47 protein-coding genes (1 of these 47 running past the window's edge) are annotated in these 57,671 nt (G+C 65.3%); 29 read left to right on the top strand and 18 right to left on the bottom strand.

Annotated features, from left to right (window positions below):
• Positions 1 to 349: 349 nt before the first annotated feature.
• Positions 350 to 550, bottom strand: coding sequence for a sulfur carrier protein ThiS (gene thiS / locus ACEWQ0_RS11220; protein WP_476485375.1), 201 nt, complete (start codon positions 548 to 550; stop codon positions 350 to 352).
• Positions 528 to 1,421 (bottom strand): EamA/DMT transporter family protein, encoded by an 894-nt coding sequence (locus ACEWQ0_RS11225; RefSeq protein ID WP_476482773.1) that lies wholly within the window; start codon positions 1,419 to 1,421, stop codon positions 528 to 530. The genes thiS and ACEWQ0_RS11225 overlap by 23 nt, the downstream gene beginning before the upstream one ends.
• Before the next feature lie 157 nt (positions 1,422 to 1,578).
• On the opposite strand from ACEWQ0_RS11225, the gene ACEWQ0_RS11230 reads away from it, so the two are divergent.
• The 4 genes from ACEWQ0_RS11230 (at position 1,579) to ACEWQ0_RS11245 (ending at position 6,687) form a co-directional block, all read left to right on the top strand.
• The gene (locus ACEWQ0_RS11230; protein WP_476482774.1) at positions 1,579 to 2,148 is read left to right on the top strand and encodes a DsbA family protein; all 570 of its coding nucleotides are present in this window, start codon (positions 1,579 to 1,581) and stop codon (positions 2,146 to 2,148) included.
• Between the two features lie 70 nt (positions 2,149 to 2,218).
• Entirely contained in the window at positions 2,219 to 3,829 is a 1,611-nt protein-coding gene (locus tag ACEWQ0_RS11235; RefSeq protein ID WP_476485376.1) for an FAD-dependent oxidoreductase, read from the top strand.
• Between the two features lie 4 nt (positions 3,830 to 3,833).
• On the top strand, positions 3,834 to 5,009 hold the full coding sequence (locus ACEWQ0_RS11240; protein WP_476485377.1) for an L-lactate dehydrogenase: 1,176 nt from the start codon (positions 3,834 to 3,836) through the stop codon (positions 5,007 to 5,009).
• A gap of 16 nt (positions 5,010 to 5,025) precedes the next feature.
• Positions 5,026 to 6,687, top strand: coding sequence for an acetolactate synthase large subunit (locus ACEWQ0_RS11245; protein ID WP_476485378.1), 1,662 nt, complete (start codon positions 5,026 to 5,028; stop codon positions 6,685 to 6,687).
• A gap of 7 nt (positions 6,688 to 6,694) precedes the next feature.
• Here ACEWQ0_RS11245 and ACEWQ0_RS11250 read toward each other — a convergent pair whose 3' ends face one another.
• Entirely contained in the window at positions 6,695 to 7,939 is a 1,245-nt protein-coding gene (locus ACEWQ0_RS11250) for a serine hydrolase domain-containing protein (RefSeq protein ID WP_476485379.1), read from the bottom strand.
• A gap of 61 nt (positions 7,940 to 8,000) precedes the next feature.
• Positions 8,001 to 9,221, bottom strand: coding sequence for an RNA-guided endonuclease InsQ/TnpB family protein (locus ACEWQ0_RS11255; RefSeq protein ID WP_476485380.1), 1,221 nt, complete (start codon positions 9,219 to 9,221; stop codon positions 8,001 to 8,003).
• Between the two features lie 191 nt (positions 9,222 to 9,412).
• Here ACEWQ0_RS11255 and ACEWQ0_RS11260 point away from each other — a divergent pair, with 191 nt between their 5' ends.
• Positions 9,413 to 10,768, top strand: coding sequence for an MFS transporter (locus tag ACEWQ0_RS11260; RefSeq protein WP_476485381.1), 1,356 nt, complete (start codon positions 9,413 to 9,415; stop codon positions 10,766 to 10,768).
• A gap of 159 nt (positions 10,769 to 10,927) precedes the next feature.
• Positions 10,928 to 12,592 (top strand): BCCT family transporter, encoded by a 1,665-nt coding sequence (locus ACEWQ0_RS11265; protein ID WP_476485382.1) that lies wholly within the window; start codon positions 10,928 to 10,930, stop codon positions 12,590 to 12,592.
• 526 nt (positions 12,593 to 13,118) lie between these two features.
• Here ACEWQ0_RS11265 and ACEWQ0_RS11270 read toward each other — a convergent pair.
• Together ACEWQ0_RS11270 and ACEWQ0_RS11275 are read right to left on the bottom strand one after the other, a co-directional pair.
• Positions 13,119 to 13,310: a hypothetical protein gene (locus ACEWQ0_RS11270; RefSeq protein ID WP_476485383.1), complete on the bottom strand. Its 192-nt coding sequence runs from the start codon at positions 13,308 to 13,310 to the stop codon at positions 13,119 to 13,121.
• Positions 13,311 to 13,336: 26 nt separating this feature from the next.
• Positions 13,337 to 13,708, bottom strand: coding sequence for a hypothetical protein (locus ACEWQ0_RS11275; protein WP_476485384.1), 372 nt, complete (start codon positions 13,706 to 13,708; stop codon positions 13,337 to 13,339).
• A 274-nt stretch (positions 13,709 to 13,982) separates the two neighbouring features.
• Between ACEWQ0_RS11275 and ACEWQ0_RS11280 the strand changes: the two genes are divergently transcribed.
• The 7 genes from ACEWQ0_RS11280 (at position 13,983) to ACEWQ0_RS11310 (ending at position 24,738) form a co-directional block, all read left to right on the top strand.
• On the top strand, positions 13,983 to 15,167 hold the full coding sequence (locus ACEWQ0_RS11280) for a CaiB/BaiF CoA transferase family protein (protein ID WP_476485385.1): 1,185 nt from the start codon (positions 13,983 to 13,985) through the stop codon (positions 15,165 to 15,167).
• Between the two features lie 258 nt (positions 15,168 to 15,425).
• Positions 15,426 to 16,187, top strand: coding sequence for a class I SAM-dependent methyltransferase (locus tag ACEWQ0_RS11285; protein WP_476485386.1), 762 nt, complete (start codon positions 15,426 to 15,428; stop codon positions 16,185 to 16,187).
• Positions 16,188 to 16,280: 93 nt separating this feature from the next.
• Complete coding sequence (locus ACEWQ0_RS11290; protein ID WP_476485387.1) at positions 16,281 to 17,789, top strand: YifB family Mg chelatase-like AAA ATPase; 1,509 nt, start codon at positions 16,281 to 16,283, stop codon at positions 17,787 to 17,789.
• Positions 17,790 to 17,850: 61 nt separating this feature from the next.
• Positions 17,851 to 19,767, top strand: coding sequence for an autotransporter assembly complex protein TamA (locus ACEWQ0_RS11295; RefSeq protein WP_476485388.1), 1,917 nt, complete (start codon positions 17,851 to 17,853; stop codon positions 19,765 to 19,767).
• Positions 19,764 to 23,597, top strand: coding sequence for a translocation/assembly module TamB domain-containing protein (locus ACEWQ0_RS11300; RefSeq protein ID WP_476485389.1), 3,834 nt, complete (start codon positions 19,764 to 19,766; stop codon positions 23,595 to 23,597). Before ACEWQ0_RS11295 ends, ACEWQ0_RS11300 begins: the two co-directional genes overlap by 4 nt.
• Positions 23,598 to 23,640: 43 nt before the next feature.
• Positions 23,641 to 24,108, top strand: coding sequence for a PaaI family thioesterase (locus ACEWQ0_RS11305; protein ID WP_476482788.1), 468 nt, complete (start codon positions 23,641 to 23,643; stop codon positions 24,106 to 24,108).
• Between the two features lie 144 nt (positions 24,109 to 24,252).
• Complete coding sequence (locus ACEWQ0_RS11310) at positions 24,253 to 24,738, top strand: hypothetical protein (protein WP_476485390.1); 486 nt, start codon at positions 24,253 to 24,255, stop codon at positions 24,736 to 24,738.
• Positions 24,739 to 24,814: 76 nt separating this feature from the next.
• On the opposite strand, the gene cspE is transcribed toward ACEWQ0_RS11310, so the two are convergent.
• The 3 genes from cspE to ACEWQ0_RS11325 form a co-directional block, all read right to left on the bottom strand.
• Entirely contained in the window at positions 24,815 to 25,018 is a 204-nt protein-coding gene (gene cspE, locus ACEWQ0_RS11315; protein ID WP_476482790.1) for a transcription antiterminator/RNA stability regulator CspE, read from the bottom strand.
• 190 nt (positions 25,019 to 25,208) lie between these two features.
• A complete protein-coding gene (locus ACEWQ0_RS11320) occupies positions 25,209 to 26,603 on the bottom strand; it encodes a GTPase/DUF3482 domain-containing protein (RefSeq protein ID WP_476482791.1) in 1,395 nt (464 codons plus the stop codon).
• Positions 26,600 to 28,051, bottom strand: coding sequence for a DUF2868 domain-containing protein (locus tag ACEWQ0_RS11325; protein WP_476485391.1), 1,452 nt, complete (start codon positions 28,049 to 28,051; stop codon positions 26,600 to 26,602). Before ACEWQ0_RS11325 ends, ACEWQ0_RS11320 begins: the two co-directional genes overlap by 4 nt.
• A 171-nt stretch (positions 28,052 to 28,222) precedes the next feature.
• Between ACEWQ0_RS11325 and ccoN the strand changes: the two genes are divergently transcribed.
• The 11 genes from ccoN to ACEWQ0_RS11380 all read left to right on the top strand — a co-directional run bounded on the left by ccoN (position 28,223) and on the right by ACEWQ0_RS11380 (position 38,023).
• Entirely contained in the window at positions 28,223 to 29,650 is a 1,428-nt protein-coding gene (ccoN, locus tag ACEWQ0_RS11330) for a cytochrome-c oxidase, cbb3-type subunit I (RefSeq protein ID WP_476482793.1), read from the top strand.
• A 20-nt stretch (positions 29,651 to 29,670) separates the two neighbouring features.
• Entirely contained in the window at positions 29,671 to 30,324 is a 654-nt protein-coding gene (gene ccoO, locus ACEWQ0_RS11335; protein WP_476485392.1) for a cytochrome-c oxidase, cbb3-type subunit II, read from the top strand.
• Positions 30,321 to 30,509: a cbb3-type cytochrome oxidase subunit 3 gene (locus ACEWQ0_RS11340; protein WP_476482795.1), complete on the top strand. Its 189-nt coding sequence runs from the start codon at positions 30,321 to 30,323 to the stop codon at positions 30,507 to 30,509. Before ccoO ends, ACEWQ0_RS11340 begins: the two co-directional genes overlap by 4 nt.
• Complete coding sequence (gene ccoP / locus ACEWQ0_RS11345) at positions 30,506 to 31,420, top strand: cytochrome-c oxidase, cbb3-type subunit III (protein WP_476482796.1); 915 nt, start codon at positions 30,506 to 30,508, stop codon at positions 31,418 to 31,420. The genes ACEWQ0_RS11340 and ccoP overlap by 4 nt, the downstream gene beginning before the upstream one ends.
• Positions 31,407 to 31,691, top strand: a complete 285-nt coding sequence (locus ACEWQ0_RS11350; RefSeq protein WP_476482797.1) for a hypothetical protein — start codon at positions 31,407 to 31,409, stop codon at positions 31,689 to 31,691. The genes ccoP and ACEWQ0_RS11350 overlap by 14 nt, the downstream gene beginning before the upstream one ends.
• Positions 31,688 to 33,082, top strand: coding sequence for a cytochrome c oxidase accessory protein CcoG (ccoG, locus tag ACEWQ0_RS11355; protein ID WP_476485393.1), 1,395 nt, complete (start codon positions 31,688 to 31,690; stop codon positions 33,080 to 33,082). The genes ACEWQ0_RS11350 and ccoG overlap by 4 nt, the downstream gene beginning before the upstream one ends.
• A gap of 4 nt (positions 33,083 to 33,086) precedes the next feature.
• Positions 33,087 to 33,605 carry a FixH family protein gene (locus ACEWQ0_RS11360; RefSeq protein WP_476482799.1) on the top strand — a complete coding sequence of 173 codons (519 nt, stop codon included), beginning with the start codon at positions 33,087 to 33,089 and terminating at the stop codon, positions 33,603 to 33,605.
• Positions 33,602 to 36,073 carry a heavy metal translocating P-type ATPase gene (locus ACEWQ0_RS11365; protein WP_476482800.1) on the top strand — a complete coding sequence of 824 codons (2,472 nt, stop codon included), beginning with the start codon at positions 33,602 to 33,604 and terminating at the stop codon, positions 36,071 to 36,073. Before ACEWQ0_RS11360 ends, ACEWQ0_RS11365 begins: the two co-directional genes overlap by 4 nt.
• A 26-nt stretch (positions 36,074 to 36,099) precedes the next feature.
• Complete coding sequence (ccoS, locus tag ACEWQ0_RS11370; protein WP_476485394.1) at positions 36,100 to 36,336, top strand: cbb3-type cytochrome oxidase assembly protein CcoS; 237 nt, start codon at positions 36,100 to 36,102, stop codon at positions 36,334 to 36,336.
• 272 nt (positions 36,337 to 36,608) lie between these two features.
• Positions 36,609 to 37,163 (top strand): hypothetical protein, encoded by a 555-nt coding sequence (locus tag ACEWQ0_RS11375; RefSeq protein WP_476485395.1) that lies wholly within the window; start codon positions 36,609 to 36,611, stop codon positions 37,161 to 37,163.
• Between the two features lie 149 nt (positions 37,164 to 37,312).
• Positions 37,313 to 38,023, top strand: a complete 711-nt coding sequence (locus ACEWQ0_RS11380; protein WP_476482803.1) for a sulfite exporter TauE/SafE family protein — start codon at positions 37,313 to 37,315, stop codon at positions 38,021 to 38,023.
• A gap of 109 nt (positions 38,024 to 38,132) precedes the next feature.
• Here the strand turns inward: ACEWQ0_RS11380 and ACEWQ0_RS11385 are convergent, their stop codons facing one another.
• Positions 38,133 to 40,610, bottom strand: a complete 2,478-nt coding sequence (locus ACEWQ0_RS11385) for a prolyl oligopeptidase family serine peptidase (RefSeq protein WP_476485396.1) — start codon at positions 40,608 to 40,610, stop codon at positions 38,133 to 38,135.
• Positions 40,611 to 40,766: 156 nt separating this feature from the next.
• Here ACEWQ0_RS11385 and hemN point away from each other — a divergent pair, with 156 nt between their 5' ends.
• The gene (gene hemN, locus ACEWQ0_RS11390; protein WP_476485397.1) at positions 40,767 to 42,161 is read left to right on the top strand and encodes an oxygen-independent coproporphyrinogen III oxidase; all 1,395 of its coding nucleotides are present in this window, start codon (positions 40,767 to 40,769) and stop codon (positions 42,159 to 42,161) included.
• Positions 42,162 to 42,213: 52 nt separating this feature from the next.
• Here the strand turns inward: hemN and ACEWQ0_RS11395 are convergent, their stop codons facing one another.
• Entirely contained in the window at positions 42,214 to 44,757 is a 2,544-nt protein-coding gene (locus tag ACEWQ0_RS11395) for a M14 family zinc carboxypeptidase (RefSeq protein ID WP_476482806.1), read from the bottom strand.
• A 345-nt stretch (positions 44,758 to 45,102) separates the two neighbouring features.
• On the opposite strand from ACEWQ0_RS11395, the gene glnA reads away from it, so the two are divergent.
• The 3 genes from glnA (at position 45,103) to ACEWQ0_RS11410 (ending at position 48,721) form a co-directional block, all read left to right on the top strand.
• Positions 45,103 to 46,512 (top strand): type I glutamate--ammonia ligase, encoded by a 1,410-nt coding sequence (gene glnA / locus ACEWQ0_RS11400; protein WP_476485398.1) that lies wholly within the window; start codon positions 45,103 to 45,105, stop codon positions 46,510 to 46,512.
• Positions 46,513 to 46,627: 115 nt separating this feature from the next.
• Complete coding sequence (locus ACEWQ0_RS11405; protein ID WP_476485399.1) at positions 46,628 to 48,139, top strand: methyl-accepting chemotaxis protein; 1,512 nt, start codon at positions 46,628 to 46,630, stop codon at positions 48,137 to 48,139.
• A 75-nt stretch (positions 48,140 to 48,214) separates the two neighbouring features.
• Positions 48,215 to 48,721: a DUF4124 domain-containing protein gene (locus ACEWQ0_RS11410; RefSeq protein WP_476482809.1), complete on the top strand. Its 507-nt coding sequence runs from the start codon at positions 48,215 to 48,217 to the stop codon at positions 48,719 to 48,721.
• A gap of 66 nt (positions 48,722 to 48,787) precedes the next feature.
• Here the strand turns inward: ACEWQ0_RS11410 and dtd are convergent, their stop codons facing one another.
• Together dtd and ACEWQ0_RS11420 are read right to left on the bottom strand one after the other, a co-directional pair.
• A complete protein-coding gene (gene dtd / locus ACEWQ0_RS11415; RefSeq protein WP_476482810.1) occupies positions 48,788 to 49,228 on the bottom strand; it encodes a D-aminoacyl-tRNA deacylase in 441 nt (146 codons plus the stop codon).
• 13 nt (positions 49,229 to 49,241) lie between these two features.
• Positions 49,242 to 49,790 carry a hypothetical protein gene (locus tag ACEWQ0_RS11420; RefSeq protein ID WP_476485400.1) on the bottom strand — a complete coding sequence of 183 codons (549 nt, stop codon included), beginning with the start codon at positions 49,788 to 49,790 and terminating at the stop codon, positions 49,242 to 49,244.
• A gap of 215 nt (positions 49,791 to 50,005) precedes the next feature.
• Between ACEWQ0_RS11420 and ACEWQ0_RS11425 the strand changes: the two genes are divergently transcribed.
• Positions 50,006 to 50,908, top strand: a complete 903-nt coding sequence (locus ACEWQ0_RS11425; RefSeq protein WP_476482812.1) for a lysophospholipid acyltransferase family protein — start codon at positions 50,006 to 50,008, stop codon at positions 50,906 to 50,908.
• Positions 50,909 to 50,946: 38 nt separating this feature from the next.
• Here ACEWQ0_RS11425 and ACEWQ0_RS11430 read toward each other — a convergent pair whose 3' ends face one another.
• From ACEWQ0_RS11430 to ACEWQ0_RS11450, 5 genes are all read right to left on the bottom strand, one after another.
• Positions 50,947 to 51,270: a hypothetical protein gene (locus ACEWQ0_RS11430; protein ID WP_476485401.1), complete on the bottom strand. Its 324-nt coding sequence runs from the start codon at positions 51,268 to 51,270 to the stop codon at positions 50,947 to 50,949.
• A gap of 202 nt (positions 51,271 to 51,472) precedes the next feature.
• Positions 51,473 to 52,927 carry a TrkH family potassium uptake protein gene (locus tag ACEWQ0_RS11435; protein ID WP_476485402.1) on the bottom strand — a complete coding sequence of 485 codons (1,455 nt, stop codon included), beginning with the start codon at positions 52,925 to 52,927 and terminating at the stop codon, positions 51,473 to 51,475.
• Positions 52,928 to 52,935: 8 nt separating this feature from the next.
• Positions 52,936 to 54,312 carry a Trk system potassium transporter TrkA gene (trkA, locus tag ACEWQ0_RS11440; RefSeq protein ID WP_476485403.1) on the bottom strand — a complete coding sequence of 459 codons (1,377 nt, stop codon included), beginning with the start codon at positions 54,310 to 54,312 and terminating at the stop codon, positions 52,936 to 52,938.
• 6 nt (positions 54,313 to 54,318) lie between these two features.
• Complete coding sequence (locus ACEWQ0_RS11445; RefSeq protein ID WP_476485404.1) at positions 54,319 to 55,665, bottom strand: sigma-54-dependent transcriptional regulator; 1,347 nt, start codon at positions 55,663 to 55,665, stop codon at positions 54,319 to 54,321.
• Between the two features lie 54 nt (positions 55,666 to 55,719).
• Positions 55,720 to 57,671, bottom strand: the 3' portion of a protein-coding gene (locus ACEWQ0_RS11450; protein ID WP_476485405.1) for a sensor histidine kinase. It continues 184 nt past the right edge of the window; only the last 1,952 of its 2,136 coding nucleotides appear in the window; its start codon lies beyond the right edge, outside the window — the gene reads right to left on this strand; it ends in the stop codon at positions 55,720 to 55,722.

The raw sequence follows: 57,671 nt of genomic DNA on the forward strand, positions 1-57,671 counted from the left end.
TGGTTAGCTGGTTAGCTGGTTAGCTGGTTAGCTGGTTAGCTGGTTAGCTGGTTAGCTGGTTAGCTGGTTAGCTGGTTAGCTGGTTAGCTGGTTAGCTGGTTAGCTGGTTAGCTGGTTAGCTGGTTAGCTGGTTAGCAATGATCATGATGCTCGGATCACATAAAGCAACAGCAAAAGGGCTTATCCCGGCGCACCTAGCCAACTAGCCAACTAGCCAACTAGCCAACTAGCCAACTAGCCAACTAGCCAACTAGCCAACTAGCCAACTAGCCAACTAGCCAACTAGCCAACTAGCCAACTAGCCAGCCACGCTCGCCAGCGCGGGGCCGCCTTTTCAAGCGCCCATGGATCAAGCGCCCGAGTCGCTCTCCCCGATCTCGACTTGGTCGCCGTCGTTGATCGTCACTTCGGCGAACAGGGAAGCGGGCACCGGTTCATCATTGCGCACAACGCGCACCGCATGCTCGTCATGGCCCAGCTCCTCGAGCACTCCGCTGACCGTCAGGTTGTCGGAAAACGTCCGGATTTCACCGTTCAGATGCACTTCCATGGCCCCCATTGTACGCACTTGCCCTTTCGGTAGTGGGCCGGGACAGCCATACCGCCAGAACAATCACCAGCCCACCCACAAGCAGCCGCAGCCAGTCGATATCACGGTCCCAGAAAACGAAATTCACCAGGATGCCGGTCGGAATGAGCATGTTGTTCATTGCCGCCAGCTGGCCCGTATTGACCCGCTTGGCGCCCAGGTTCCAGCCCAGATAGCCCAGGGCGGAAGCACCCGCGCCCAGCCACAGCAGAACCCCCCACTGGATGCTCGTGGTCGGCCACCGGGAATGGTCGGCAAACAGCAGCACGGCCAGCCCGACAACCACGGCCGCCCCGGCAAAGAACAGCCCGAAAGCCTGTATCTGCGACACCGTATCGCCGAGCTGCAGACGCCTGTAGGCCACCTGACCGGCGGCAAAACACAGGTTGGCCCCCTGCACCAGACCGAAGCCCGCCAGAAAGTCGGGGCTTATCTCACCGAAGCGAATGATCCCGGCTCCACCCACGGCCAGCGCTGCGGCCAGCCAGAAACGACCGGGCAGATGACGCCGCCCCCGCAGCAGCTCGTCGATCAAGGTCACGTACAGCGGCGTGAAGATGGTGAACAGCAGCAGCTCCGGCACCCTCAGATAGCCATAGGCGTGAAAAAGAAACAGGTACATGACGCCGATCTGCAGCGCGCCGATGACCATCAGCGACACGCCGGCCCGCCATCCCGGCCGCGCCCGTATCAGCAGCGGAGCAAAAACCGCCAGCGCCAGAATCACGCGCAGGAAAACCGAAATGAAATCATCGACCTCTCCGGCGAGATAAACACCAATCAGGGAGAAACTGAAAGCCCACAGCAGGGTGACGATCCACAACAAAGGCATGACAAGGCACCCGTCTACTTAATAAATGCCTTGGGAGTTTACAGGATGGCCTGCGCCGCTGCAGGCTGCATTCACCCCGCCGGCGGCCATGCGCTCCGGCGATGCCCGGTTTATGCCACACTGGAAATGAATTCAACATGCTGCCGGAGGCCGAATCATGAGTGATAATGACGGCTACGCCGCGCCACTGCACTTCGGACGCGGGCCAACGATCTTCGAGGTTTTCGTCGAGCCGACCTGCCCGTTCTCGACCAAGGCCATGGGCAAGCTCGAGCCCCTGCTCGCCGCCGTCGGTGAGGATCGGGTCACCGTCAAGCTGCGGCTGCAGTCCCAGCCCTGGCACCTGTGGTCTGGAGTGGTGACCCGCTGCGTGATCGCCGCATCGACCCTGCCCGACGGCCGCGACCGGGCCTGGGACGTGCTCAAGGCGGTGGCCCAACACCGCGAGGAATTCGTTTTCGAAAACCACGCCACCGGCCCCAACCGCACAACCACGCCGGATGAAATCATCGAGCGCATCGAGGGCTACAGCGGCTTCGCCCTGGCGGCCGCCTTCGACAATCCCAAGCTCGATACCATCACCAAATGGCACAGCAAATACGCGCGCCAGAACGGCATTCACGTCTCGCCGACGTTCATGGTCAACGGGCTCATCGACCCGGACCTGGGCAGCGGCGACGAAGTGGACCAGTGGGCCGAGGCCATCCGCGGCGCCCCCGTGCGCTGATTGCCCGGGCCAAGGCCTGCCGGCACAGGGGGGACCAGCGACCAGTGCATCGATCAAGGGGAAGTCGCCGATGGCGGCGCTGAAATCCGACGTCGCGGTCATCGGCGGCGGTCTGGCCGGTATCGTCACCGCGCTCGAGTGTCTGCGCGCTGGCCGGCGGGTGATCCTGATCGACCGTCATCGCCCCGAGCATTTCGGCGGGCTGGCGCTGTGGGCCTTCGGCGGCATGGCGCTCATCGGCACGCCGCTGCAAGCGCGCCAGAAGATTCCCGACACCCCCGAGCGCGCCTTGGCCGACTGGCTGCGCTTCGGCGAGCTCGACCCCGACGACGAGCTGGCCTGCCGCTGGGCGCGCCATTACGTCGAGCACTCCCGCGTTCAGGTTCACGACTGGCTGCTCGCCCACGGCGTCAAGTTCATGCCGGCGGTCAACTGGGTCGAGCGCGGCCGCCACGGCGACGGCAACAGCCTGCCGCGCTATCACATCGTGTGGGGCACCGCCCGCCACCTGGTGCGGCAAATGTGCGCCGCGCTCCACGAGGCCGGCCGGAACGACCGCCTGCAGCTGCTGCACGAACATCGCGTCAGCGCGCTCGACCACGCCGGCGGAACGATTCGCGGCGCTCTCGCCATCGACGAGACCAGCGGAAAAGAAGTGCAGATTGCCGCGCCGGTCGTGGTGCTGGCCACCGGCGGCATCAACGGCAGCCTCGAGCAGGTTCGCGCCCACTGGCCGGCCGACCGGCCGCAACCAAAACACCTGCTCAACGGCGCCCACCCCTTCTCCGACGGCGCCCTGCAGCGCTGGGCGGCCGACAATGTAGACGGCCAGATCGTGCGCGCCGGTGAGATGTGGAACTACGCCGCCGGCATTCCCCACCCGCAGCCGCTGTTCGAAGGCCACGGCCTGTCGCTGATTCCGTGCAAGTCCGCGCTCTGGCTCGACCACCGCGGCGAACGCATCGGGCCCGAACCGCTGGTCACCGGCTTCGACACCCACTGGCTGTGTCAACGCGTGGCCGAACAGGAACAACCCTGGAGCTGGCAGCTCATGAACCGGCGTATCGCCATGAAGGAGTTCGCCATCTCCGGCGCCGAGCACAACCAGCGCATCCGCGACCGCCAGTTTCTGCGTTTCACGAAAGACCTGCTGCTGGGCAGCGCTGCGCTGATCGAGCAGATGCAGCGCGAAAGCCCGCATTTTCTGGTCGACGACACGCTCGCCGGCCTGGCCGAAAAGATGAACGCACTGACCGGCACGCGCGCTATCGACCCGGCTGTCCTCAAGGCCACCGCCGACGCCTTCGACGCCAACTTTGCAGCCGGCGGCAGGCTCGAGAACGACGACCAGATCCGCCGCATCCGCCACGCCCGCCAGTGGGGCCCCGACCGGCTTCGAACCTGCAAGCCCGCGCCGCTACAGGACAAGGCCGCCGGCCCGTTCATTGCCGTCCACACCCAGCTGATCACGCGCAAGAGCCTGGGCGGGCTGCGTACCGATCTGTCCAGCCGGGTGCTCGGCCGCAATGACCAGCCCGTCGCCGGCCTTTACTGCGTCGGCGAGGCGGCCGGTTTCGGCGGCGGCGGGGCCTGCGGCAAGCGCTCGCTGGAAGGGACCTTCCTGCCCGGCTGCATCTTGACCGCCCGCGCCGCCGCGCGCGCCATCGACGAGGGAGGCTGACACCATGCCGATGTCCCGACATCCGGCATTTCCGGTCACGGCCGAGGATTATCGACGGCTGGCGAAAAAGCGCCTGCCGCGCTTCCTGTTCGACTACCTCGACGGCGGCGCTGGCGAAGAGAAGACGGCGGCCGCCAATCTCGCCGGCCTCGACGCCCTCCGTCTGCGCCAGCGCGTATTGGTCGACGTCGACGGCCTCGACACCACAACAACCTTGTTCGGCCAGCCCTGGCGGATGCCGCTGGCCCTGGCCCCGGCCGGGCTGGCCGGCATGATGGCCCGGCGCGGCGAGGTCCAGGCCGCGCGCGCGGCAGAAACCGCGGGCGTGCCCATGACCGCCTCGACCGTCGGCATCTGCTCGCTTGATGAACTGCAGGCCGCGGTGGAAAAGCCGGTCTGGTTCCAGCTCTACATGCTGCGCGATCGCGGCGCGGTCGAAGCCCTGCTGGAAAATGCCCGTCAGGCCGGCTGCAAGACCCTGGTCTTTACCGTCGACCTGCCGCTGCCGGGCATGCGCTACCGCGACGCCCGCAACGGCCTGGGCCTGCCCGGCGCACGGGCAAAGCGGGTACGCGCCGCCCAGGCGCTCGCCCGCCCGCGCTGGCTGTGGGACGTGGCCGTTCGCGGCCGCCCGCACACCTTCGGCTGCCTCACCGACCAGGTGCCCGATGCCCGCGATCTCGACGCCTTCAAGGCCTGGGTCGATGGCCAGTTCGACCCGGGCGTGACCTGGGACGACATCGCCTGGCTGCGCGAGCGATGGGACGGCACGCTGATCCTCAAGGGCATCATGGAGGTCGATGACGCGCGCCGCGCGGTCGAGGCCGGGGCCGACGGCATCGTCGTGTCCAACCACGGCGGCCGCCAGCTCGACTCGGCGGCCGCCACCGCCGACAAGCTGCCGGCGATTGCCGCGGCGGCGGGCGAAGACACCACCGTGTTGGTCGACGGCGGCATCCGCAGCGGTGTCGACATCTTCAAGGCCCTGGCCCTGGGCGCGCACGGCGCTCTCATCGGCCGGGCGTGGATGTGGGCGCTGGCGGCGCAGGGACAGCGCGGCGTGGAAAATCTGCTCGCGACACTCCAGCATGAACTCATGCTGACCATGACGCTCACCGGCACGAACAGCGTGAGCGAAATCGGCCGGCAGCAGCTCGACCGCCTGCCGGAAAACAATTGACCTGCAAGGAAGATCCATGACCAACGGTGCACAAGCCCTGATCCGGACCCTGGCCGATGCCGGCGTCGAAGTCTGCTTCTCCAACCCCGGCACCAGCGAAATGCATTTTGTCGCCGCGCTCGACAGCGAGCCGCGCATGCGCGCCGTGCTTGCCCTGTTCGAGGGCGTGGCCACCGGCGCGGCCGACGGCTACGCCCGCATGAGCGGCAAGCCGGCCGCCACCCTGCTGCATCTGGGCTCGGGCCTGGGCAACGGTCTGGCCAATCTGCACAACGCGCGCAAAGGCAAGACGCCGGTGGTCAACATCGTCGGCGATCACGCCACCTGGCACACCCAGTACGACGCCCAGCTCCAGTCCGATATCGAAACGGTGGCTCGCAACGTCTCGCCGGAATTCGTGCGCACATCGAAAACTACCGCCGAGCTGTGCAGCGACGCCGTCGACGCCATTGCCGCGGCCAAGGGCCCGCCCGGGCGGGTTGCCACGCTGATCCTGCCGGCCGACGTGTCCTGGGGCGAAGGCGGGCAGCCGAGCCCGCCGCCGAGCAAGCCCGAAGTGCAGGCCGCCGATGATGCAACCGTCGAGGCCATCGCCGATCTGGTAAAAAGCGGCAAGCGCTGCGCCATCCTGCTGGGCGGACGGGCCCTGCGCGAAGGCCCGATCATGGACGCCGCGCGCGTGGCCAGAAAGCACGGCGTGCAGCTGTTCGCCGAATGCTTTCCCACGCGCATGGAGCGCGGCGCCGGCCTGCCGCCGATCGACCGCATCGCCTATCTGGGCGAGCTGGTCGGCGTGCAGCTCGGCGAGGTCGAGCAACTGATCCTGGTCGATGCCAAATCGCCGGTGTCTTTCTTCGCCTATCCCGGCAAGCCCAGCGACCTGGTGCCCGAGGGCTGCAGCGTGCACACCCTGGCCGCGCCCGAGCAGGACGCCGCCGCCAGCCTGCGAAAACTGGCCCGCGCGCTCGAAGCCGAAAACGAGGAACCCGAGCTGCAGCCGCTGGCGCGCCCCGGGCGCCCGCGCGGCAAGCTGACCGCGCCGAAGGTGTGCAAGGCCGTAGGCGAGCTCATGCCCGAGGGCGCCATCATCGTCGACGAGGCCATTACCTCCGGGCTGATGCTGTCGGCCATGACGGCCGGCGCGCCGCGCCACGACCTTTTGGCGCTGACCGGCGGGGCAATCGGCCAGGGCCTGCCCAGCGCCACCGGCGCGGCCATCGCCTGCCCCGAGCGACCCGTGATTGCGCTCATCGGCGAAGGCACGGCCATGTACACCATCCAGGCGCTGTGGACCATGGCGCGCGAGGGGCTGGACGTGACCGTCATCATCTTCAACAACGCCGCCTATTCGGTGCTCAACATGGAGCTGCAGCGCGTGGGCAGCGATACCGCCGGCGGCCCCAAGGCGCGCTCGCAGCTCGAGCTGACGGGTGCGGATCTGAACTTCGTCCACCTGGCCGAAGGCATGGGCGTGCCGGGACAGCGCGCGAAGACGTCCGAGGAATTCTGTCAGGCCCTGGAACATGCCCTGGCCGAGCCCGGACCGCACCTGATAGAAGCCATCGTGCCCGAGTCCCTGGGCGGCACCAAGCGCCGGATTCTCCCCTGGCTGCTGCGCTCGCTGCCCAACCTGTCGCCGAGAATGCAGCGGGCACTGAAAAAGAAGATCGCGCCTTAGCGGGCTACTAATCATCCTGCCACTCATCGACGAACACGGCAGCGTGTTCGTCGACTGATCGCTTGACGGCCTGGACAAAGCGGCGGCGTTCGGCGACCAGCGCATCGCTTCCGGCCTCCGGCCAGGCAGCGATCTGGGCGATGACCAGCTGGCGCGCGGGGTCAATATGCACCAACTGGCCGAAGATGCCGGCGGCCTGATAGCTGCCGTCGGCGTTGATCCACCACAAATAGCCGTAGCCCTGATCGCCGTCGTCGCCGGACTCGTCAACGGGCTGGAGCAGGCGGGTGGCGTCATCGTGCCAGGCCCCGGCGACGACCGGTTCGCCGTTGAGCTCGGCGCCATCGAGCATGAACTGCCCCAGCCGGGCGTAGTCGGAAAGCGTGGCCGACAGGCCGCTGCCGCCGATGGTGCTGCCGTCGCATTCGTCGGCCAGCCACCAGGCCTCGTGCGCCATGCCGAAAGGCCGCCAGACGCTGCCGGAGAGATACTCGGCCAGTGACATCCCCGTGGCCTGCTCGATCAGGATGCCGAGCAGGTCGGTCTCGCCGGTGCTGTAGTTGAAGCGGGTGCCGGCCGGCCGGGTGCGCGGCAGATCCTTCATGTAGGTGACGATATGAGCCTCGTCGCGCTCGCAGGGCTGCATGTACATCTGCGCCACGTCGGAGTCGGCATCGGCATAGTCCTCGTCCCATGCAACGCCGGAGGTCATGGTCAGCAGCTCGCGCACCGTGACCTGGGCGTATTCGCTGTCGGCGAGCGCGGGAATATAGTCGGCCAGCGGATCGTCCAGGCTGTCGACGTGGCCCTCGTCGAGCGCGACGCCCAGCAGCAGCGAGGTAATCGACTTGGCCACCGAAAACGAGGTCCACAGCGTGCTCTCGTCGACGCCGGGGGCGTATTCCTCCAGATGAATCCGGCCATCGACGAGCACCATCACGCCGGCGATGTGGTTGGCCGCCATGTAATCGGTCACGGAGGTGTCGTCTTGCCAGCGCGGCGTCAGCGCCTGTCCCGCAGGCAGTTCATGCACATGATCGCCGCGGGCCACGCGGTGGCTGGGAAAGATCTCGTGCATCTTCCGGAAGCGCTCGTCGCGCTGCTGCTGGCTCCAGAACAGCAGGCCTTCCAGGCGCTGGCCCATGGTGAGCTCGTCGGAAGAGGTGCTATCGGGCTGCGGCTGGGCCGCGCAGGCGGCGACGATCAGGCCGGCCAGGATCAACGACAACCAACGCAGTGGTCTGCTTGACATGCTTGCTCTCCCTGATGCTTGACATCCTCCCCGGCATGAATGCCGGAGATTCCTACGGCGCTCAGGCGCGGCATTGAGCCTTGCCTGAGTCGCTTCGGTGGGTTCCTGCTGCTGGCGACATTGGTGCATCGCTCACTTCACAGGCGCAACGGGCATGTCCTGCCCTGAGAATATTGACGGCCGCGACCTCATCGGCATAGCCCTCGAAGCCGCATTCGACGCAGGCGAACCGCTCTTGCGTCCGGCGGTTGTCGGCCGAGACGTGGCCACACGCCGGGCAGGTCCGGCTGGTGTTGTGCGGCGGCACGGCGATGAGCCAGCCGCCGTTCCACGCCAGCTTGTAGCCCAGTTGGCGGCGGAACTCGAACCAGCCCTGATCGAGGATGGACCTGTTCAGGCCGGACTTGGCCCGAACGCTCTTGCCCGGCTGCTCGGTGCTGGAGGCCGCCGACTTGGACATATTCCGCACCTGCAAGTCCTCGATACACACCATCGCGTGGTTTTGGCTGATCGTGGTCGTGGCTTTGTGCAGGTAGTCGCGGCGGGCATTGCCGATGCGGGCATGGATACGCTGGACACGGGCTTTTGCCTTCTTCCAGTTGTTGCTGAATTTGCTTTTACGGCTCATCGCTCGCTGCGCTTTGCGCAATGCAGTCTCGTGCCGCTTGAGACTGTTGAGTGGTGCGTAAAACGTGCCGTCCGACAGCGTGGCGAAGCGGGCAATTCCCATGTCGATGCCGATCGCCCCGCCGTGCGGAATGGGCCGCTCGACCTCACGTTCGGTCTGGATCGAGATAAACCAGCGGCCACCGGACTGACTGACGGTGACATTGCGCAGCTCGCCCAGTACGTCCCGGCTGTTGCGATAGCGCAGCCAGCCGAGCTTGGGCAGGAAGACGCGGCTGTTGCCCTGATCGAGCTTGATCTGCTTCGGGTCGGGATAACGGAAGCGCTCACCGCGACCCTTTTTCCGGAATCGCGGAAAGCGGGCCCGGCCGGCGAAGAAGTTGGTGTAGGCGCGCTCGAGGTCTTTGAGGGCCTGCTGCAACGGGTGGACGGGTGCATCCATCAGCCAGGGTGTTTCCGCGCTATTCCGCCAGGCGGTGAGCTCTTTGCACAGACCGGTGTAGCCGAGCTTCTTCCCCCTGGCCTGGTAGCGCTCCTTCTGAAGCGCCAACGCCCGGTTGTAGACGAACCGGCACGACCCGGCGAAGCGGCGCATTTGCTGCTCCTGTTCGCCGTTGGGGCGTAGCTCGTATTTGAAGGCCTGAAGTCGCTGCATGGAGGCAGTCTATATCAAGGTTTTCTCAAAGCCTGAGAACGCGGGCGCTATCCTTCCCCGCCCTGAAGAGACGGGGCTTGCCGCGCCACTGGGTCAAAGATGTCGCTCAATGATAGCGCCAGGCCGGCCTTTTCCACGTACCATTGGCGCCTTACCTTTTCCGGAATTCTCCAGAAACCGTCAGCAAGCCCGTGAGCAAACGAACCACAACTGGATCGGCGGAGCGAACGTCGCGCACTGACGACCGCAATAGCGCGACCCACGGCCCGGATACAATCCCTTCGGGCGGCCGCACGCTGCGTGCCTGGGTGGTTTACGCGGTCGGCGTGTTTGCCTACATCGTTGCAATCATGCAGCGCACCACTCTAGGTGTGGCCGGAGTCGCGGCGACCGATCGCTTCGAGGTCGACGCCGCACTGCTCTCGTCGCTGGGCGTGCTGCAGCTGGCCATCTATGCCGTCATGCAGATTCCCGTCGGCATTCTGATCGACCGCATCGGCTCGCGCCGGCTGCTGATCGGCGGCACCGCCATCATGCTCGTCGGCCAGGCCCTGGTCGGCTTTGCCCCCGACATCGTGCTGGCGGTGTGCGGGCGCATTCTCGTAGGCGCCGGTGATGCCATGATATTTGCCTCGCTGGTGCGGCTCACGGCGGCGTGGTTTTCAGGATCCATCCTGTCGTCGCTGTTCCAGTGGATCGGCAGCCTGGGCCAGATCGGTCAGATTCTTTCCGCGGTGCCGTTCGCCTGGCTGCTCAACCAGTCGGGCTGGACCACCGCTTTCCTGAGCGCGGCGTCCTGTTCGGTGATTGCCCTGATCGTGCTGATCATCGGCATTCCCGCCGGCACGCCCCAGGGCGCGTTGACGCGCTCGAACCGCCCGCCCGAGCGCGCGCTGGCGCTGCTGGGCCAGGCCATTTCCGAACCCGGCACCCGGCTGGGCTTCTGGACCACCTGGACGGCGCAGGCCTCGGGCTTCATGTTCATGCTGATGTGGGGCTATCCCTTCATGGTCTATGGTCTTGGGCACGGGCCCGACCTGGCCGCCTACCTGCTGGTCATCGTGGTGGTCACCGGCGCCGTGGCCGGCCCGCTGCTCGGCCTTTTTTCCGCCCGCTTCCCGACCGCCCGCAACCGTCTGATCCTGAGCGTCGTCAGCGGCTACGGGCTGATCTGGACGCTGCTGCTCGCCTGGCCCGGCCAGCCGCCCTTCTGGCTTCTGATCGTGCTGCTCATCGCCATGGGCGTGACCATTCCCAGCGGCGTGCTCGGCTTCGACCACGCGCTGTCAGGCAATCGGCCCGAAAGCCTGGGTTCGGCCAACGGCATCGTCAACATGGGCGGCTTTGTCCCGGCCGTGGCCCTGATCCTGATGATCGGGTTGATGCTCGACTGGCAGCAGCTGGCTGCCGGCACCACCGGCGCGCAGGCGCTGTACTCTCTGGGCCACTTCCGCATCGCCTTTCTGGTTCAGTACCCGGTCGCTCTGATCGGCGTCTGGTTTCTATTGCGCACGCATCGACAATTGCACAACCACGAGCCGACCTGAGCATCACTGCAGCTTGCTCGAGCGGAAGCGTTCGCGGCACAGTCGCGGGCCGTTCATCCCCGGGAATGCTCTTGGACTTGCGGAAACAGGGCGTTTAAACTGCGCGCATGCGGGGTGGGTGCTGTGACTCCTGATCCGCCACGACATGAGGGAGTTCGCATGTTGGACCGTCTGGCCAAACGACTGAAGCTGCGCACCAGCCCCGATATCTTCTTCTGGTCCGCCGGGCTGATGGTGCTGTTCCTGATCCTGCTGCTGATCTTCCCCGCCCCGATCGGCGCCAGCTTTGCCGCCGCTAGGGCCTGGGTGGTGACCAACCTGGGCTGGTTCTTCATCGTCGGGGTGTCGATCTGGCTGATCTTCCTGGTCGGCGCTGCCGCGAGCAAATACGGCAGCCTGCGCCTGGGCGGAGCCGACGCCCGGCCGGAGTACAGCAACATGTCGTGGTTCGCGATGCTGTTCGCCGGCGGCATCGGCACGGTCCTGATGTTCTGGGGGGTGGCCGAGCCGATGTCCCACTTCTCGAACCCGCCGCTGTCGGGGGTGGAGCCCTACAGCGTGGAGGCGGCCAACGACGCGATGGGCTTCGCGATCTATCACCTGGGCCTGCACACCTGGGCGATCTTCACCCTCCCGGGCCTGGCGTTCGGCTACTTCATCTACCGCTACGATCTGCCGATGCGCGTCAGCTCGGTGTTCTACCCTTTCCTCGAGGACCGGATCTACGGCCCCATCGGCAAGACCATCGACATCTTCGCCGTGCTGGGGACGCTGTTCGGCCTGGCCGTTTCCCTCGGCCTGGGCACCCAGCAGGTGTCGGCCGGGTTGAGCGAGCTCACTGGCCTGACCGACAACACCGGCCTGCGCCTTGTCATCATCACCGTGCTGACAATCACGGCCGTATGCTCGATCGTCGTCGGCCTGGACAAGGGCGTGAAACGGCTGTCCGACATCAACATCCTCATGGCCATCGGACTGATGCTGTTCGTGCTGTTCTTCGGGGAGACCGTCTTTCTGCTGCGCAGCATCGTCGAGACGGTCGGCATCTATGCCTCCCGCCTGCCCGGTCTGATGTTCTGGAATGACTCGATGGCACCCTACACCAGCCCCGACGGATGGGGCTGGCAGGGTCAATGGACCGTTTTTTACTGGACCTGGACGGTCACCTGGTCGCCCTTCATGGGCGTGTTCCTCGCCCGCATCTCCAAGGGCCGCACCGTCCGGCAGTTCATCGCGGGCGTGCTGGCGGCACCCTCGGCCTTCACCCTCGTGTGGTTCGCCATCTTCGGCTGGTCGGCCATGCGCATCGACGGCATCGGCGGCGACGGCGGCGCGCTCGCGGCTGCAGTCAACGAAAGCGTACCCCTGGCGATGTTCGCGTTCTTCGAGAACTTCCCCGCCGCGACCCTCACTCAGGGACTGGCTGTGGTCATCGCCGCGCTGTTCTTCGCCACCTCCTCCGACTCTGCCTCGCTGGTCGTCGACATGCTCTGCGCCGGTGATGCGGATGCGGGTCCGACGCGCCAGCGGGTTTTCTGGGGTGCCTCCGAGGGCATCCTGGCCGCCGCGCTGATCTGGCTGGGAGGCGCTGAGGCACTGACGGCACTGCAGGCGGTAATCACCGTGATCGGGCTACCCATCTTCCTCATGGTCTTCGTGATGATATTCGCCCTGATCAAGGGCTTCGCCTCGGAAAGCAAAGCGCTCAAGACCGCCTGGGCTTCCGGCGACCTCACCACGACCGAACCTCCGATGGAGCGAGACGACTTCGATATCAATACCGGTGAGGAGCACCGCGTCAGAGAGAGCAAGCTGCGCGACTGAAAGGGTCGCCGAGCGACGACTGGATCTGCCGAGCCAATAACAATCGCTGCCGCCAGGCATGTATGGGCAACGCTGCCGCTCTCCCGCATGGCCTGAAGAACAAGAACTCGCGTTCCATCGTCACAATAGAAGATGCAGCACGGCGGCATGACTCGTTCTCTATAGACGGCATCGGACCGCTCGGGGAAAGTGCTCCGGATTGGGAACATTCTTCCAGGCGTTCGGTTTTATCGAACCGGACCAAGCGCAATCTTGCAGTCGCTTGCCCGCGAAACGGGGCACAGCAGGCAGGTGTCCGAGGAGTGATAAACCCAGGTTTCGCCCGGCTCCGACTTTCCTGGCCAGGACGCACAGGCTGCCCTCATCTTGTCAGCATGTCCCAACGGCCTGAGCAGCGCCAAGACCTTGCGGTAACGCGCGATGAGGTTACCGTCCGGATCAATGACTGGAGTAGTGTTATAAAGCTTGCCGTCCTTTTTTCTCGTAGAGTGAGCCGGGTTTCAATCAACCGCGCAACTGCGACTGATCACAGCCGTATCGGCCAGCAAACCTGATCGTCATACCAGCGCAACTGGTCGCCATCAATGACCACCCATAAACCATAGGCTTCTGCATAAGCCCAGCGCTGCCACTGACGATACCAGCGCCCCCTTCCCCCACCATCGGCCGCGATCAGAGTCATCGTCAGCCTGACCAGCCACACCTCGCATCCGGCCATCGGCAAGAATCCAGAGCGTGCACGGATCACCATGAACCGTGTTGTATACAAGCACCGTACCGGACATGGCCTGCCGGAGTGCCGCGGCGGGGGCTCAACAGGATCAGCCCCAGAGAGTGGGCGCGCTGCAACACAGCCTGCGTAGCTGCAGGATCACCCTTGCTGCTGTTACGGGACTCCAGCAGATCAAGCGCCAGCATGGAGCCCTTGCCGCGTATATTGCCAATCGGGCGCAGGTCGTCGCGCCGGGCGCGAACCTCAAGACCAATTTTCAAGGCGCAGTCCACAAGACCTTCGCTCTCGATACTTGCCTTGCTGACAAAGACCGGCATGGCCGTAGCCAGCCCGCGCGGAAGCCCCGCCATGCGACGCTTGTGAAGATCCGTATTGGTGGTCATGTTTTCCAGCTCCGAAAGTATTTGAACTCGATGTCCGTGTTGCTCACCCGGCCGTCCAGCTGGTCGCGGCTTGCTGCATCGTTGCTGCAGACAAATCACAGCAGCAGCGCAAACGCTGGCCGGCCACGGGGAGCGAATGAGTCCAGTGTGCAGGCCAGATTGCGTTGCCCATAGCGCCAGATGCGCATGACCATTAGAGCCAGACCGGCCTTCGATTTGCCCGCTACGTTCTCAAGCTGCCAGAATGCCATCAGACCTACTGGAAAGACATGCAATGCGAGACGAATCGTCGCCCTTGGCAGGCTTGAAGGTCATTGAACTGGCTCGTATTCTGGCCGGGCCATGGATTGGCCAGACGCTGGCCGACCTGGGTGCCGAGGTAATCAAGGTGGAGTCGCCAGCCGGCGACGATACCCGCCGCTGGGGGCCACCTGATATTGCCCTTTCTGGCGGGAAAGGAAGCGATGCCGCCTATTTCCACAGCTGCAATCGCGGCAAGAAATCCATCGTGGCTGACTTCAACAATCCGGACGATCTTGAAGTGCTGCGCCAACTTGTTGCCGACGCTGACGTGTTGGTTGAAAACTTCAGGGTCGGAAGCCTCGCCCGCTTCGGACTGGACTACCCCACGCTGCAAGAGCTCAACCCCGGGCTGGTCTACTGCTCCATCACCGGCTTCGGCCAAGACGGCCCGTATGCCCAACGCGCCGGCTATGACGCCATTATCCAGGCCATGAGTGGGCTGATGTCCATTACCGGCGACGCTGGCGGGCCGCCAGTAAAAGTTGGCGTGGCCATCGCGGATATTCTGTCAGGCCTGTACGGCGTCATCGGTATTCAAGCAGCGCTGACGCAGCGAAAAAGAACCGGTCGTGGACAACAGATTGATATTTCGCTGATGGACTGCATGCTGGCCTCGCTGGCCAACCAGAACCTCAACTACCTGGTCTCCGGCCAGTCGCCTGGCAGGCTGGGTACGGCACACCCCAATATCGTGCCGTATCAGGTCTTTGCCACGGCCGACGGCTACATCATGCTGGCGGTTGGCAACGATGCCCAGTTCGATCGCCTGTGCCAGGTTCTGGAGCGGCCCGAAATCGCCAGCAACAGCCGCTTTGCCACCAACGCCGCGCGGGTGCGCCACCGTGAGGAGCTGATACATCTTCTCGAGCAGGTCTTTGCCGAACGGGAGCGCGACTTGCTGCTCCACCAGCTGGAACAAGAGCTGATTCCGGCCGGCCCGGTCAATACGCTGGCTGAAGCCTTCGAAGATCCCCAGGTGCGCCACCGCCAGCTGCAACTGGATCTTGCCGCACCCCACCTTGAAGATGGCCGTGCGCCCGGCGTGCGCACCCCGATCGTGTTTTCCGACTCAAGGCTGAGCACGGAGCGGGCAGCTCCCTACACCGGCCAGGACACCCGGCAAATCCGCGCTCGCCTGAACCTGAAGGACCGGTAATTCCCAATTGCTTTTCTGGTTCAGTACCCGATCGCTCTGATCTGCTTCTGGCTTCCATTGCGCACGCACCGGCAACTACAGGCGCAAAAGCGCAGCTGAGTACAATTCACATTGCAGTCGGCCAGCAGTCCTGCGGTTTACCCCGCCACTCACCCTGCCGACTGCGGACGCGGCGCGGTAGCATGATCCGCTGTCCATCTACAGAATCGGAGAACTCGGGAGGACTTCATCAAAACACGCCGCTTGATCACCGCAGCGATGAACACCCTGACCGGCAAGGCGCTTGGCGGCTGGTGCCCCGTGTGCAACAAGCGCAGCGTCTTTATTCCCGTCGGGTCATGGTATCGAGAAGACCTGAAGTGCATTCGCTGCCGCTCATCGGCTCGCCAGCGCGCGCTGGCTCACTTCCTTCAGACTCGACTCGAGACCAGACAAGACGCTTGCGTGCTGGAAGTGGCGCCGGTAGAGCACGTCGCCCGGCACTTTCGCCGGCGGTTCGAGTTTTATGAAACAACCCACTATTTCCCAAGTGCGAAACCGGGCACAACCATCAGGGGCTACCGCAACGAAAACCTGGAATACCTGACCTATCCGGACGAGCAGTTCGATCTGGTTATTACCCAGGACGTGCTCGAGCACGTCGCGAATCCGGCAAGCGCCTTCCGGGAAATCGCCCGCGTCCTTCGCCCCGGAGGCCGCCATGTATTCACGATCCCCTGGTATCCCGCCGCGAAGACGAGAACGCGGGCATACGAACAACAGGGGCGCATCGTGCACGTGCTTGAACCGGAGCACCATGGAAACCCCGTTGACCCGGAGGGTTCGCTTGTCTTCACCGACTTCGGGGGCGATCTGCCGGAGATGATATCGAGCGTCACCGGCATGCAGACCCGGCATTGCAGCGACCAGGCAAGGGAGTCTGGAATCATTGGCGATTCCGTGATCGTCTTCTGCAGTCAGAAACGGCCCGACCATCCGCTCGCCGGCCAGACAGACAAGGGCCAGGCAAGCCACGAATAGCAGATTTCCTACAGGCCATGGCGCGGTCGACCCATTTCATCGCTGCCCCGAACAGGCCAGGATGCAGGTCAGACTTCGGGCAAAGGAATCAGGATGGGCCTGGCCACCGTCCAATCACGCGCTGCTGTCGGCATCGAGGCGCCGCAGGTGCTCTGCGAGGTCAACCTGTCGCCGGGTTTGCCGATGTTCGCCATCGTCGGCCTGCCCGAGACCGCCGTGCGTGAGAGCAAGGACCGGGTGCGCGCCGCGCTCAAGAACTCGGAGTTCGATCTGCCCTCCTGGCGCACCACGGTGTCGCTGGCGCCGGCCGACCTGCCCAAGGAGGGCTCGCGCTTCGATCTGCCGATCGCCGTGGGCGTGCTCGCCGCCTCCGGGCAGGTGCCCGATGATGATCTCGGCGACTGGGAGTTTCTCGGCGAGCTGTCGCTGACCGGGCGACTGCGCGCGATCAACGGAGCGCTGCCGGCCATCCTGCGCGCCCGCGAACAGGGCCGCAAGCTGATCCTGCCGCGCGCCAACGCCGAAGAAGCCGGGCTGGTGGCCGATGCCGAGATCTATCTGGCCGAGTCCCTGTGCGAGGTCGCCGAAGCACTCAACGGCCGACAGCCCCTGCCGCGGGCCGAGCCGGTGTCGGGCTTCAAGGACATCGCCGGGCCCGACCTGGCCGACGTGCTCGGTCAGCACCGCGCGCGCCGGGCGCTGGAAATCGCCGCCGCCGGCGGCCACAACCTCTTGCTGATCGGCCCGCCGGGCACCGGCAAGACCCTGCTGGCCTCGCGCCTGCCCGGCATCCTGCCGCCGATGGAAGAAACCGAGGCCCTGGAGGCGGCCGCCATTGCCTCGGTCGTGGGCCATGAACTCGACCCGCCCACCTGGCGCCAGCGCAAGTTCCGCTCGCCGCACCACACCGCCTCGGGCGTGGCGCTGGTCGGCGGCGGCTCGAAACCGCGCCCCGGGGAAATCTCGCTGGCCCACGGCGGCGTGCTGTTTCTCGACGAGCTTCCGGAGTTCTCGCGCCACGTGCTCGAGGTGCTGCGCGAGCCGCTGGAGTCGGGCCGCGTGATCATCTCGCGCGCCGCCGTTCAGGCGGAGTTCCCGGCCCGTTTCATGCTGGTGGCCGCGATGAATCCCTGCCCCTGCGGCTACGAGGGCGATCCGTCAGGCCGCTGCGCCTGTACGCCCGATCAGATCCGGCGCTACCGCGATCGCATTTCCGGCCCGCTGCTCGACCGCATCGATCTGCACGTGGAAGTGCCGCGCCAGTCGCTCAAGGACCTGCCGCCCGGCGAGTCGTCAGCCGACGTCCGGCAGCGCGTTCTCGCGGCAAGAGCCATTCAGGCGCGGCGCGGCGGGGTCAATGCACAGCTGGATGTCGGCGGGATTCGCGAGCACTGCGCGCTCGATGCCCACCAGGCCACGCTGCTCGAGGCCGCCTGCGAGAAGCTGCGCCTTTCGGCGCGCGCCCACCATCGCATTGTGCGCGTGGCGCGCACCATTGCCGACCTCGACGCCAGCGAGCGCATCGAGGCGCGCCATCTCAGCGAAGCCATCGGCTATCGCCAGCTCGACCGGCGCCAGAATGCCTGGGCGCGCACGGCCTGAACATCAAGCCGCACTCACTGTCGGAGGGTTACCATAAGAATTCGACTTTCCGGGAGATTGCATGACCGCCAGACTGCTGTCGGCCCTGCTCTTGCTGACCATGCTGCTTGGCAGCGGCCTGACCAGGGCGGCCACTGTTTCCACCGAAATCAGCGGCGTGGCGGGCGGCCTGCTGGCCAACGTGCGCGCATCCGTCTCGCTGGTCCAGGCTGAAAAACTTGACGAGCTGTCGCTGTGGCGCCTGCGCCAGCTCGCCGGTGATGCGCGTTCGGAGGTCGAACAGGCACTCAGGCCGTACGGATACTATCGCGCCGACATCCAGGTGCGCCTGATCGAGCCCGAGGACGACAGCCAGCACTGGCAGGCCCGCCTGAACATCAAGCCCGGCCCGCCGGTATCGATCGACACGGTGAACATCGAACTGCAAGGCGATGGCCGTGACGACCCCGAGCTGAAGCGGTGGCGTGAACAATGGCCGCTGCAGTCCGGCGACCGGCTCCACCACCCCGCCTGGGAACAAGCCTGGCGACGGCTCACGCAATTGGCCGAGGAACGCGGCTACTTTCAGGCCCGCTTCGAGAAACGACGCGTCACGGTCGGCGCCGAGCGCGAAAAGGCTGATATCCACATCGTCTTCAATACCGGCCCCCGCTACCGCTTCGGCCGCTATATGGCGCCTGAACAACCCTTCAGCGAATCGCTGATGGAACGCCTTCACATCCTGGAGCCCGACGAGCCCTACAGCATCGAGCGGCTCGATCGACAGCGCGAAGCACTGGTGCGCTCCGGCCTGTTCGACCGCGTGGTTGTCGATACCGAGCGCGACGATGAGCGGCATTGCGTCGATCTGGTCTACCGGCTGGAAACCCGGTCGCCCAACACCTGGCGCGCCACCCTGGGGTTCGGCACCGACACCGGCGCAAGGATGCAGCTGGGCTGGACGCGCCACTACCTGAGCGCGCGCGGCGACCGCCTGGAAGCCGCACTCGGCGCTCAGCAATACCGGCGGGAGTATGTCTTTCAGAGCGAATATCGCCGCCCGCGCGGTGATCAGCCCTCGGAGTTTCTGACCGCCGGCACCACGCTGCGCAGCGAGCAGGATGATTTCCGCTTCTACGACGAAGACCGTATCGAACCGGTGTTCGAAGCTTTCGACGGCCGCCGCGATCAGACCCAGCTGACCTTCGGCCGACTTCAGGAACGCAAGCTCTGGTCAAAGCGCTATCAGGGGCTGGAAGAGCGGCTGTTCGTTTCGCTTCTCAACGAGTCCTTTGATGCCCTTCGCGAAGGCTCCTTCAGCCGCGAGAACGACGCCCTGCTCGAGGCCAACCCCGAGCTGCGCCCTTATCTGAATACCGAAAGCCGCGTCGTCGCCTTCGGCGGACGCTGGCGACTGCCCCGGATACGAGGCGCGGGCTTCAACGCCAGCGGCTCGGTATGGCAGGCGCACCTCATCGGCGCGCACGAGTCAGCCGGCTCGGATGTCAGCTTTGCCCAGGCCTGGCTGAGCGGGCAGTGGCACCTGATTTTTGGCGAGCGTCACAAGCTGATGCTGCGCGGCGAGGCGGGCTATACCGAAGCCGACACCCGCCACCTCGACATCGACCTGGACGATCGCCGCCTGGATCTGACGCTCACCGAAGTGCCCGAGCGCTACCGCTTCAAGACCGGGGGCGACAGAACGGTGCGCGGCTATGGCTACGAGAAGCTGAGCACCAACCGCAACGGCGCCAATCACCTGCTGGTCGGGTCGGTCGAATACGAATACCGCGTCGGACAGAACTGGTCGCTGGCGGCCTTTGCCGATATCGGCAACGCTTTCAACGATTTCAGCCAACGCAAGCTCAAGCGCGGCGTCGGCGTGGGTTTCCGCTGGTATACGATGATCGGCCCGATTCGCATCGACATCGCCCAGGCCCTCGACGAAGTCGATGACCCCTGGCGTCTGCACTTCACCATCGGCACGCAACTGCTATGAAAAAGTGGCTGAGCATCATTGGTATTGCCATACTGACCCTGCTGTTGTTGGCAACGGCAGCCTGGCTGTGGCTGACGCATACCGAAAGCGGCGCCCGCTGGGCCGTTGCCCGCGCGAGCGGGTTTGTCGAACGCCTCGATTACGACGCTTTCGCCGGCGGCCTGGCTTCGGGCCTCACCCTGCAGGGCGTCGACTTTGCCCACGCCGGCATGCGGGTCAGCGCCGATCAGCTGGAACTGGCCGCGCGCGTGGAGCTGTTCTCCGGTCCGCGCGTGGTGGTTCGCCGCCTGCGCGGCCGCGGCATCGACATTCACCCGCCACAGGCTCAAGCACCTGCAGAAGAAAAGGCCGAGTCAGCCTTCGATCTCTCGGCGCTGGCCAGTCCGATCGACATCGTCGTCGAAGAGCTCGACCTGCGGCAGCTGACCATCCACGCCGGCAGCGAACCGCTGCGCATCGACCATATCGGGCTGGCCGGGCGTTACGGCGACCGTCTCGAGCTCGATCGACTTGCCGTTGCAAGCGAAACCGGACGCGCCAGCGCCGCAGGGCACTGGGCGCTCGAGCGCCAGGGCCAAGGCCGACTCGACATCGAAGTGGAGGTGCCCCTCGAGGAGGGCACAACGCAGTCCGGACACATCACATTGGCCGGCCGCCCGGCGGCGCTTGATATCGAGCTGTCGACAGCAGGCCCGGCCCGGCTCGAAGGCAGCGGCAGGCTGCGCGATCTGCTCCAATCACCCGCCATCGAGGCCAGAGTCACCGGCAAACTGAGCGGCTGGCCCGGCCTGCCCGTAAACGTTGACGACATGGTGGTCTCGCTCGACGGCCAGCCGGAGGACTGGCAAGCCAACTCCAGCGCGCGAGTGAGCGGCCCGGACATTCCGCCCGGCGAGTACTCGCTGGCGCTGTCGGGTGGCACCCAGTCGCTGACCATCGAAACGCTCGACGCGCAACTGCTCGACGGCCGGATCAGCGGCCACGGCCAGCTCGACTGGAGCGAATCGGCGCCGGCTTCCCGCGCCAGCCTGCAAATCGAGTCTCTCGACCTCACGCCGCTGTACCCGCAGTGGCCCAATCAGGGCCGCATCAGCGGCGAGCTGGCGGTGGCCACGCAAGAGGGCGTGATTGCAGTCGAGTCGCTTTCCCTGCGCGCCAACCCGGGGGATCTGAAGGTGACCGGCAGCGGCCGCATCGACCCGGCCGGCGACCACGTCAACGCCACGCTCGAATGGCAGCAGTTTGCCTGGCCGCCAGTCACCGATGATGTCGAGCCACTGGTGGCCAGCGAGTCCGGCCAAATTCATGTCACCGGACAGATCAGCGACTGGCGGGCTCGCATCGAAGCCATGGTGCAATCGCCACGGACGCCGGCCGCGCACATCGAGGCCAGCGCCAGCGGAACGCGCGAGACCGCCCGCATCCGGCAGCTGACCATCACCGCCGGAGAGCACGGATCGCTGGCGCTGGACGGTCGCGTGGCCTGGCAGCCTGCACTGGCCGCCGAGGTCAACCTGGTGCTCGACGGATTCGACCCCGGCGTTCTGGTCAGCCAACTGCCCGGGCGGATCGACGGCCGCGCTGCAATCAGCCTGGCCCGCGATGACCACTGGCAGCTGACCGTTGGGCTCGACGAGCTCAGCGGTCGTCTTCGTGGCCAGGCGCTGACCGGGTCGGGGCAGCTGGCATGGGCGGGCGATCACCCGGAAGCGGCCGATCTGCAGCTGCAGTTGGGCAACAACCGCATTGCCCTCGACAGCGAGAACGCAGAAGCCCTGCGGATCGACCTGAATGCAGCCTCGCTTGATCAACTCTGGCCCGAGCTGGCCGGCGAAATCCACCTGGCCGGCCAGCTTCGGCCCGGCAAAGGTCAGCTCGATCTCAGCGGCCAGCTCGACGAGCTGCGCTACCAGGGCTACAAACTGGAGCAGGCCGATGTCGATCTGGGGCTTGCGTGGCTGGATCAGCCGGCAATGGACCTGAACATCACTGCCACCAACCTCGACCTCCAGCCCTGGGAGCGCATCGAACGGCTGGAGCTCACCCTGGGTGGCGGCTGTCAGTCGCATCGACTCGAGCTCACCACCTCCGGCTCCCGCGGCAACCTCAACCTGGCCATGGGCGGCCAGCTCGTCGACTGCCTGGAGGGAGCGCCGGAATGGCAGGGCGAGATCACGCGCCTGTATCTGGGCGAGACCGTGGCCGGCGACTGGCGGCTGGCTGCCGCGCTGCCCCTGGCCTGGTCCAACGGGCGCATCGTGGCCAAAACAGCCTGCCTGACCACCGCGGCCGACACGCCGGCGCGGCTCTGCCTCGAGCACCTCGGGGCAGGCGCGGAAGGTCGTGTCGCCACCCGTATCGAGCAGGTGCCCATGGACCTTCTGCTGCTGCCGCTCGACCCGGTCATTTCGCTGACCAACACCCTCTCCGGCAAGGTCGAAGCGGCCTGGGACCAGGCTGGCCTGTCGCGGGTGGAAGGCGGGCTCGAAATGAGCGCCGGCGAACTCCAGGCCATTGGCGACGAAGAGGAGCTGCTGACCATCGACGCGCTGCGGCTCGACCTCGAACCGACCGATGACACCGGGCTGCTGGCGGGCCTGCAGCTACGCCTGGAAGGCCAGACCACGATCAACGGCCAGGCGCATGTGGTCGATTTACGCAAGCTGGCTGACACTCGGCTCGAAGGCGAGGCCAGGCTCGATCTGCCCAACATCGCCGCGTTTGCGCACCTGATCCCGCGGATCGACCGCATCGACGGCTCCGCCAACGGCCGGATCGAGGTGACCGGCCCGATCACCGGGCCCTCGATCAGCGGTCGCGTGGCCGTCGATAACGGCGAGGTGGTGCACGCACCCTTCGGCCTGAACATCCACGACATTCACCTGGCGCTGTCGGGCTCGGCCGATCGCGCCACTCTCGAAGGCCGGGCGCGATCGGGCGACGGCCAGCTGAGTCTGTCCGGGCAGGCCCGCCTGGGCGATGACGGCTGGCGCCTGGAAAGCCGGATCGAAGGCGAGCAATTCAAGTTTGCCGGCGCCGACTGGCTGGAACTGGCTGCCAGCCCGCAGGTCAGCCTTGATCTGCAGCCCGACCAGGTCAGTATCAACGGCGATATCCACATCGACCGGCTGCGCGGCGGGTTGCCGCCCGGCGCGGCCGAGCGCGTCCAGCCCTCTCCCGACGTCGAGATTGCCGGTGAGCAAGACGAACAGGAGGCGGCCGGGAATGCAGTCAAGCGGCGAATCGAAGGCCGGCTGGGCATTGACCTGGGCGACAACGCCAGCCTGGCCATGGAAGGATTCCGCACCGAACTCGCCGGCGGCCTGGAGCTGGCATGGAACGGACCGCCCAAGCCCGAAAGCCGCGGTGCCATCCGTCTGCCCGAGGGCGCCTACCGCGCCTACGGCCAGAACCTCGAGATCAACGACGGCGAAGTCATCTTCACCGGCGAGCCGACTGATAATCCGCGCCTGGATATCCGCGCCGTGCGCGACATCTTCGGCGATCCGGAAGTGGAAACCGCCGGGGTCGAAATCACCGGAAACGCCCGCAACCCGCACATCGAGCTCTACACCGATCCACCGACCAGCCAGGAAAAAGCACTGGCCTATGTAGTCACGGGCTCGGACTTCGACCAGGCCGGGGGCCAGGGTGCACTCAACGTCGGTTTCTATCTGCTGCCGCGCCTGTTCGTCAGCTATGGCGTGGGTCTGTTCGAGACCGGCAACGTGCTGTCGGGCCGCTACGAGCTGTCCACACGCTGGGGTGTGCGCGTGGTCTCGGGCGAACGCGACACCGGCGTTGATCTAAGCTATACCATCAACAACTGAAGGCCCGGAGCTTCGCGATCGGGGCCTGAGCAAGGAGACCTCAATGAGCAACAAGAGCATTCAGGAACAGCTGGCGCCGGAGAGCATCTGCTTTGGCTGCGGGCCGGCCAACGAGCAGGGCCTGCGCATCCGCTCCTTCGTCGAAGGCGAGCGCATGACCGCTGACTGGCAGCCAGAAGCCCACCACGAGGCTTTTCCCGGCGTTATCAACGGCGGCATCATCGGCACCCTGCTCGACTGCCACATGAACTGGACCGCGGCCTGGCACCTGATGCAGGAAGACCGGCTCGAAGCCGTGCCGTCGACAGTCACCATGGACTACGGTGTTCAGCTCCGGCGGCCGACGCCGTCTTCCGGGCCGCTGCATCTGGAAGCCTGGGTCGAAGGCCGCGACGACAAGGGTATCGTCAGCATCGCCGCCGAACTGTCGGCCGGTGACAAGGTGTGCGCCACCGCCAGCGGTCGCTTCGTCGCCGTCAAGCCGGGGCATCCGGCCTATCACCGCTGGTAATCAACCCGCGCAATGACAGGGCGCACGAAATCCGCGCGCAGACGATGGTCGGGCCGGGAAACCTGCCCCGCCCTTGCTGTCATGCGTGGCCACGCAGTGCCATAATCGAAGCTGATCGACACAGATGGATGGGCACATCGGACCATGAATACGGGAAGTAAAACATTGCACGCGCTCGCCGGGCTGTTTCTTGTGCTGGCGCTGGGCGCCTGCAGCCAGTCCGAAGACCGCACCGACGATGATCAATCGACCGGGGATCCGACGGGATCGGCGGCGTCAGGCGAGCAATCGAGCGGAGAGATCAACATGCATGCCAGCAACGGCAACAGCCTGAGCCTGGAGGAGGCCGTGCAGGCCGCGCGCGAAGCGTTGGCGGAACGCAGCGGCACACCAATCGCAGCAATCGAGACCGTTCGGGCCCGGGCCGTCACCTGGGCGAACGGCGCCATGGGCTGCCCGCAGGAGGGCATGATGTACACCCAGGCCCTGGTCGAGGGCTACTACATCCTGCTGCGCACAGAAGGTCGGGAGGTTGCCTATCACGCCGGGCGCGATGGCCGGCCCTTTCACTGCCCTGCCGAGCGCAGCCGAGCCCCTTCGCCCGACGATCGCAGCGACAGCCTGTCCTAGCGCACCGACCGTGCAGACAAGAAAAACCCCGCCGCAGCGGGGTTTTTCTTTCCTACCTGTCATGAAGCGGTTCGCTTCAGGCGGGCTCGACGTTGGCGGCCTGCGGGCCCTTGGGGCCTTCCTGGATATCGAAGGTGACTTTCTGGCCTTCGGCCAGGGTTCTGAAGCCGCTGCCCTGGATGGCGGAGAAGTGAACGAAGACGTCCTTGCCGCCATCATCCTGGCTGATGAAACCGAAGCCCTTGGCTTCGTTGAACCACTTGACTGAACCTGTTGCCATGATCTTGCTACCTGTATAAAAACAAAAATAAACGCGCCAGGGTAGATGAAGATGGGATTTCGGCGATGTCCTGCCAGATAGGGAGGGGTCAACCTGAATTCACACGCGCCATTTACCGTAGGCACGTTTCCAGTATACGTGGACACGAGAGCAAAATCCAGCGCTTTTTGTGCTGCGTTCGGCGACAGCGTCAGGCGCCGCTTTTTGGCCAGGCCAGCGACTCGAGTGAATCATTCAGTTCCGCGGCCAGCTCGGCCAGCGCCGTCGAGCGGCTGCCCGAAACGCCGCCGCCGTTGAGCGCCGACCAATCCGGATGGTGCCGTGCGCGACGCACGGCCCGCGGCAGGCGGCGCTTGTCGAGAGCAGCCACAACCCGGGCGCGGATACGGTCGGGGCTGCCGTGGCCGCGATGCATCAGCGCGGCGAGCAACTCCACCGAGCGCGCCACCATCAGGCGGGCGACGGCATCGCTGACCTGGATGCGCTCCCGGCCGCGCAGGCGATCGATCAGGCGCGAGCCGGCCGAACGGACCAGGCCGGTTCCGGCACCCAGGGCGGCCCCGGCCAGCATGCCGGCACCCAGCGACAGCCCGCCGGTGGCCACATCGACCAGCGCGCCGCCGCCGGCACCGGCGGCGGCATGGCTCGAAGCCCTCAGGCCATAGTGGCGCAGCGTTTCGGGGTCGAATGGATCAGCATGCCAGCGGCCGTCGCTGACGGGCAACTCCGCTTCGTCATAGTCCTCGCGTCCGAAACGGTAGAGCTCCAGCAGGGTATCGACACAGGCCTGCTCGCGCCGGTGAATGGTTGCCCGCAGCTCGCGCCAGACCTGCTGACGCTCGGTCTCACTGCCGGCCTCGATCTCGCGCACGCAGGCGGCCACGTCAAGCAGCATGGCGGCGATGGCCTCCAGCGCCGCCTGCCTGCGCTGCCGCTCTTCGGCGCGACGGTGGCCAAGCCAGGCTGACAGCACGTCTGCGTGATGATCGAGCTGGCTCTTGAGCTTCTCGAACAAGGCGAGCTCGGTCGCCGGGTCACGCACGGCGGCATCGAAAGCCAACACGGTATGCAGGCGAACCCGGGCCAGAGCATCACGCCACTGCGCCTCACGGCTGCTGTCCGAGGCAGTAAAATTGAGCACCGCCACGATGGGCCTGGCGCACAGCCCGAGCACAGCCAGCTCGTCCTGATACTTTTCCAGTACCGGCTCGCGGGCATCGATCACGTACAGGGCCACGTCCATCGCGAGCATCAACTCGAGTACCCGGGCTTCGTGGTCGAAGCGCTCGACCGCATCGCTGTCGTCGAGAAATCGACGAATGCGGGCCGGGCCATCGTGACGCTCGCCGGACACGCCATCGAGCCAGTCAAGCAGTGCCGGCGCATTTTCCAGGCCGGGCGAATCATTGAGCTGGATACGCGCACCGTCAGCGGCCACCAGCTCGCCCCTGGCAATCCGGCGGGTGGTGCCCGACTCATCACGGACTTCACCAAAATCGCGATCGTGCGTCAGCGTACGCACCAGAGACGTCTTGCCGGTATTGGTATGGCCAACAATGGCCACCTTGAGCGGGCCGCTGCTCACGAGTTTTCGCTCTCGGCGCCCAGCGCCCGATGCAAAAGCGCCAGCTCTCCGGCTTCGGGCGCTTCACGATCAATCATGACCACGCGGGCACCGGCGCGCTCGGCCAGAGTCTGCCAGTCGCGACGCCGCGCCGCCGCATCGCCGCCGCGGGCCTCGAGCCGGGTGTTTTCGTCAAGCACCAGCCACAGCGGCGCATCAGCGGTGTCGGCCAGGCGCGCAAGAAAATCACCGGTGCCGGCATCCGGCGTTCTCAGCAGCGAGCAGATGCCGAGCACGGCCGCGGCCGGCCGGCGCCGCCCCGCCGCTGCTTCCAGCGCCGCGAGGCGCCCGGCGCGATCGTCGGCGCGCCCCAGATCAATCACGTCGATGCCGGGCACCACGCCGGCGCCCGTTGCACCCTCGCGCTCGAGCTCCACGGCCACGGCCAGGATGCCGCGGGCATTGGATTTCTGGCGTCGCGGCCCGCGCGCCCGGTGTGGCGGCAGCGGCCGGCTCGCTGCAGGCTCGTGGCGCTCGACCACGGCCAGATCGCCCGCCAGGCGCAGATAGCCGGGGCGAGTGGTATCCAGATGCATTCTGCGGCCGGCCACGACGGCCAGGCCAAATGAAGCCCCAAACAGAAACGCGCGGGGTACAATAGCCCACGCAGCGATCATGGCGAGAAGGAATCGCGCCCACTCCGCCCTGGCGGTAGCTTCGGCAGCACCCTCACGCCCGGCAACAATCCAGGCTTCATCCGCCTCGGGCATGAAACCAAGGATTTCCGGCCAGGCCGCCAACCCCTGCACCAGCTGAACAACGCTGTGATCACTGAGCAGCGTCGTCCCCCATATCAGTTCATATTGAACCACCGAGAAGAAAACGACCAGAGCGCCAAAGGCGCCCAGGGCATAGCCGAGCCAGAATCCGTGACCGACAGCACTCAACACCCAGCGTCCCCAGCCGGTACCCGGCAGCGAAGCGAAGGCCGCCATCACATCGGCTGCATGCGGCGAAGCAAGCAGCCTTGGCGCCAGCCACCGCAGCACGCGACCAGCAACGCTGCCCGCCAGGCTGGGGGGGCCGGCGCGGCCGTGACCCCAAGCCATCAAGACCGCCCAGAGCAACAACATCAGGGTGGGAACAAGCAACAGCGCCGCCGCCGCGAGCAGGATATCGACGCGACTTTCGGCCACCGTGGCCCGCGCCGCGATCGCGCCGGCCAGGGCACCGAGGCCGGCCATGCCAACACCCAGCCAGACCAGGGCCCGGCGCAAACGAAGAATGTCGGCACGGATGGCCGGTGCCGGATCCAGAGCCGCAGCGCGCGCGCGGATGCGCTGCGCCAGGTCGCCGCCGCGATCGCGAGCGACCACGACGGCAGCCTGGTCAGCCAGGCGACCGCAACGCTCTTCCAGATGACGAAACGATTCGGTCAGCAGCCAGTCATTGACGCTGAGTCGGCTCATGAGCGCAAGCGGCAGCGGAAAGTGGAGATCGGACTCATCCCGGCAATCATACCGCCTGGCCGACTGGAAGCGTCGGGGATTGATTCTGGTCAAGAATCCGGCCGCATTCACTAACGATAATTTGCAGCACTCGATTTTTCAGTATCGACCAACCATTGAAGGGATCCATTAATGGCGAATTCCACCACCTATAACGACCGCGTTGTCCGGCAGTTCACCTGGGCAACGGTGATCTGGGGCATCGTGGGCATGCTCGTCGGCGTGCTCATCGCAGCGCAGCTGATCTGGCCCGAGCTCGGGGCCGGCATTCCCTGGCTGAGCTATGGCCGCCTGCGGCCGCTGCATACCAATGCCGTGATCTTCGCCTTTGGCGGCTCCGGACTCTTTGCCACCAGCTATTACGTCGTCCAGCGCACCTGTCACACGCGACTGTTTTCCGACAGCCTGGCGGCGTTCACGTTCTGGGGCTGGCAGGTCGTCATCGTCAGCGCGGTGATCACGCTGCCGCTGGGCTACACCATGAGCCGCGAGTACGCCGAACTGATCTGGCCGGTGGCGGTTCTGCTCGCCGCGGTGTGGGTGGCCTATGCCGTGGTGTTCTTCGGCACCATTGCCAAGCGTCGGGTGCGCCATATCTACGTGGCCAACTGGTTCTTCGGCGCCTACATCCTGACGATTGCGGTGCTGCACATTGTCAACAATCTGGCCGTTCCCACCGACTGGCTGCACTCCTATCCGATTTATTCCGGCACGGTCGATGCCATGGTGCAGTGGTGGTACGGCCACAACGCGGTGGGCTTTTTCCTGACCGCCGGCTTTCTCGGCATGATGTACTACTTTGTGCCCAAGCAGGCCGGGCGGCCGGTGTATTCCTATCGCCTGTCGATCGTGCACTTCTGGTCACTGATCGCGATCTACATGTGGGCCGGGCCACACCACCTGCACTACACCTCGCTGCCTAACTGGGTGCAGTCGCTGGGCATGGTCTTTTCACTGATGCTGTTTGCGCCCAGCTGGGGCGGCATGATCAACGGCATCATGACCCTCTCGGGCGCCTGGCACAAACTCCGAACCGATCCCATCCTGCGCTTCCTGATCGTCGCCCTGAGCTTCTACGGCATGTCGACCTTCGAGGGGCCGATGATGTCGATCAAGACGGTCAACGCGCTGTCGCACTACACCGACTGGACCATTGGTCACGTACATGCCGGCGCGCTGGGCTGGGTGGCCATGATCACCATCGGCTCGATCTACGGCCTGGCGCCGCGCGTTTTCGGCGTCGACAGGATGTACTCCACGCGCCTGATCGAGTGGCACTTCTGGGTCTCCACCATCGGCACGGTGCTCTACATCACCGCCATGTGGATCGCCGGCGTGATGCAGGGCCTGATGTGGCGCACCTTCAACGATGACGGCACGCTGACCTACACCTTCGTGGAGGCGCTACAGCAGACCGAGCCTTACTACATGCTGCGCCTGCTGGGCGGACTCGTCTTCCTCTCGGGCATGTTCATCATGTTCTACAACATCTGGAAGACCTGGCAGATGCGCGAAACGGACAACCTGGACGTGCCGGTCAAGGCACCGGCACACGCCTGATCTCAGGAGAGAAATGATTCATGGCTAGCATGCATGACAAGATCGAAAAGAACATTGGCCTGATGGCCATCCTGATCGTGGTCGCCATCAGCTTCGGCGGCCTGGTCGAGATCATCCCGCTGATGTTCAAGGCCGCCGTGGTCGAGCCGGCCGAAGGCGTTGAGCCCCACAGCCCGCTGCGCCTGGCCGGCCGTGATGTCTACGTCTCGGAAGGCTGCTACAACTGCCACAGCCAGCAGATTCGTCCGTTCCGGGCCGAAACCGAGCGCTACGGCCACTATTCGGTCGCCGGCGAGTTCGTCTATGACCGCCCGTTCCAGTGGGGCTCCAAGAGAACCGGCCCGGACCTGGCCCGGGTGGGCGGACGCTACAGCGACGACTGGCACGAGCTGCACCTGCTGAATCCGCGTGCCGTGGTACCCGAATCGAACATGCCGGCCTACTCCTGGCTGGCCGAGCGCTTCGTCGACCCGCAGTCGATCCAGAAGCGCATGCGCGTGCTTCAGCGCATGGGCCACCCCTACAGCGACGAGCAGATCGAAGCCGCCGCGGATGAGGTTGCCGGCCGCACCGAGCTGGAAGCGGTGATCGCCTACCTGCAGGGGCTGGGCACGGAATGGACCGGCCAGCACACTGCCAACGGCAACGCAGCCACGCAGGGAGGCGGTTCATGAGCAGCGGACTGATCACGGCCATTGCCATGATCGCCTTTGTGGCCATCGTCATCTGGGTGTTCTTCATCAAGCGCAAGGAAGACTTTGACGAACAGGCCAACCTGCCGCTGGAGGAAGACGACCGGCGCAGGCAGGAAGAACGCCAAAAGGTTGACGATCGCAAGGACAAGGAGAATTCATCATGAGCGCCTTCTGGCACTGGTATGTCGTCCTCATCACGCTGGGCTTCACCGCCGGGCTGGTGTGGTTGTTTATCGCCACCGGCCGCGCGCGCGTGCAGTCACAAGCGCATGACGAGCATGGCGAGACCACCACGCACGTGTGGGATGAGGACCTGCGCGAGTACAACAACCCCATGCCGCGCTGGTGGCTGTGGCTGTTTTACGGCAGCGTCATCTTCTCGCTGGGTTATCTGGTGCTGTATCCGGGCCTGGGCCGTTACGAAGGCACGCTGGGCTGGACGCAGGAAAATCAGTATCAGGCCGAGATGGCACGCGCCGATGAAGCGTTTCGTGCCCGCTTTGCCGAGCTCGCCGCCCGACCCGTCGAGCAGCTGACCGGCAATGCAGAAGCCTTGCGTGTCGGCCGCAACGTCTTTGCCCACAATTGCTCGACCTGCCACGGCTCGGATGCCCGCGGCGCCGAGGGCTACCCCAACCTGACCGACCAGCACTGGATCTGGGGCGGCAGCCCCGAGCGCGTGCTGGAGACGATTCAGTCCGGCCGTCAGGCGATCATGCCGCCCCTGGGGGACAGCCTGGGTGAACAGGGCGTGACCCGGGTTGCGGTATATGCGCAACAGCTGGCCGGCAACCGCGTCGACGCCACCATGGCCGCGGCCGGCAAAAAGCTGTTCCAGCAGAACTGTGCCGCCTGCCACGGCCCGGACGGCACCGGCAACATTCATCTCGGTGCACCCGACCTGACCGCCGGCGTCTATACCTATGGCGGCGACCTGGACACCATCCGTGAAACCATTCGCGAAGGCCGCAACGGCGTGATGCCGGCGCAGCAGGAGCTGCTGGGCGACATCCGCACCCGGCTGGTTGCCGCCTACGTCCTCAGCCTGAGCCAGCAAGACGATGACCAGAGTTGATATCGATTTTCCGCCGCGCCCCCTGGCCCAGCGCATGGGGGCCATTCTCTGGCCGTCGTTCTTCGCCGCCGGCATCGCCACAATCGTGTTCTTCGCCATCGTCGACCCGCTGACGCTGCGGGACATGACCTTCCCCGAGCTCGAAATCGGTCGCATGACCGGCTACACCATCGGCTTTTTCCTGTTCTGGGGAGCCACTGCGGGCTCGAGCCTGTTCACCTGGCTGCTGCTGCGGCCGGCCAGTCGTTTCAACAGCAGGATGCATAAATGAGCAACGGCGCAAGCCAGGAAACCATTCCGCTCTACGTCAAGCAGGCCAAGGTCTACCCGCGCGAGATCAAGGGCCGCTTTGCCCGCCTGCGGGTCATCGCCGTGTGGGTGCTGCTGGGGCTCTATTACCTGTTGCCCTGGTTCAGCATCAACGGCCAGCAGGTCGTTCTGTTCGATCTGGTCAACCGTCAGTTCCACATCTTCGGCCTCACGCTGTGGCCGCAGGATCTGATCATTCTGGCGCTGCTGCTGGCCATGGCCGCGCTGACGCTGTTTTTCTTCACCGCCCTGGCCGGGCGGCTGTGGTGCGGCTACGCCTGCCCGCAGACGGTCTGGACCGAAGTCTTCCTGTGGCTCGAGCGCATCACCGAAGGCCGCCGCAACAAGCGCATGAAGCTCGACCAGGGCCCATGGAACCGCGAAAAGATCGGCCGCAAGTCAGCCAAGCAGTTCCTCTGGATCACCTTTGCCCTGTGGACCGGTTTCACCTTCGTCGGCTTTTTCGTTCCGATCCGCGACCTCGGCCTGCGCCTGCTCGAGTTCAACCTGGGCGGTTGGGAAACCTTCTGGCTGTTCTTCTATGCCTTTGCTACCTACGGCAACGCCGGCTACCTGCGCGAGCAGGTCTGCAAGTACATGTGCCCGTATGCGCGCTTCCAGTCGGCCATGTTCGACGATGACTCGCTGGTCATCTCCTACGATGTCAACCGCGGAGAGCCACGCGGCCCGCGCAAGAAGACAGCCGACCAGGCCGAGCTGGGCCTGGGCGACTGTATCGATTGCATGGGCTGTGTGCAGGTCTGCCCGACCGGCATCGACATTCGCGACGGCCTGCAGATCGAATGCATTGCCTGTGCCGCATGCATTGACGTGTGCGATGACGTTATGGACCGCATGGGTTACCCCCGCGGGCTGATTCGATACACCACCGAAAACGCCATGACCGGAAAGCCCACCCGCATTTTCCGGCCGCGTATCTTCATTTATCTGGCTGCACTGCTGGCGCTTGCCGCGCTGGTTGGCCTGGTTCTCACCGGCCGCGAGCCGCTGCTGGTGGACGTGCTGCGCGACCGCACCGCGCTGCACCGGGTAACCGAACAGACGCTGGAGAACCCCTACACCCTCAAGCTGTCCAACCGTACCGAGCGTGACCTTGCCGTCAGCATCGAGGTACAGGGCCAGTCCATGACCGGCCTGCGCGTGATCGAGCCGACCACGCCGGTGAATATCGCCCCGTCGGAGGTCGCCAACCAGCCGCTGACCGTTGGCCTGCCAATTGAAAACGCACGCGCCGGCATGCATGAAATCATGATCATCACCAGCGATGCAGAAGGCACGGTGCTCAACCAGACCGAAACCCGCTTCTTCATCCCGGCTCGTGCACTGGAGTAACTGAATGAATCCTGAAGTGAGCGCGAATGAAGCGCACCCCTGGTACCGCGAGTTCTGGGTGTGGTTCATCCTGGCAATTCTGGTAATGGGCCTGGCTTCGGGCACCGGCGTACTGATCATCGGCCTCAACAATGCCCCGCAGATGGTGACCGGCGACTACCAGCCGCTGGGCAAGACGATGGTCAACACGCGCGAGCGCAGCACACGGGCCACCGAACTCGGCCTGAGCGCGAGCCTTTTGGTGAGCGATAACCAGGCCGAACTGGTGCTCGACGCGCTGCAGATCGAAGCGCTGCCGAAACAGCTGCTGCTGCGCTTTCAGCACCCGGTCAACGCCGAGCGCGACATCTCTGTGGTCGCCCACCGCGTGGATAGCGGGCACTGGCTGGCCGAGCTGGGCAGTATGGCGCCGCCGGGGCGCGCTCGCGTCATCCTCAGCGACCTGCAGCAAAGCTGGTGGCTTGCCGGGCGCTACTCCGGCACCGTCAACGGCCGGATCGGGCTCGAACCGGAGCCGCTGTGAGCCTTGCGGCGGCGTGCTGGCACTGCGGTGAGCCGGTGCCCCACGGCGTCGACCTCCAGGCCACCATTGCGGGCCAGCCACGGCCGATGTGCTGCCACGGCTGCCAGGCCGTGGCCACTCTTATCGATCAGGCCGGCCTCGATCGCTATTACGATTTTCGCGATGCCCTGCCCCAGCGCCCGGACGCCGCCGACCGCCCGGGCGACTACAGCGCCTGGGACCGTGACGCCATCCGGCATCACTATGCGCGCGCTGACGGCAAGGGGCTGGCGACGATCACCCTGGTGCTGGAGAACGTCCACTGCGCGGCCTGCAGCTGGCTGATCAAGCGCTTTGTCGGCGAGCTCGACGGCGTGGCCGAAATCCAGATCGACATCGGTGACGGGCGCGCCCGCCTGCACTTCGACCCCGAACGCACGCCGCTGAGCCAAGTGGCCACGCGCCTGGCCGCGCTTGGCTACCGACCGCATCTGGACTCGCCCCGGGCGGGTGAACTGCGCGACCGAACCGAGCGCCGACAGCTCCTCAAGGCGATTGTCGTGGCCGGCCTGGGCATGATGCAGGTCATGAGTTACGCCCTGGCCGGCTATATCGGCGCTTTCCAGGACATCGATCCCACCAGTGAGCGCTTCTTTCAGCTCATCAGCATGGTGGTTGCCGTTCCGATTGCGTTGTACTCCGGGCGGATCTTCTATCAATCGGCCTGGCGCACGCTCAGGCGCCGCAGCATGGGCATGGACGTACCGGTGGCCACAGCCATGCTGCTGACGCTCGCAGCCAGCATTTACACCACGCTGCTCGATGCCGGCGAGGCGTATTTCGACTCGGTGGTGATGTTCATCTTCTTTCTGCTGCTGGGGCGCTACGCCGTACTGGTGACGCGCCAGCGCGCCGGATCCGTGCATTCGGCGCTGGCACGCTCGCTGCCGGCTGCGGCGCGCCGACTGAACCCGGACGGTGCCCCGGAAGCCGTCGCCCTGGTCGAACTCGAGCCTGGCGACCGCGTTCAGGTCAGCGCCGGTGAAACGATACCGACCGACGGCCGCATCATGGACGGCCGCGCCATGGTCGACGAATCCCTGCTTTCAGGCGAGTCGAGCCCGCGCAGGCGCAGCGCGGGGGAGTCGGTACTCGCCGGCTCGCTGCTGCGCGACGGCCAGCTGGTGGTCGAGGTCGGAGAAGTCGGGCAGTCCACGGTGCTTGCCGGCATCGTCGAGCTGCTTGAACAGGCTCGCGGCCACAAGCCACGCCTGGCGCAGGTGGCCGACCGCATCGCCGGCTGGTTCGTCGCCTTCGTTCTCAGCGGCGCGGCGGCGACTGCCCTGGTCTGGTGGCAGCTGGACTCCCAGCGCATGCTGCCGATCGTCATCTCCGTACTGGTGGTGTCGTGCCCCTGCGCCCTGGCCCTGGGCACGCCGGTGGCGCTGGCTTCGGCCGCGCGCGGATTTGCCCGCCTGGGGGTGCTGACCACCGGCAGCAATGTACTGGAAAAGCTGCCGGGGATCAGCCACGTGGTACTCGACAAGACCGGCACCCTCACGCAGCCGGAAATGCGCGTGGCCGAGGTGCGTATCGACGACCCCCAGCTGGATCATGAACACACGCTCCGTCTGGCCGGCCGTCTGGAACGGGTCAGCCGCCACCCGGTGGCAACGGCCTTCGAAGACCACGACGACGGCGGCGCCGTGGCCCGGGCCGAAGCGGTGACAGCCGCCGGCGTGCGGGGCACGGTGGACGGCCACGAGCTGGCGCTGGGCAAACCCGCCTGGATTTCACAGCGGCTGGGGCAGGATCTGTCGGCGCCAGGAGACGGACAGTGGATCGCACTGGCCGACCAGTCCAGGCTGCTGGCATGGATACGGCTCGACAGCCCGCTGCGCGAAGGCGCTGTCGAGCTCATCGAGCAGCTCAAGGCGCGCCGAATCCATGTGCTGCTGGCCTCCGGCGACCGCACCGAGAACGTTGCGCGCATGGCCCGGCGCCTGGGTATCCGGCAGTTCGAGGGCGATCTGCAGCCGGCCGACAAGCTCCAGCTGGTGCAGCGCCTGCAGGCCGCAGGCGCGCGCGTTGCCATGGTGGGCGACGGCATCAATGACGCCCCCGTACTGGCCGGCGCCGATGTTTCCCTGGCGCTCGCCGAAGGTGCTGACATCGCCCGCACCCAGGCCGACCTGGTCATCACCGGGCGAACGCTGGGCCGCGCCAGCCAGGTCTTCGAACTGGCCCCGCGCGTGGTCGGCGTGATCCGTCAGAATCTGGCCTGGGCGTTTGGCTACAACATACTCGCCCTGCCGCTGGCCGCCTGCGGTTTCGTTCCCCCCTGGGCGGCTGCCATCGGCATGTCGATATCGAGCCTGATCGTGGTCGCCAACGGCCGCCGGGCCGGCCACCTGCCCAACAACCACCCCAGCCCCGGACTGCCCCTGGAGCCCTCACCCCAACAACCAACCCCGGCCCCCAATCCCTGACCCTTCACACTTCACACCTGAACCCGATGAATATCATCTACGTCCTCATCCCGCTGTCAGTGCTGCTGATGATTCTGGCCATCGGCGCTTTTTTCTGGGCCGTACGCAACGATCAGTTCGACGATCTCGACACCCCGGCGCTCGATATCCTCGACGAGGACGACCGCCCCGGCGCCAGAAGCCCGCGTCGCGACGGCGATGCGGCAGAGCAGGCCGAAGGTCCGGACACCACGGGCGGACAGGCAGCGCAAAGGGAAGATTGAAAGCATCCACACGGGAAATCCACTGGATCCGGGACGAATTGATCGCCACCTCAGCGCGCAGATAGCACGCCATAAAGCAAAACCACCCCCTGAGTGCGATGCGGCTCTCATTTTTGATTGACAGCCGCCATCCCGTCCACGCATTATTGCCAGACGTGTCGGATTCCGGCGCGGATTCTCGTTATTGATGAGAGCCCGCCGCGCCCGGCAGTTCTGACCCGCGGCTGGCTGCAATGCAAATAAATCAACGACTCTCAGGGAGTGAATGCACCATGAAATATCTGATCGCGATTTTGGGCGGCCTGCTGCTCGCCGGCACCGCTTTGGCCAACAACACGGGCGGCACGCCGCCGCCGTCGGCGCGCGCCGTTGCCGGCAATGTCAGCATCACCGGCACGGAAACCGACGGCGGCCCGGGGGACTGCTCCTTTGTCACCATCAACATCACCGCCGAAATCGAGGGCACCAATGACCTCGGCGGCGGCAATGATCAAATCCGTTTTTCCATCTGGGACGACAGCTCGGAAGTGGCTTTCGAAGTTGTTTCAGTGCCCGTGGGTGAAACCCGGACCGTTAACGTAACCCTGACCTTCGAAGGTCTGGTCGGAGTTGGCGCGCCCGGCGTCGGTGTCACTATCTACGACGGCCCCACCACCGGCAGCGCGGCTCTGTTCAGCGAAGATCCGTTCTATCCCGAAACCGTGCCCGGAAGCTGTGACGGTGGCGCGCCGGCCATCTCGGTGCCGGTCAATGGGCCCTGGATGCTGATCACCCTGACCGGCCTGCTGGCACTGCTGGGCTTCGGCGTGCTGCGCACACGCGGCTGATCGGAAAAAGAGTCGCTTCGGGCCCGCTGGCGCAGCGCCGATAACGCGCCCGAGCTTTCCCTCCAGACGCCGGCCGTCCTCGGCCGGCGTCACGGCGTTCTGCCTATCGTCACCACTCCGGCCGGTCGCGGTCGTAGACTGGTCGGGCCATGAACGCTGAAACTGCCCTGCTCACCGGCCTGTTGGCCGGCCTGTTCGGGTCGACGCACTGCCTGGGCATGTGTGGCGGCATCGTCGGCCTGCTGCATGCCCAGATTCCTGCCGGCCGCGGAGCGCTGGCCATCGGTTTCCACGTCGGGCGTATCGCGAGCTATCTGGCCATCGGCCTGCTCGCCACCGGCCTGGGCATGCTGCCGGCAGCCGCCATGCCCGAGGCCGCGCCACAGATCATGCGCTGGCTGCTGGGGGGCATCATCGTGCTGATGGCCATCTACATCGCCCTGCCCGGCCGCTTTCGCGACGTGGCTGGCCAGATTGCCGCGCCGCTGACCCGGCGGATGATGCCGGTCTTCGCGAAGTTTCTGCCGGTGCGCTCGTTCGATAACGCCATCGGGCTGGGGCTGATGTGGGGCTTTCTGCCCTGCGGCCTGCTCTATACCGTGGTCGCCACCGCCGTCATGCTGGCCGACCCCCTGGCCACCAGCACCATGATCGTCGCCTTTGGCGTCGGCACCGTGCCGCTGCTGCTTGGCAGCGGGCTTTTGATGCTGAAGTTCCGCTCGGCGGTCAACCGGCCCGGCCTGCGCCGACTGGCCGCCGTGCTACTGGCGCTCACCGGGCTGCTCATCGCCGCCGGCCCGTGGCTGGCCCACGCCATCGACCATCCCTGGATGCAGTTTCTCGTCGAGTGCGTCACCTAGACGCGCTCTGAGAGCTGGCCTCAGGCGGGGCTGCGGGAAAGGACAAACCTTTGCGTCAATCAGATTTCGATTTTGATTCTCTGCGTACTTCGCGGCTCTTGCGTAATGATCATGACTCCGGATAAAGGAACTGCCACCACTCGGGTTCGTCCTTGAGCCACTTGTCGTACCAGGCCAGGATGCTGTCCCACCAGACATAGCGCTTTTCGCGGTCAAGGATCCAGTGGTCTTCGCCGGTGAACTCGACCATCTCGACCTCGCGCCCCAGCAGCTTGAGCGCGGTAAACATGTTGGCGCTTTCCCCCGGCGGCACGTTGGTGTCGGAATCACCGTGCAGCAGCAGCAGCGGGGTATTGATCCGGTCGGCATGGTAGATCGGGCTGTGCTCGACATAGAGCTCGCGGTTGTTCCAGGGGAAGCTGCCGCGGCTGGCGCTGCCGGAATAGGCCCAACCCCACCAGCCTTCGCCCCAGTAGCTGGTCAGCGCGCTGATGCCGGCGTGCGAGATCGAGGCGGCAAACAGATCGGTTTTCGTTGCCAGATACATGGTCATGAAGCCGCCGTAACTGGCGCCCATGTTGCCGATTCTTTCCCGGTCAACAAAGTCGTGGGCCGCGACGAATTTCTGCGTGCCCTCGATGATATCGGCGGCAGCGTAGTCGCCCCAGGCGTTGACGTGCCTTGCCGAAAAGTCCTGGCCATAACCAATGGCGCCGCGCGGCTGGACCACGTAGATGACGTAGCCGTTGGCTGCCCAGAGGTTGAACGGATAGCGCCCGGTGAACTGGCGATTGACCGGCGTGGTGCCGCCGTAATAGTAGACGATCAGCGGATAGCTGCCGTCGGGGTCGAAATCCGGGGGCAGATAATAGCGGCCATCGATTTCGATGCCGTCAGCGTTGTTGAAGCGCCAGTCGTGCACTTCGCCGAACACGACGTCTGCATAGGCGCTCTGGCGGGAATCGACCAGCGTCCGGATATCCCCCTCGAGGCCGACACGATGGACGCGCTGCGGCGCATCAGCATCGCTGCCGCGGGCGACGATGGTCGGCGGTGAGGTGCGCGAAGCGACAAACGACTCCATTACCGCCAGGTCGGTGTCGATGATTTCCAGTCGCCGGGACGCCACATCGAAGTGAACCAGCGCGACCTCTTCACCCGAGATCGCGGAGAGCAGCAGATTGCCGTCAGCCAGGCGTTCGATCGCGGTCAGGGCGGGGTCGAAATCGCGGCTTGCACTGGTCGCCTGCGTGCCATCAACCGAAAGCAGGTAGAGCTGTGTATCGAAGTCGTTGGGCGCAACCTCCGCCGGCGTGATATCGCCATCGCCGGCTGCCAGGGACGGCCCGGCCAGCAGCCAGTAGCCATCTTCGGCATAGCGTATGTCGTTGAAATGACGCAAGCGCGCGATGTCGGTCTGGCGACCGTCGTCGAGCGCAAGCTCGAACACGCGGGTCAGGCTGTGCGGCGCTTCCTCGTAGTCGATGATCGGCTGCGACAGCAAGGCCCGACCGCCAACCACATCGTGCAGCGTGACCGAGTGCGGCTCGGCGGTCAGCGCGCGTACCATGCCGCTGGCCACATCAACCTGATGGAGCTGGCTGGCATCGCGAAAACCCGCCCAGCGATCTTCAAGCGAGCGCAGGCGGCGGCGCTTGTCGGTATCGGTTTCGTCCTTGCGGGTCCAGGCAAACAGGATTGACGCCGAATCGGAATGCCAGCGCCAACTGCCAATGCCCGCGTGCTCGAGCAGCACCGGCCGAACCCGGCCGCTATCGCGCTCGTGCAGCCACAGGCTGTTGCCGGTCTGGACGGCCAGCTTCGAACCGTCCGGGCTCCAGGCCAGGGCTGCGGGCGCCTGGCCCGTCCATTGCCGCACGATGCGGTCGGTCTGCAGATCGCGAATCGCGAGGCGGCGGACATCGCTGTCGGCCAGCTCGTCGCGGCGCTCGAAGGCCAGCGCCAGATAGCGTCCATCCGGTGAAATGGCCATGCGGTCAACGGTCTCGGCGTTGGTCAGGCGCTGTGCCGACACGCGGCGCACCGGCCGGGTGTGCGCGCGCACGCGGTCAACCTCGGAACGCCCCTGCCAGGCCAGCGACGGCGTGGCGTTGTCTGCGGCGCCCTCGTGCACAACCCAGACGCCGTGGCTGCCGTTACGCAGATCCAGCGCATACCCCTGATCTCCTGCTTCGACCGTCTCGCCATCGATGAATACCCCGGCATTGCGCAGGCCGCTGATCTCGAGCTCACCACGGACAAAGCGCTCGGTCTCGAGCTGGAACCACCACAACTGCAGCTGCCGTTCGCTGTCCAGCTCATCCACGGCCGCCGACTGCCAGCCCAGCTCGCGCCCGAAGGCCGCAACGGATTGCGAGGGCCGTGGCAGTGGCTGTTCGCTCAGCTTTCCGATGAGCGCCCGCCGCAGCCCGTCGGCATGGCCTGCCTCGGCCATGAGCTCGGCATCGACAGGCAGAGGAGCGAGCGCCAGCACTTCTTCGATGGCAACCGCATCGGGGGCATCGGGACCGGCCAGAACCAGGCCGGGAAACAACAGAACAAGAACATGCAGAATTGGGCGAATCACGCTTTCACTCCGGGCTCGGCTCGAATTCAGGCGTTGAATGTACCAGAACACCGGCCGCAGGCGACTTTGGTCTTTTTGACGATGGTCAAGTCGGCTCCCAGAGTGTGGGACTACGCTTGAGCCCTGATCAACACTACCGTCTGCATTCAGATCACCATGTCTCAACTCATGCGCCCCAGTTTCGACGCCGAGCTGATCGCGAAATACGGTGGCGAGGGTCCGCGTTACACCTCGTACCCCACCGCGGTACAGTTCAGCGAGGATTTCGGTCCAGCCGAGCTCGAAGCAGCCATTGCCGACAGCAACGGCCTGCCGATGCCCGCCGGCCTGTCGCTTTATGTGCACGTGCCATTTTGCGCCAGCCCCTGTTTTTACTGTGCCTGCAATCGCGTCATCACGCGCTCGGCCACGGCTGGCCAGGAGTTTCTGGTCAATCTGGAAAAGGAGTTGCGGCTGGTCGCGCCGCGCTTCGACCGCGATCGAACCGTTCGCCAGGTGCACCTGGGCGGCGGCACGCCCACTTTCCTGCGCACTGACCAGGTTCGCCAGCTCATGGCACTGTTGCGGACTCATTTCCAGTTCGCGCCCGATGCCGAACTGGGCCTGGAGGTCGATCCACGCACCGTCGATCCGGCCGGCATCCGCGAGCTGCGCAACATCGGCTTCAACCGCATTTCGGTCGGCGTACAGGACCTTGACCCGCAGGTGCAGAAGGCGGTCAACCGGATTCACGACACCGCCATGGTCAGCGCGGTGATCGGCGCCGCCCGCGGCGTCGGCTTCGAGTCGATCAGCGTCGATCTGATCTACGGTCTGCCGATGCAGACCACGACCGGATTCTCCAAGACCATCGAGTCGATCATCAGCATGGACCCCGATCGGATCTCGCTGTTCAACTATGCCCACCTGCCGCACCTGTTCAAGGCCCAGCGCCAGATCGACATCGAACAGATGCCAAGCCCTGCAACCAAGCTGGGCGTGTTCCGCAACACGCTCGCGCGGCTGCTCGATGCCGGCTACGAATTCATCGGCATGGATCACTTTGCCAAACCTGAAGACTCGCTGGTTCAGGCCAAGAAAAACGGCACCATGGTGCGCAACTTCCAGGGCTATTCGACCCACGGCGGCCTCGACCTGGTCAGCTTCGGCCCCAGCGCGATCAGCCAGATCGGCGACAGTTTCGCCCAGAATCACCGTCAGCTTGAAGAATGGGTCGTTGCCTTGATCGAGGGGCGCCTGCCGACCGCGCGCGGTCTGACCCGCAATACCGACGACCGTTTGCGCGCCGACGTCATCGAACGCATCATGTGCAATGGGGCACTGGCGTATCACGACATCGAACGCGACTACCAGCTGGTGTTCCGACACTATTTCGCCAAAGAACTCGAGCAGCTGCAGTCGCTGGCCGACGCCGGCCTGATCGAGTGCGACGCAGACGGTTTCAAGGTCACGGCCAACGGTCTGCTGTTTCTGCGCGCGATCGCCCGGATCTTCGACGCCTACCTGGCGCCAGCCGGACAGTCAAGCGGCCGTTTCTCGCGCATCGTCTGAGGGTTCAGCGGGTGGCCCACCGCAACGGTCGGCCACCCGCCGATCAACACGATCACTCGGGCAGTTTCGTCGGCGAGATCAACTGGCTGAAGAACAGCGTGTTGCCAAACAGCTTCTCACCACCCCGCCAGTAGCCGCGGAACAGCGGCTCGTCAGCAATGCGCACCACCGTGCCGGCGCCGTGGCGGCTGACGCTGATGGCCGGCGCACCGGCCAGCTTCTGGCGGTTCTTGGCCGAGAGATAACCGGCAGCCAGGGGGGCATCGGCATACACGCCCACCTGGGCGTAGGGGTTGTCAACGGCGCGCAGGCGGTGGGTGCCCTGGCGAAACAGCACCAGATCCTTATCGGTATAACCCCAGGCCAATGGATGGCTCAGATCCAGGTCGATCTGCAGCGCGCTGCCGCCGATCAGCTCACGGGCAAAGTCCTGCTGATAATCACCGTAGGCGCGACGCTGCATATCGCCGCTGGCGTCTTCTTCGGATTTCTCGTCAGCGGCAAACTGCCAGTCCAGCTCCAGCGATTCGACCACTTCCGCGCCGCTGCCAAAAGCCACGACGGTGCCGCCGTCCTTGACGAAGGCGGCAATGACGCGTCTGGTCGAGTCATCGAGCGAGCCATTCCAGCCTGTTGTCGGCACGATCAGGTGCGTGTGCTCTTCCAGCTGCCCACGGCTCAGTCGCGCGGCGTCGAGCTGGGCCAGCGGCTGCGCCAGGCGAGTGTCGAAGAAGTGCCAGACGGCGCCGGCGGCATAGGCACTGACGCCCGGACCGGTCAGCATGGCCGCGCTGATCGGCTCGAGCACCGGTACCGACGGCGAGCCCAGATCGACGCCTGAGGAGGCCATGCCCCGATCGGCGCTCACAACATCAACCCCGTGCTGCTCGGCCAGCCCGGCCAGACGTGCACCGACCGGGTCGAGCTCCTGCGGCTGAATACCGGCATGGACAACCAGGCTGCCCTGCTCGAAGGCGCGATCGCGGCCATCGACTGCCAGAGTCGCGGCCTTGGTCAGCACCTGCACCCGATAGCCGTCGGCCAGCAGCGCGGCCAGCAGGGCGTCGGCACGATACTGGTTCCAGGGCACCAGCCAGGCCATGGCATCACTGTTGACCGCCGCTGTTGCGTGGCTCGGCGCTTGCGTCAGCGCAGCACCGGTTTTCGGCAGACGGCGTGCCGTCGTCAACGGCAGATCATGCGCCATTGCCATCGGCCAGGCGGAAACATCGTAGAAGGTTTCGATCTCCATCTCGGTGACCGCCTCGAACATGGAGGTCAGCAGCAGGAAGCGGTCCTGGTCAGCCGGTATGGCCCAGGCCGAGCCGGGGCCGAAACGGGTGTCGCCGATCTCGACCGACTCCTCTACCGGGCGCACTGTCACGTCATGATTGAGCAGCATCTCGATCAGGCCATGGGCGCGCGCCGGGTCACCGCCATCGCCGATCAGCCAGCCTGCCTGCTCCCAGCTGCCGGCCCGGTCCTGCACATCGGCAAAGAAGCGCTGCTGATACTCGACCAGGTCGTCGGCATGAGACGCCGCGGCATCAAGCGTCGAGATGCTGGTGCGCACCTGGTTGGCCACCGTGTCGTTGAAGCGCTTGAGGCCGTATTTGCTGTCCTGAATCACGCCGCGGCTGGAGCCCTGCTCGAACAGGATTCCGATGCCACCGGTCACGTCCGGATAGGTCGAACCCTTGCCGACATAAAAGTCGTCGAAGGACTCGCGCGCGTAATAGGGCTGGCCGGCGGAATCCAGAATGCGGCCGTGAAACTCGGCGATGTCGGCAGTCAGCTGCTGATTGGCATCGGAAATGAGCGGGTTGGTGCGCTCGGGAATACCGGGCTGGAAAAAGAACGTGCTGTTGCGCCCCATTTCATGGTGGTCGGTAATCACATGCGGACGCCACATCTGATAATGGCGCAGGCGGTTCTGCGAAACCGGGTGAACCACAGGCAACCAGTCGCGGTTGAGGTCGAACCAGTAATAGTTGGTGCGCCCGTTCGGCCAGCCTTCGGCATGTTCGCGATCAGCGGGATCCGAAGAGGGATGGTTGCCGCGGTGCATGTTGACCCAATGAGCGAAACGATCGATGCCATCGGGATTGATGGCCGGCTCCATGACCATCACCAGCTCGTCGCGCCAGCGCTGAACGCGTTCATCCTCGCCAGCGGCCAGGTACCAGGCCATGACCAGTGCAGCGCTCACGCCGGAGGCCTCGTTGCCGTGCACCGAGTAGCCCATCCAGACCACGGGCGGCCCTTCTCCGTTGTGCGCGGCGTTCTTGCGTCCAGCACGAATCTCATCGATACGGGCCAGGCGCTCGGGGCTGGCGAAAGTCAGCAACAGCTGCGGTCGCTGGCCGTGCGTGCGCCCGATTTCCTCGAGATGGACGCGGTCGGAGTGAGCAGCCAGGCGCCGCAGATAGGTCACGACCTGATCATGGCGCGGATGGCGCTCGCCCGGCTCGAAGCCAAGCACTTCAGCCGGCGTGGGCACCGACTCGTCCACCGACACGTCGGCCGGCAGGCCGGGAAGAGCCAGCACCGGCGCCGAAAAGAGGAGCAGAAAAGGAATCAGCAACTTCTTGGTCATTTGTTACCGCTAGAGTATTAAAGTGGATGCTATTCAGCTTAAACGAGTTGGCGCTTTCAGTCTGAGAAGGCGGTCACAGGCTGAGGCATTTCCCCGATTTTCGCGAAGGAAAGGCCAGTCAGCAGGCTTCACGCCTGCCGCCCGAGGGCGTCCTGTGACCCGGGCCGTTCGCCAGCGCCCCGACGCGGGATCGGCACGCCGGGCGCTGGCGCACATCGCGCTCGCGGCGCGAGCGCAAAGCGCGTAAAATTTGTCCGGGGATCGGCTGCGACTGGATTGTCAACGCAATATCCAGTCCGCACCCGGGGCCCCGACCCTGTCACCCAACAAGGCTGTCCGATCCAGATGACCCCCGAAAAGGTGCTCCAGAGAATCCGCGAAGAAGAGATCCGGTTCGTTGACCTGCGCTTCTCCGACACGCTCGGCAAGGAGCAGCACATCACGCTGCCGGCCCATGCCGTCGACGAAGACATGTTCGAGGACGGCACGATGTTCGACGGTTCCTCGATCGTCGGTTGGAAGGGCGTCAACGAATCCGACATGGTGCTCATGCCGGATGCCGAAACCGCCTGCCTCGATCCGTTTTCGGAATATCCGACGCTCAGCCTGACCTGCGACATCCTCGAGCCCGACACCATGCAAGGCTACAGCCGCTGCCCGCGCTCGCTGGCCCGGCGAGCCGAGGCCTTTCTGCAGTCCAGCGGCCTGGCCGATGCGGCGTTCTTCGGGCCCGAGCCGGAGTTTTTCGTGTTTGACGACGTGCGCTGGAACAACGATATTTCCGGCTGTTCGTTTGCCATCGACTCCGAAGAAGCCGCCTGGAACAGCGACAAGCAATACGAAGACGGCAACTACGGCCATCGGCCGCGCGTGAAAGGCGGCTATTTTCCGGTCCCCCCGGTCGACGGGCTGGCCGATCTGAGAAGCCTGATGTGCCTGACCCTGGAAGCCTGCGGCATTCCGGTGGAAGTGCACCACCACGAAGTCGGCACCGCCGGCCAGTGCGAAATCGGCACGCGCTTCAATACTCTGGTGCGCAAGGCAGACGAGATGCTGATGATGAAATACGTCATCCACAACGTCGCCCATCGCCACGGCCGCACGGCCACTTTCATGCCCAAGCCCCTGGTCGGCGACAACGGCTCGGGCATGCACGTGCATCAGTCGCTGTCGCGAGACGGCAAGAATCTGTTTGCCGGCGAGGGCTATGGCGGCCTGAGCGACATGGGGCTGCACTACATCGGCGGCATCTTCAAGCATGCCCGCGCCCTCAACGCCTTCGCCAACTCGACCACCAACAGCTACAAGCGCCTGGTACCGGGCTTCGAAGCACCGGTACTGCTGGCGTATTCGGCGCGCAATCGCTCAGCCTCCTGCCGCGTGCCCTGGGTCAGCTCGGACAAGGCACGCCGCATCGAGATCCGTTTCGGCGACGCGGCCGGCAACCCCTACCTCACCTTTGCGGCCATGCTGATGGCCGGCCTCGACGGGGTGATCAACAAGATTGACCCGGGCGCGCCCATGGACAAGGACCTCTACGACCTGCCGCCCGAAGAAGAGCGCGATATTCCGCGCGTGTGTCACGCTCTGGATCAGGCGCTGGAAGCGCTCGATGCCGACCGCGACTTTCTCAAGGCCGGCGACGTCTTCAGCGACGACCTGATCGACGCCTACATCAACCTGAAGATGAACGAAGTCACGCGCTTGCGCATGGCGACACACCCGGTCGAATTCGACATGTATTACTCCAGCTGACCCGGCCGCAGGCCCGCATTCCTGACTGAGCTAAAGGACTCGCTGGCATCGGCCGCTAAGGCCGGTATCAGACACCCATTGGAAGCGGAAAGCGGCAATGCGGAACAATCAGCCCGTGACTCAGCGCGAAGTGCGGGTCCCACCCGGCGAGTACATCGTCTCCAAGACCGACCTGCGCGGCAAGATCACCTTCGTCAACCGGACATTCATCGAAATCAGCGGCTTCAGCGAAGACGAGCTGATGGGAAGCCCCCAGAACATGATTCGCCACCCGGACGTCCCGCCGGCAGTGTTCGCGGATTTCTGGAATACCATCAAGGCGGGCCGACCCTGGCGCGGGGTGATAAAGAACCGCTGCAAGAACGGTGATCATTACTGGGTGGAGGCCAACGTCAATCCGATCTGGCAGGGCAACCGCGCGATCGGCTACATGTCGATGCGTCGCGGCCCGTCACGGCGCGAAATCGAGCAGGCCGAGCGCCTCTACAATGATCTGTGGAGCACTCGCCCGCAGCAGGCGCTGCACGAGGGGCACCCGATCCGCCGCGGCATCGCCGGCCGTCTCGGCGTGGCGCTCCGCAGGGTCAGACAGTTCGAGCTCACTGCCCTGTCGGCGGTCGGCGCGGCCTGCATGCTGGCCGCGGCAATCCTTGCCGGCCCGCTGCTCGGCCTCTGGTTGATCGCCGCGCTGGCCTTCACGGGCACGCTTGCAACGGTGGCCCAACTGGTCATTTTCCGCACCCGCTTCAGCCGACCGCTCGAGAAGGCCATCCGCCTGTGCCAGCAAATCGGCGCGGGCGACTTGTACAACCTGCCCTATCGCGACCACCGCAGCCCGATGGGCCACCTGAACCACGCGCTGAGTACGCTTTCGGGCAATATGGCCAGCGCCGTGCTCGAAACCCAACGCTCCGGGTGGACACTCGGAGATCACGTCAACGGCCTGTCTGCAACCGCCAGCTCAATGAACGAATCGGCCATTCAGCAGGCCGACAATCTCGAAGACACGACGACGACCGTGAATCAGATGGCGGCCGCGATCGAAAACAATCACGACAGCGCCCGCCAGACCAGCGCCGTGGCGAGGCAGGCGTCCGATCTGGCGCGCGCCGGCGGCGAGCGGGTAAACGCAACGGTGCGCGCCATGCGACGGATCGCCGAGCAGATCCAGAGCATCGACGAGATCGCCTCTCAGACCAACCTGCTGGCCCTCAACGCCGCCATCGAGGCCGCACGCGCGGGCGAGTCGGGCAAGGGCTTTGCCGTTGTCGCCTCGGAAGTCCGCAAGCTGGCCGAGCGCAGTCGCGCCACCGCTCAGCAGGTCGCGCAACTGTCCGACGACTCGGTAAACACGGCCGAGGAGGCCGGCCAGCTGTTCGAGCAGATCGTGCCGTCCATCGAGAAGACGTCCACGCTGCTCGAGCAGATCTCGGCGAGCTCTTCAGAGCAGTCGCTCAATGCACGGCGTATTCGCGAGGTCATCGGCCAGCTCAACGAGGCGGCCCGGCACACGGCGGATTCATCACGGCAGCTGACCTCCACCGCCGGCGAACTGGGCCAATCGGTCAGGCTGCGGGCGCGGGCGATGAACGCTTTTCGCTTCGAAAAGGATCGCGGCGCAGCCTGATCGTGTTTCACTGCGGCATTCCACCGCCATTGCCCGGTAGAATGGAACAATGGATGGAATGTCGGGAGTTTGCCCATGAAAGCGATCAGCATCGTATTGACCGCGCTTCTGCTGGCCGGCGGCCCGCTGGCCGCCCAGGAGATCTACCGCGTTGTAGACGAACACGGCAACGTGACCTACACCGACCGCAAGCCCGACGACGATGCCGAGCCCATGGATCTGCCGGAGCTCAATGTGCTCGAGGGTGATCTCGAGACGCAGCCAACCGACCCCCTGGCCGCGGCTCGACCGGCCATGAACTTCCGCATCGAACAGCCCGCCGATGGCGCCGCCTTGACGCTGGCGGCCGACGACGGCCTCGAGGTCGTGCTGGGCATTGATATCGAAGTGCCGCCGACCGCACGGATCACGCTGGTACTCGACGGTGAACCGCTGGCGCCCCTGCGCTCGCTGCAGGCCAGCATTGATGCACCCCCACCCGGCGGGCACCGCCTGTTCGCCCGACTGGAAACACCGTCAGGCCGCGTACTCGCCACCACCGACCCGGTGGCTTTCACCATGGTGGCCCCTGCAAGCAGATGAATGCGGCATTTCGCAAGGCACAGGTTCGACGACATCGCCAGGCGCGGTAACGGCCCGCGGGCGCCCTCAATTCACCTCCAGCCAGAACGTCACCGGGCCATCGTTGATCAGGGCCACCTGCATGTCGGCGCCAAAACGGCCGAAGGCGCTGCCCGGCCAGTCGCGCTCGACCTGCTCGACCAACGCGGCGAACAGCGCCTCACCCTCGGCTGGCGGCGCAGCCGGGGTGAAACTGGGTCGATTGCCCGAGTTGGTATCGGCCGCCAGGGTGAACTGCGGCACGACCAGCAGGCCGCCGCCGACATCGCGCAGGCCCACGTTCATCCGCCCCTCATCGTCGGCGAAGACGCGATAGTTGAGCAATCGCTCGACAAAGCGCGGAATCCGCTCGACCCTGTCGCCCTGGCGAAAACCGGCCAGCACCACAAGGCCGGCGCCGATCTCGCCGACCGCCTCGCCATCAATCCGGACCGAGGCTTCGCTGACGCGCTGCAGCAGTCCGATCATTTCCCCACCCCGATCAGCCGCAGTCGGATGCCGGATCGTTTGCGCGGTCGGGATCGCTCGCCTCGACCCGCAGCCAGGTGCCCCGGCTTTCTCCATCCACTTCGGTGAGCGTGCATTGGTACACCACCTCGTCGGACACCTCGCAGCCCGCCCGGCTCGTTTGCGCACGCCATTCGCTGTCGGGCAGAAGGCCCGAGCAGAGCCGATCCGCCCCCCCGCTCACGGTCGCGGGTGCGCGCAGTCGTTCGATCCGGGCCGCCGATCGCTCGAGGTAGTCGGAAAAACCCGCCGGGTCTTCGCGGACGGCTTCGGAAATCCGGAAAGGAACCGTCATCTCGCCGAAAGTGCGGCTGCCATCGATCTCGGCGTCGGTGAAACCGTATGCCTGCAGCTGGCGGCGATGGTCCTCCAGTGGCAGGTCCTCGATGGCATCCTCGTCGACCAGCGCGACGCCGTCGACCAGCACGGGAACGTTGAACTCGACGATCAGTTCATGACGCAGCGCATCGGCCGTGCCGACAATGGCGGCGAGCAGTTCGGCCGGCGCCAGGCGGCCGGACATGCCCGGAGGCCAGGCAGGAGCGTCGTCCGCCCGCGCGGGCGGAGCCTGGAGCGCAATCGCGGCGGCAAGAACGGCAATGGTGGCTATAATCCTCATCACGAAACCATACGTGCCAGAACTGACCCGAGCCTACACTGCGCGCACGGCCTTGTCCAAAACACCAGAGCACTGACTCGACTCGTCCAATCCTGGCGCCAGCCGGATTCCCGAACCCCATGATCGAACGCCTTGCCGTCGCCCTCTTGCACCTGCTCTCCTGGCTGCCGCTGCGCCTGCTCCATGCGCTGGCCGTGCCGCTGGCCTGGCTCATGCGCTTCCTGCCCTGGCGCGGGCATGCGGTGGTGCGCACCAACCTGAAGCTGTGCTTCCCCGAGCTGGATGAAGCCGCCCGGGAACGGCTCTACCGCCGCCATCTCGTGGAGATGATGCGCCTGGTGCTGGAATCGGGCGCCGTGTGGTACTGGTCGCGCGCTCGCCTGCAGCGCCATGTCCGACAAGTCGACGGCTGGGCCCAGGTCGAACGGGCCGCCGCGCGGGGCAAGGGCGTTCTGCTGGTTGGCGCGCACTTCGGCAACTGGGAAGTCCTGCCGCTGTGGGTGTCCCTGCAGCGACCGTTTACCGCCCTGTACAAAGCCCCGCGGCAGGCAGGTCTTGACCAGCGCGTTACCGCAAGCCGCCAGCGTTTTGGCGCCCGTCTGATCGCCAGCGGCAGCCCGGCCATGCGCCGGCTTCTGGCCGGCCTGAGGCGCGGCGAGGCGATCGGCCTGCTGGCCGATCAGCAGCCCAAGCAGGGTGAAGGCGTTTTTGCCGACTTTTTCGACCAACCCGCGCTGACCATGACCCTGGTCAACCGTCTGGCGCGCCGCACCGGCTCCGCGGTGATCTTCGCCAGCGCCCAGCGTCTGGCACGGGGCCGCGGCTGGCGGCTGCGCTTCGAGCCGGCCGACCCGGCCATTGCCGACGACGACCCCGTCTGCGCCGCCGGCGTCATGCACCGCTGGCTGGAAAACGAAATCCGGCGCGCTCCTGCACAGTACCTGTGGAGCTACAAGCGCTTCAGCCGCCAGCCCGGTGGGCGTCCTTCGCCGTATCCGGCGCGCAGGAAGCGCCACTCTTGATTATTCATTAACCCGACATCGAAGCAGGTTGCCGCCGGCTATTGGTCGGACTGCGTTCGGTCCAGACGCTTGAGGAAGACGCCGATGACCTTTTCGGCCTGCTTGTCGCCGTTGGCCTGCGCGGCCTCCAGCCCCTTCTCCCAGGCCGTTCGGGCCGCTTCCGGCCGCGACGATTCATTGAATGCCTTGCCCAGCTCCTGCCAGGCCATGGTCTGGTCGGGGCGGTGGCCGGTGGCCACCTCCAGGTGCTCGATGGCCAGCGCCAGGTCGCCGGATTTCAGGCGCGCCTGACCGGCCGCCAGGCGCGATTCGTAGCTGTCGCGACCCTGGTCGATGAGTTTTTCGATGACTGTTGGATCCATTGGAAAAGGAATGCTGTAAGTGTCGAGGATCAAGTGTGGAGTGTGAAGCGTCAAGTGTGAAGGGCGGGCTGAGATTGAGCCGGGCTGTTGTTCTCCGGTGGCGACATTTTCTTCCCGCCTCGGAAACCAGCTGCCGTATCCGTAGTCTTCCACCTCCCACTTCACACTTCCGACTCCACCCTACCCACTCCGGCAAGCCGTGTCAGTGCTTCCAGTAAGTCGGGGTCAGCAGAACCAGAATGGTGAAGATCTCCAGACGACCGAGCAGCATGGCGAAACTCATCAGCCATTTGCTGCCGCCGTTGAGTGCGCCGTAGTTCGGGCCGGCCTCGCCGAGGGCGGGGCCCAGATTGTTGAGCGAAGAGAACACCACCGACACGGCGGTGACCAGATCGTGCTCGATGCCGGAGACGATCAGCGTGAGCACGACCACGCAGAGAATGTAGAGCGACACATAGCCCCAGACCGCGTTGGCAACCTCCTGATCGAGCGTGCGCCCGCCCAGCTTCAGCGGCACCACGGCACGCGGATGAACAAGGCGCTTGAGCTCGCGCAGCCCCTGCTTGGTCAGCAGATAGACGCGGATGATCTTGAAACCGCCGGTGGTGGCGCCAGCGCAGCCGCCCAGGCCGCTGATCAACAGCAAGAGCAGCGGCAGGGTGCCGGGCCAGGCATGGACTTCGGCGGTGGTGAAGCCGGTGGTGGTCATGTAGGAAATCGACTGGAAAACGGCATGGCGCAACGATTCCCAGAAGCTGGGATACAGGCTTTGATGCCACAGCAACAGCGTGGCCGCCGCCGAGATGATCAGCACCAGGACCACGAACAGCTTGAGTTCAGGGTCGCGCAAGTAGACCTGCAGCGTGGCCCGCCGCAGGGCCAGGTAGTGCAGACCGAAGTTCAGGCTGGAGATCACCATGAAGAATACGACCAGCCATTCGATCAGCGCGCTGTCGAAGTAGCCGATCGAGGCGTCGTGGGTAGAAAAGCCGGCGGTGGCGACGGTCGAAAAACTGTGTCCGATGGCGTCGAACAGCGGCATTCCGGCGGCCCAGAAGGCGGCCGCACACAGCACCGTCAGGCCGATGTAGATCAGCCACAGCGCCTTGGCCGTCTCGGCGATTCTCGGTGTCAGCCGGCTTTCCTTGACCGGCCCGGTAATCTCGGCCTTGTAGACCTGCATGCCGCCGATGCGCAGCATCGGCAGGATGGCGACCGCCAGCACGATGATGCCCAGCCCACCCATCCAGTGCAGCTGCTGGCGATACCACAGGATCGAGATCGGCATCTCGTCGAGGCCGGTGAAGACCGTGGCGCCCGTGGTGGTCAAACCGGAGGTTGATTCGAACACCGCGTCGACCAGACTGGCGTCGATGGCCAGGACAAAAGGCACGGCCCCGGCCAGACACACCGCTGCCCAGCAAGCCACCACCACCAGAAAACCGTCGCGAATGCGCAGCTCGCGGTGCGAATCGCGCATCGGCAGATACAGCGCCAGGCCGGTTACGGCCACCACCAGCAGGCTGACGGCAAACGCATGGAACGTGCCATCCTGGCTGACCAGAGCGAACACCAACGGCGGCACGAAGCCCAGGCTGAGGAAGATCAACAGCACCCCGACGATGCGCTGAACCGGTGCGTAGGCGCGGAACCGCATGTCGCCGGCTACAGGAAAACGGCTTCGACCGCGAACAGACGCTCGACGCGGCGGATGGAGGCCTGTTCGGCAACAAACAGGATGACGTGATCGTCGGTCTCGATGACGACGTCGTGGTGGGCGATGATCACGCGCTCACCGCGGATGATGCCGCCGATGCTGGTCGCCGGCGGCAGGTCGACCTCGCCGATACGCTTGCCGACCACCCTGGACTGACCGGGGGTACCGTGCGCCACGGCCTCGATGGCCTCGGCGGCGCCCCCCCTGAGCGAGTGGACGCGCACCATGTGCCCCTTGCGGATATGAGTCAGCAATGCACCGATGGTGACCTGCTGCGGGCTCACCGCCACGTCGATACGATCGGACTCGACCAGGTCGACGTAGGCCGGGCGGTTGATCAGGGTGATGACCTTGTCCGCGCCCAGGCGCTTGGCCAGCATCGACGAGAGAATATTGACTTCATCGTCATTGGTCAGGGCGCAGTAGACGTCGGTCTCGTCGATACCCTCCTCGTGCAGCAGGTCCTCGTCGGCTGCGTCTCCGACCAGCACCAGCGTGGTGTCGAGATCTTCGGCAATGCGCTCGGCGCGTACCGGGTCGCGCTCGATGAGCTTGACGTGATGACTGCGTTCGAGGCGACGCGCCAGGCTGGCGCCGATATTGCCGCCGCCGGCCAGCAGGATGCGATGCCCCGGCTCGCTCATGCGCCTGAGCTCACGCATCACCACCGGAATATCCTCGCGTGCAGCCAGGAAAAACACCGTATCGTCGACCTCGATCACGGTGTCGCCCTGCGGGATGATGGGCTCGTCATTGCGGAAAATGGCGGCCACCCGCGCGTCGACCCCGCTGGGCAGCTTGTCGCGCAGGGCGCGCAGCTCATGGCCGATCAGCGGCCCTTCGTGGAAGGCGCGCGTGCCCACCAGCTGGGCGCGGCCGTCGGCAAAGTCAAACACCTGCAGCGCGCCGGGATAGTCGATCAGGCGCTGGATGTGGTTGGTAACCAGACCTTCTGGACTGATCAATACGTCGATCGGCGTGCTGTCGCGCTTGAACAACTCCGGATAGGCCAGATAGTCGCTGGCGCGCACGCGCGCGACCTTGGTCGGCGTATTGAACAGCGAATAGGCCACCTGGCAGGCGATCATGTTGGTTTCGTCGGAATTGGTCAAGGCAATCAGCAGCTCGGCGTCGTCGATGCCGGCACGAATCAGCGTTTCGGGGTGCGCGCCATGGCCGAGCACGGTGCGGATATCGAGCTTTTCCTGCAGCTCGCGCAAGCGCTCGGCATCGGTGTCGACGACGGTGATGTCGAACTCTTCGGCCGACAGGCTGCGGGCCATCCCGCTTCCCACCTGTCCTGCGCCGAGGATGATGATCTGCATGGCCCGCTAGACCTGCTTGGGGTCGATGCCCAGCTGTTTGAGCTTGCGGTAGAGATGCGTGCGCTCCATCTCGACAATCTCGGCCAGCTTGCCGACGCTGCCTTCCACCGACTGGAGCTTGAAGGTCAGATACTGGCGCTCGAATTCCTCGCGCGCCTCGCGTAGCGGCATGCCATAGAGCGCCGGCATCTTGCGGTCGCCAACGGTCTCGCCGGTGTCTGATTGCGCCAGCGCTTCCTCCACTTCAGCGACCGTCACCTCTTCGCCATGGCCGAGGATGAGCAGGCGCTGGACCAGATTGCGGAGCTCGCGCAGATTACCCGGCCAGTGGTACTGGCGCAGGCGATTCTGCACCGCCACCGGAAAATGCCGATAAGGCGTGCCGTCACGCCCGGGATAGTACTCGGCATAGAAGCGAATGAGATCGGGTACGTCTTCCTGGCGCTCACGCAGCGGCGGCACGTCGAGCGGCAGCACGTTGAGCTGATAGAACAGTGACTCGTCGAAGCGCCCTTCGCGCACCCGCTTTTCCAGCGGCTGGCTGGTGCCGGCGATCACGCGCAGATCCAGCTCCGCGCTGTCGGGCCGGTCGGGATTGACCCGGCCCAGCTCCAGCACCTTGAGCAGGGCTGTCTGCGCGCCCGGGTCCAGCCGCGACACGTCGTCGATGAACAGCACGCCGCCCTGTGCTTCGGCCAGCAGGCCTTCGTCATGCGCGCCGTGCAGCATCGACTGGAACGACGCGGCATCGACCCGCGTGGCCGCGCTGACGAACGGGCCTTCGCCGCGGGCTGAGTGCGCATGAATCCAGCGCGCTGCCTCGAGCTTGCCGACGCCGGCCTCGCCGGTGATCAGCACCGGCGCTTCGTGCTGGGCCACCCGTTCGAGCCGCTGCCGCAGCTGCTGCACCACTGCCGAACGCCCCAGCGGCTCGAGCACGGCGGGCTGAGTGCGCTTGAGCCCTTCGTTCTCGCGCCTGAGCCGACCGGCCTCCAGAGCATTGTCGATGGTCACGATCAGCCGCGCCATGGAGACCGGCTTTTCCACGAAATCGAAAGCGCCCAGGCGCGTGGCTTCCACTGCGGTTTCCACCGAGCCGTGGCCGGAAATCATCACCACCGGACAGCGGATCACGTCCGCATCGCGCCATTCGCGCAGCAGGCTGATGCCGTCGGTATCGGGCATCCAGACATCGAGCAGGATCAGCTCGGGCGCGGCCTCGCGCAGGCGCTCACGCGCTTCGGCGGCGTTGCCGGCGACGACGGGCTCGTGGCCCTCGTCGCGCAGAATCTCGCCGATCATTTCGCGGATATCGGGTTCGTCGTCGACGATCAGGATGCGTGCACTGCTCATGGCGTCATTCTGGCACCGATTCGGGATCCAGAGGATACCTCAGCCGGCGAACGATCATCCGGCCGGCAGCCATAATTTCACTTCGGCGCCGCCGGCTTCTGCGTTGGCCACGGTGATGTGGCCACCGTGGTCCTCGACGATCCGGCGCACGATGGGCAGCCCCAGGCCCGAACCGCGCGGCTTGGTGGTCACGTAGGGCTCGAAGATCCGGGCCAGCACCTCCGACGAGAAGCCCGGGCCGTTGTCGCGCAGCAGGATGGTCACCCCCGGCTGCCCATTGTCGCCACAAGCCGGTTCGATCCGGATCTGGATTGCCAATCGCTGCTCGCGTTGCGCCTCCTGGGCGTTGCGCACCAGGTTGATCAGCAGCTGGCGGAACTGTCCGCGGTCGGCCAGGATGCTCAGCGGCGGGTCGGGCTCGATCAGATCGAAACTGATCGGCATATCGCCGCTGGCATAAAGATCGACCACCTCACGGATGACCCCGGCCGGATCCACCGACTCGGCATTGAGCCGCGCCGGGCGCGCGTAGTCACCAAAGCTGTCGACCAGCCGGCGCAGGGCGTCGACCTGTGCGCGAATGGTGGACGTCGCCCGCGAGAGGAGGTCGCGCTGCGGTTCCTGCAGCACCGGCTCGAGCTTCCAGGCCAGACGCTCGGCCGCCAGCTGGATCGGCGTGAGCGGATTCTTGACCTCATGCGCCAGGCGGCGGGCGACTTCTGCCCAGGCGGCTTCGCGCTGGGCCTGATCCAGCACCGTGACGTCGTCGAAGACCACCACATGCCCACCGGCTTCGTCGGGCAGGTCGGAGCCGCGGCAGACCAGCACCAGCGGGGGATCGGTTTCGCCCAGCTTGATTTCCTGACGCCAGTCGCTGCCGGGAGCGGCATGGCGCTCGACGATCAACTCGATCAAGGGCGCCAGATCCGGACGGCTGACGGCCAGCTCGGCAAGCCGGCGGCCGCTGTGATGCGCGGCATCCAGATCGAGAATCCGTGCCGCCGAGTCGTTGAACGCGCTGATGCAATTGTTGACGTCGATGGCGAGCACGCCGGCTGAAAGCCGACCGAGAACGATCTCCAGATAGCGCCGCTGCGCCTCGAGCTGCTGGCGGCTGCTGGCAAGCTCACGCGTCATGGTGTTGAACGAGCGCACCAGAAAGCCCAGCTCGTCGCGGCTGGTGACCTGCAAGTCATGCGGAAAACGACCGGCGGCCAGCTCTTCGGTCGCCTGCGCCAGTTCACGGATGGGCTGGGTCAGCCGACGGGCGGCGTTGAAGGCCAGCAGCATGGCCAGCAGCACGGTCAGCAGCAGCACCAGCGAAAGAATCAGGATCAGGCTCTGCTGCAGCCGAACCCGCAGATAGGTCACGTTCTGATAGCGGTGGTAAGCCGACTCGATGCGATCGGCGAGCTCGCTGAACTGCGCCGGCAGCGGATAGATCGCCTGAAGAATCAGGGTGTCGCCGCCGAGCGTGGGGCTGCCGAGCGTGCGCAGCACCCGAATCCGGATGCCATCAGCAAACGGTTCGGCGGCGGCATACTCTTCGTCCTCGAGCGCCTGGGTGAGCGCAAAGTCTCCCGGGCGCTGAGACACGATTCGCCCCGGGTCGATGCTGGCGCTGACCGTGGCCGAACCGGAGCCGTCGAGCACCGCCAGATCGGTCGGCCCGGCGCTGGAGACGTGTCGCAGCAGTCGCCGGAACAGGCGATCCTCATCGCCGGGATCGATCTGTTCGGCCAGTCGCCGGATCTCGTCGCGGGCATCGCGCGTGCGCAGATCGAGAAACATCTGCCCCAGCTCGATGGAATCAGCCAGCGCCTGCTCGGCGCGCGTGTCCATCCAGCCCTCGATGGTATCGCTGAGAAACTGGATGGCAAACAGATACAGAATCACCACCGGCAGCAGCGTCAAGGCAACGAAAACCGCGACCAGCCGGGCGGTCAGTCGCGCACCGGGCTCATCAGCCCTCAGACGCTGAATCAGGCGCACGGCGCGGCCGATGA

The sequence above is a fragment of the Wenzhouxiangella sp. YN9 genome (assembly GCF_056324165.1).

Coding starts and splice junctions, on each gene's coding strand:
- thiS (WP_476485375.1), bottom strand. CDS start 550: ATGGAAGTGCATCTGAACGGTGAAATCCGGACGTTTTCCGACAACCTG.
- ACEWQ0_RS11225 (WP_476482773.1), bottom strand. CDS start 1,421: ATGCCTTTGTTGTGGATCGTCACCCTGCTGTGGGCTTTCAGTTTCTCC.
- ACEWQ0_RS11230 (WP_476482774.1), top strand. CDS start 1,579: ATGAGTGATAATGACGGCTACGCCGCGCCACTGCACTTCGGACGCGGG.
- ACEWQ0_RS11235 (WP_476485376.1), top strand. CDS start 2,219: ATGGCGGCGCTGAAATCCGACGTCGCGGTCATCGGCGGCGGTCTGGCC.
- ACEWQ0_RS11240 (WP_476485377.1), top strand. CDS start 3,834: ATGCCGATGTCCCGACATCCGGCATTTCCGGTCACGGCCGAGGATTAT.
- ACEWQ0_RS11245 (WP_476485378.1), top strand. CDS start 5,026: ATGACCAACGGTGCACAAGCCCTGATCCGGACCCTGGCCGATGCCGGC.
- ACEWQ0_RS11250 (WP_476485379.1), bottom strand. CDS start 7,939: ATGTCAAGCAGACCACTGCGTTGGTTGTCGTTGATCCTGGCCGGCCTG.
- ACEWQ0_RS11255 (WP_476485380.1), bottom strand. CDS start 9,221: ATGCAGCGACTTCAGGCCTTCAAATACGAGCTACGCCCCAACGGCGAA.
- ACEWQ0_RS11265 (WP_476485382.1), top strand. CDS start 10,928: ATGTTGGACCGTCTGGCCAAACGACTGAAGCTGCGCACCAGCCCCGAT.
- ACEWQ0_RS11270 (WP_476485383.1), bottom strand. CDS start 13,310: ATGGCCGGATGCGAGGTGTGGCTGGTCAGGCTGACGATGACTCTGATC.
- ACEWQ0_RS11275 (WP_476485384.1), bottom strand. CDS start 13,708: ATGACCACCAATACGGATCTTCACAAGCGTCGCATGGCGGGGCTTCCG.
- ACEWQ0_RS11280 (WP_476485385.1), top strand. CDS start 13,983: ATGCGAGACGAATCGTCGCCCTTGGCAGGCTTGAAGGTCATTGAACTG.
- ACEWQ0_RS11285 (WP_476485386.1), top strand. CDS start 15,426: ATGAACACCCTGACCGGCAAGGCGCTTGGCGGCTGGTGCCCCGTGTGC.
- ACEWQ0_RS11290 (WP_476485387.1), top strand. CDS start 16,281: ATGGGCCTGGCCACCGTCCAATCACGCGCTGCTGTCGGCATCGAGGCG.
- ACEWQ0_RS11295 (WP_476485388.1), top strand. CDS start 17,851: ATGACCGCCAGACTGCTGTCGGCCCTGCTCTTGCTGACCATGCTGCTT.
- ACEWQ0_RS11300 (WP_476485389.1), top strand. CDS start 19,764: ATGAAAAAGTGGCTGAGCATCATTGGTATTGCCATACTGACCCTGCTG.
- ACEWQ0_RS11305 (WP_476482788.1), top strand. CDS start 23,641: ATGAGCAACAAGAGCATTCAGGAACAGCTGGCGCCGGAGAGCATCTGC.
- ACEWQ0_RS11310 (WP_476485390.1), top strand. CDS start 24,253: ATGAATACGGGAAGTAAAACATTGCACGCGCTCGCCGGGCTGTTTCTT.
- cspE (WP_476482790.1), bottom strand. CDS start 25,018: ATGGCAACAGGTTCAGTCAAGTGGTTCAACGAAGCCAAGGGCTTCGGT.
- ACEWQ0_RS11325 (WP_476485391.1), bottom strand. CDS start 28,051: ATGAGCCGACTCAGCGTCAATGACTGGCTGCTGACCGAATCGTTTCGT.
- ccoN (WP_476482793.1), top strand. CDS start 28,223: ATGGCGAATTCCACCACCTATAACGACCGCGTTGTCCGGCAGTTCACC.
- ccoO (WP_476485392.1), top strand. CDS start 29,671: ATGGCTAGCATGCATGACAAGATCGAAAAGAACATTGGCCTGATGGCC.
- ACEWQ0_RS11340 (WP_476482795.1), top strand. CDS start 30,321: ATGAGCAGCGGACTGATCACGGCCATTGCCATGATCGCCTTTGTGGCC.
- ccoP (WP_476482796.1), top strand. CDS start 30,506: ATGAGCGCCTTCTGGCACTGGTATGTCGTCCTCATCACGCTGGGCTTC.
- ACEWQ0_RS11350 (WP_476482797.1), top strand. CDS start 31,407: ATGACCAGAGTTGATATCGATTTTCCGCCGCGCCCCCTGGCCCAGCGC.
- ccoG (WP_476485393.1), top strand. CDS start 31,688: ATGAGCAACGGCGCAAGCCAGGAAACCATTCCGCTCTACGTCAAGCAG.
- ACEWQ0_RS11360 (WP_476482799.1), top strand. CDS start 33,087: ATGAATCCTGAAGTGAGCGCGAATGAAGCGCACCCCTGGTACCGCGAG.
- ccoS (WP_476485394.1), top strand. CDS start 36,100: ATGAATATCATCTACGTCCTCATCCCGCTGTCAGTGCTGCTGATGATT.
- ACEWQ0_RS11375 (WP_476485395.1), top strand. CDS start 36,609: ATGAAATATCTGATCGCGATTTTGGGCGGCCTGCTGCTCGCCGGCACC.
- ACEWQ0_RS11380 (WP_476482803.1), top strand. CDS start 37,313: ATGAACGCTGAAACTGCCCTGCTCACCGGCCTGTTGGCCGGCCTGTTC.
- hemN (WP_476485397.1), top strand. CDS start 40,767: ATGTCTCAACTCATGCGCCCCAGTTTCGACGCCGAGCTGATCGCGAAA.
- ACEWQ0_RS11395 (WP_476482806.1), bottom strand. CDS start 44,757: ATGACCAAGAAGTTGCTGATTCCTTTTCTGCTCCTCTTTTCGGCGCCG.
- glnA (WP_476485398.1), top strand. CDS start 45,103: ATGACCCCCGAAAAGGTGCTCCAGAGAATCCGCGAAGAAGAGATCCGG.
- ACEWQ0_RS11410 (WP_476482809.1), top strand. CDS start 48,215: ATGAAAGCGATCAGCATCGTATTGACCGCGCTTCTGCTGGCCGGCGGC.
- dtd (WP_476482810.1), bottom strand. CDS start 49,228: ATGATCGGACTGCTGCAGCGCGTCAGCGAAGCCTCGGTCCGGATTGAT.
- ACEWQ0_RS11420 (WP_476485400.1), bottom strand. CDS start 49,790: ATGTCCGGCCGCCTGGCGCCGGCCGAACTGCTCGCCGCCATTGTCGGC.
- ACEWQ0_RS11425 (WP_476482812.1), top strand. CDS start 50,006: ATGATCGAACGCCTTGCCGTCGCCCTCTTGCACCTGCTCTCCTGGCTG.
- ACEWQ0_RS11430 (WP_476485401.1), bottom strand. CDS start 51,270: ATGGATCCAACAGTCATCGAAAAACTCATCGACCAGGGTCGCGACAGC.
- ACEWQ0_RS11435 (WP_476485402.1), bottom strand. CDS start 52,927: ATGCGGTTCCGCGCCTACGCACCGGTTCAGCGCATCGTCGGGGTGCTG.
- trkA (WP_476485403.1), bottom strand. CDS start 54,312: ATGCAGATCATCATCCTCGGCGCAGGACAGGTGGGAAGCGGGATGGCC.
- ACEWQ0_RS11445 (WP_476485404.1), bottom strand. CDS start 55,665: ATGAGCAGTGCACGCATCCTGATCGTCGACGACGAACCCGATATCCGC.